This window comes from Dactylosporangium aurantiacum (genome assembly GCF_000716715.1).
Lineage (GTDB): Bacteria > Actinomycetota > Actinomycetes > Mycobacteriales > Micromonosporaceae > Dactylosporangium > Dactylosporangium aurantiacum.
In genome coordinates, this window is sequence record NZ_JNYJ01000024.1 from 169,304 (window position 1) to 226,802 (window position 57,499).

At 74.0% G+C, this 57,499-nt stretch carries 53 protein-coding genes and 1 pseudogene (2 of these 54 cut by a window edge); 25 read left to right on the top strand and 29 right to left on the bottom strand.

Features of this window, described 5'->3' with window-relative positions; genetic code table 11:
- The 4 genes and pseudogenes from OP18_RS53105 to OP18_RS53120 all read left to right on the top strand — a co-directional run.
- Window positions 1-869, top strand: the 3' end of a protein-coding gene (locus OP18_RS53105; RefSeq protein WP_052387381.1) for a cellulose binding domain-containing protein. Its footprint begins 886 nt before the window's first position; the window shows 869 of its 1,755 coding nt (coding positions 887-1,755); its start codon lies beyond the left edge, outside the window; it ends in the stop codon at window positions 867-869.
- A gap of 97 nt (window positions 870-966) precedes the next feature.
- A pseudogene (locus OP18_RS59820) lies at window positions 967-1,110 on the top strand (cellulose binding domain-containing protein); the annotation flags it as partial.
- 24 nt (window positions 1,111-1,134) lie between these two features.
- Window positions 1,135-1,734, top strand: a complete 600-nt coding sequence (locus tag OP18_RS60855) for an RlpA-like double-psi beta-barrel domain-containing protein (RefSeq protein WP_245635528.1) — start codon at window positions 1,135-1,137, stop codon at window positions 1,732-1,734.
- A gap of 153 nt (window positions 1,735-1,887) precedes the next feature.
- Window positions 1,888-2,085, top strand: coding sequence for a hypothetical protein (locus OP18_RS53120; RefSeq protein WP_156089803.1), 198 nt, complete (start codon window positions 1,888-1,890; stop codon window positions 2,083-2,085).
- A 38-nt stretch (window positions 2,086-2,123) separates the two neighbouring features.
- Here the strand turns inward: OP18_RS53120 and OP18_RS26780 are convergent, their stop codons facing one another.
- A complete protein-coding gene (locus OP18_RS26780) occupies window positions 2,124-3,089 on the bottom strand; it encodes a YihY/virulence factor BrkB family protein (protein WP_156089804.1) in 966 nt (321 codons plus the stop codon).
- 121 nt (window positions 3,090-3,210) lie between these two features.
- Window positions 3,211-6,390, bottom strand: coding sequence for an HAD-IA family hydrolase (locus tag OP18_RS26785; protein ID WP_052387385.1), 3,180 nt, complete (start codon window positions 6,388-6,390; stop codon window positions 3,211-3,213).
- A gap of 166 nt (window positions 6,391-6,556) precedes the next feature.
- Between OP18_RS26785 and OP18_RS26790 the strand changes: the two genes are divergently transcribed.
- Complete coding sequence (locus OP18_RS26790) at window positions 6,557-7,579, top strand: hypothetical protein (protein WP_156089805.1); 1,023 nt, start codon at window positions 6,557-6,559, stop codon at window positions 7,577-7,579.
- Between the two features lie 9 nt (window positions 7,580-7,588).
- On the opposite strand, the gene OP18_RS26795 is transcribed toward OP18_RS26790, so the two are convergent.
- The 13 genes from OP18_RS26795 to OP18_RS26850 form a co-directional block, all read right to left on the bottom strand.
- Window positions 7,589-8,038, bottom strand: coding sequence for a nuclear transport factor 2 family protein (locus OP18_RS26795; RefSeq protein ID WP_156089806.1), 450 nt, complete (start codon window positions 8,036-8,038; stop codon window positions 7,589-7,591).
- 58 nt (window positions 8,039-8,096) lie between these two features.
- Window positions 8,097-13,400, bottom strand: coding sequence for an AAA family ATPase (locus tag OP18_RS26800; RefSeq protein WP_052387388.1), 5,304 nt, complete (start codon window positions 13,398-13,400; stop codon window positions 8,097-8,099).
- Between the two features lie 456 nt (window positions 13,401-13,856).
- Window positions 13,857-14,267 carry a hypothetical protein gene (locus tag OP18_RS26805; RefSeq protein ID WP_211273680.1) on the bottom strand — a complete coding sequence of 137 codons (411 nt, stop codon included), beginning with the start codon at window positions 14,265-14,267 and terminating at the stop codon, window positions 13,857-13,859.
- A gap of 217 nt (window positions 14,268-14,484) precedes the next feature.
- Window positions 14,485-15,540, bottom strand: a complete 1,056-nt coding sequence (locus OP18_RS26810; RefSeq protein WP_033361771.1) for an ABC transporter permease — start codon at window positions 15,538-15,540, stop codon at window positions 14,485-14,487.
- On the bottom strand, window positions 15,537-16,439 hold the full coding sequence (locus tag OP18_RS26815) for an ABC transporter ATP-binding protein (RefSeq protein ID WP_211273681.1): 903 nt from the start codon (window positions 16,437-16,439) through the stop codon (window positions 15,537-15,539). Before OP18_RS26815 ends, OP18_RS26810 begins: the two co-directional genes overlap by 4 nt.
- Window positions 16,440-16,606: 167 nt before the next feature.
- Window positions 16,607-17,470, bottom strand: a complete 864-nt coding sequence (locus tag OP18_RS26820; RefSeq protein WP_033361772.1) for an alpha/beta fold hydrolase — start codon at window positions 17,468-17,470, stop codon at window positions 16,607-16,609.
- Between the two features lie 15 nt (window positions 17,471-17,485).
- Window positions 17,486-17,644: a hypothetical protein gene (locus tag OP18_RS57590; RefSeq protein WP_156089807.1), complete on the bottom strand. Its 159-nt coding sequence runs from the start codon at window positions 17,642-17,644 to the stop codon at window positions 17,486-17,488.
- On the bottom strand, window positions 17,641-18,282 hold the full coding sequence (locus OP18_RS26825; RefSeq protein WP_081971149.1) for a malonate decarboxylase holo-ACP synthase: 642 nt from the start codon (window positions 18,280-18,282) through the stop codon (window positions 17,641-17,643). Before OP18_RS26825 ends, OP18_RS57590 begins: the two co-directional genes overlap by 4 nt.
- Window positions 18,279-19,436: a triphosphoribosyl-dephospho-CoA synthase gene (locus tag OP18_RS26830; RefSeq protein WP_063745598.1), complete on the bottom strand. Its 1,158-nt coding sequence runs from the start codon at window positions 19,434-19,436 to the stop codon at window positions 18,279-18,281. Before OP18_RS26830 ends, OP18_RS26825 begins: the two co-directional genes overlap by 4 nt.
- Before the next feature lie 45 nt (window positions 19,437-19,481).
- Entirely contained in the window at window positions 19,482-19,700 is a 219-nt protein-coding gene (locus tag OP18_RS26835; RefSeq protein ID WP_033361774.1) for a hypothetical protein, read from the bottom strand.
- A 146-nt stretch (window positions 19,701-19,846) separates the two neighbouring features.
- Entirely contained in the window at window positions 19,847-21,208 is a 1,362-nt protein-coding gene (locus OP18_RS26840) for a PucR family transcriptional regulator (RefSeq protein WP_211273682.1), read from the bottom strand.
- Complete coding sequence (locus OP18_RS58735) at window positions 21,189-21,539, bottom strand: alpha/beta hydrolase fold domain-containing protein (RefSeq protein WP_162189840.1); 351 nt, start codon at window positions 21,537-21,539, stop codon at window positions 21,189-21,191. Before OP18_RS58735 ends, OP18_RS26840 begins: the two co-directional genes overlap by 20 nt.
- A 209-nt stretch (window positions 21,540-21,748) precedes the next feature.
- Window positions 21,749-22,201 (bottom strand): STAS domain-containing protein, encoded by a 453-nt coding sequence (locus OP18_RS26850; protein WP_162189841.1) that lies wholly within the window; start codon window positions 22,199-22,201, stop codon window positions 21,749-21,751.
- Between the two features lie 440 nt (window positions 22,202-22,641).
- On the opposite strand from OP18_RS26850, the gene OP18_RS26855 reads away from it, so the two are divergent.
- A complete protein-coding gene (locus OP18_RS26855) occupies window positions 22,642-23,034 on the top strand; it encodes a hypothetical protein (RefSeq protein ID WP_033361777.1) in 393 nt (130 codons plus the stop codon).
- A gap of 104 nt (window positions 23,035-23,138) precedes the next feature.
- Here OP18_RS26855 and OP18_RS26860 read toward each other — a convergent pair whose 3' ends face one another.
- Window positions 23,139-24,233, bottom strand: a complete 1,095-nt coding sequence (locus OP18_RS26860) for a tartrate dehydrogenase (protein WP_033361778.1) — start codon at window positions 24,231-24,233, stop codon at window positions 23,139-23,141.
- Window positions 24,230-24,916, bottom strand: a complete 687-nt coding sequence (locus OP18_RS26865) for a GntR family transcriptional regulator (RefSeq protein WP_033361779.1) — start codon at window positions 24,914-24,916, stop codon at window positions 24,230-24,232. The genes OP18_RS26860 and OP18_RS26865 overlap by 4 nt, the downstream gene beginning before the upstream one ends.
- Before the next feature lie 100 nt (window positions 24,917-25,016).
- Between OP18_RS26865 and OP18_RS26870 the strand changes: the two genes are divergently transcribed.
- The 7 genes from OP18_RS26870 to OP18_RS26900 are packed head-to-tail and all read left to right on the top strand — an operon-like array spanning window position 25,017 to window position 31,333.
- Window positions 25,017-26,303 carry an MFS transporter gene (locus tag OP18_RS26870; protein WP_033361780.1) on the top strand — a complete coding sequence of 429 codons (1,287 nt, stop codon included), beginning with the start codon at window positions 25,017-25,019 and terminating at the stop codon, window positions 26,301-26,303.
- 14 nt (window positions 26,304-26,317) lie between these two features.
- On the top strand, window positions 26,318-27,310 hold the full coding sequence (locus tag OP18_RS26875; protein ID WP_033361781.1) for a phosphoglycerate dehydrogenase: 993 nt from the start codon (window positions 26,318-26,320) through the stop codon (window positions 27,308-27,310).
- Window positions 27,294-28,670, top strand: a complete 1,377-nt coding sequence (locus OP18_RS26880; RefSeq protein ID WP_211273683.1) for an acyclic terpene utilization AtuA family protein — start codon at window positions 27,294-27,296, stop codon at window positions 28,668-28,670. The genes OP18_RS26875 and OP18_RS26880 overlap by 17 nt, the downstream gene beginning before the upstream one ends.
- Window positions 28,667-29,026 (top strand): DUF4387 domain-containing protein, encoded by a 360-nt coding sequence (locus OP18_RS26885; protein WP_033361782.1) that lies wholly within the window; start codon window positions 28,667-28,669, stop codon window positions 29,024-29,026. The genes OP18_RS26880 and OP18_RS26885 overlap by 4 nt, the downstream gene beginning before the upstream one ends.
- Before the next feature lie 33 nt (window positions 29,027-29,059).
- Window positions 29,060-29,533: a DUF4259 domain-containing protein gene (locus OP18_RS26890; protein WP_033361783.1), complete on the top strand. Its 474-nt coding sequence runs from the start codon at window positions 29,060-29,062 to the stop codon at window positions 29,531-29,533.
- A gap of 31 nt (window positions 29,534-29,564) precedes the next feature.
- Window positions 29,565-30,377 carry an MEDS domain-containing protein gene (locus OP18_RS26895; protein ID WP_052387390.1) on the top strand — a complete coding sequence of 271 codons (813 nt, stop codon included), beginning with the start codon at window positions 29,565-29,567 and terminating at the stop codon, window positions 30,375-30,377.
- Window positions 30,374-31,333 (top strand): sensor histidine kinase, encoded by a 960-nt coding sequence (locus OP18_RS26900; protein ID WP_033361784.1) that lies wholly within the window; start codon window positions 30,374-30,376, stop codon window positions 31,331-31,333. The genes OP18_RS26895 and OP18_RS26900 overlap by 4 nt, the downstream gene beginning before the upstream one ends.
- Here OP18_RS26900 and OP18_RS26905 read toward each other — a convergent pair.
- On the bottom strand, window positions 31,293-31,979 hold the full coding sequence (locus OP18_RS26905; RefSeq protein ID WP_033361785.1) for a hypothetical protein: 687 nt from the start codon (window positions 31,977-31,979) through the stop codon (window positions 31,293-31,295). The two genes, OP18_RS26900 and OP18_RS26905, sit on opposite strands and share 41 nt — an antisense overlap.
- Before the next feature lie 109 nt (window positions 31,980-32,088).
- Here OP18_RS26905 and OP18_RS59825 point away from each other — a divergent pair, with 109 nt between their 5' ends.
- Together OP18_RS59825 and OP18_RS26915 are read left to right on the top strand one after the other, a co-directional pair.
- Entirely contained in the window at window positions 32,089-33,270 is a 1,182-nt protein-coding gene (locus tag OP18_RS59825; protein WP_162189842.1) for a sensor histidine kinase, read from the top strand.
- On the top strand, window positions 33,258-33,935 hold the full coding sequence (locus OP18_RS26915; protein ID WP_052387391.1) for a response regulator transcription factor: 678 nt from the start codon (window positions 33,258-33,260) through the stop codon (window positions 33,933-33,935). Before OP18_RS59825 ends, OP18_RS26915 begins: the two co-directional genes overlap by 13 nt.
- Window positions 33,936-34,001: 66 nt before the next feature.
- On the opposite strand, the gene OP18_RS26920 is transcribed toward OP18_RS26915, so the two are convergent.
- Complete coding sequence (locus OP18_RS26920; RefSeq protein ID WP_162189843.1) at window positions 34,002-34,406, bottom strand: RICIN domain-containing protein; 405 nt, start codon at window positions 34,404-34,406, stop codon at window positions 34,002-34,004.
- Window positions 34,407-34,627: 221 nt separating this feature from the next.
- Here OP18_RS26920 and OP18_RS26925 point away from each other — a divergent pair, with 221 nt between their 5' ends.
- The 4 genes from OP18_RS26925 to OP18_RS26940 all read left to right on the top strand — a co-directional run bounded on the left by OP18_RS26925 (window position 34,628) and on the right by OP18_RS26940 (window position 40,039).
- Window positions 34,628-38,590 (top strand): nSTAND1 domain-containing NTPase, encoded by a 3,963-nt coding sequence (locus OP18_RS26925; protein ID WP_052387392.1) that lies wholly within the window; start codon window positions 34,628-34,630, stop codon window positions 38,588-38,590.
- A 155-nt stretch (window positions 38,591-38,745) separates the two neighbouring features.
- Window positions 38,746-39,120, top strand: coding sequence for an ArsR/SmtB family transcription factor (locus tag OP18_RS26930; protein WP_052387393.1), 375 nt, complete (start codon window positions 38,746-38,748; stop codon window positions 39,118-39,120).
- Between the two features lie 116 nt (window positions 39,121-39,236).
- On the top strand, window positions 39,237-39,746 hold the full coding sequence (locus OP18_RS26935; RefSeq protein WP_052387394.1) for an SRPBCC domain-containing protein: 510 nt from the start codon (window positions 39,237-39,239) through the stop codon (window positions 39,744-39,746).
- The gene (locus OP18_RS26940; protein ID WP_033361787.1) at window positions 39,743-40,039 is read left to right on the top strand and encodes a hypothetical protein; all 297 of its coding nucleotides are present in this window, start codon (window positions 39,743-39,745) and stop codon (window positions 40,037-40,039) included. Before OP18_RS26935 ends, OP18_RS26940 begins: the two co-directional genes overlap by 4 nt.
- 22 nt (window positions 40,040-40,061) lie before the next feature.
- Here OP18_RS26940 and OP18_RS26945 read toward each other — a convergent pair whose 3' ends face one another.
- Complete coding sequence (locus OP18_RS26945; protein WP_033361788.1) at window positions 40,062-40,493, bottom strand: hypothetical protein; 432 nt, start codon at window positions 40,491-40,493, stop codon at window positions 40,062-40,064.
- A 148-nt stretch (window positions 40,494-40,641) separates the two neighbouring features.
- Between OP18_RS26945 and OP18_RS26950 the strand changes: the two genes are divergently transcribed.
- Window positions 40,642-41,313 carry an enoyl-CoA hydratase-related protein gene (locus tag OP18_RS26950; RefSeq protein ID WP_033361789.1) on the top strand — a complete coding sequence of 224 codons (672 nt, stop codon included), beginning with the start codon at window positions 40,642-40,644 and terminating at the stop codon, window positions 41,311-41,313.
- Window positions 41,314-41,573: 260 nt separating this feature from the next.
- Entirely contained in the window at window positions 41,574-42,749 is a 1,176-nt protein-coding gene (locus tag OP18_RS26955; protein ID WP_052387395.1) for an endo-1,4-beta-xylanase, read from the top strand.
- Window positions 42,750-42,797: 48 nt separating this feature from the next.
- Here OP18_RS26955 and OP18_RS26960 read toward each other — a convergent pair whose 3' ends face one another.
- Window positions 42,798-45,689: a glycosyl hydrolase family 95 catalytic domain-containing protein gene (locus tag OP18_RS26960; protein WP_245635529.1), complete on the bottom strand. Its 2,892-nt coding sequence runs from the start codon at window positions 45,687-45,689 to the stop codon at window positions 42,798-42,800.
- Window positions 45,690-45,938: 249 nt separating this feature from the next.
- On the opposite strand from OP18_RS26960, the gene OP18_RS26965 reads away from it, so the two are divergent.
- The 4 genes from OP18_RS26965 to OP18_RS26980 all read left to right on the top strand — a co-directional run bounded on the left by OP18_RS26965 (window position 45,939) and on the right by OP18_RS26980 (window position 49,059).
- On the top strand, window positions 45,939-46,766 hold the full coding sequence (locus tag OP18_RS26965; RefSeq protein WP_033361791.1) for an MIP/aquaporin family protein: 828 nt from the start codon (window positions 45,939-45,941) through the stop codon (window positions 46,764-46,766).
- A 142-nt stretch (window positions 46,767-46,908) separates the two neighbouring features.
- Entirely contained in the window at window positions 46,909-47,430 is a 522-nt protein-coding gene (locus OP18_RS26970; protein ID WP_033361792.1) for a pyridoxamine 5'-phosphate oxidase family protein, read from the top strand.
- Window positions 47,431-47,505: 75 nt separating this feature from the next.
- Window positions 47,506-47,913 carry a YciI family protein gene (locus tag OP18_RS26975; RefSeq protein ID WP_033361871.1) on the top strand — a complete coding sequence of 136 codons (408 nt, stop codon included), beginning with the start codon at window positions 47,506-47,508 and terminating at the stop codon, window positions 47,911-47,913.
- A 6-nt stretch (window positions 47,914-47,919) separates the two neighbouring features.
- Entirely contained in the window at window positions 47,920-49,059 is a 1,140-nt protein-coding gene (locus tag OP18_RS26980) for an RNA polymerase sigma factor (RefSeq protein WP_033361793.1), read from the top strand.
- A gap of 16 nt (window positions 49,060-49,075) precedes the next feature.
- Here the strand turns inward: OP18_RS26980 and OP18_RS26985 are convergent, their stop codons facing one another.
- The 8 genes from OP18_RS26985 to OP18_RS27015 form a co-directional block, all read right to left on the bottom strand.
- Window positions 49,076-49,516 (bottom strand): hypothetical protein, encoded by a 441-nt coding sequence (locus OP18_RS26985; protein ID WP_033361794.1) that lies wholly within the window; start codon window positions 49,514-49,516, stop codon window positions 49,076-49,078.
- A 142-nt stretch (window positions 49,517-49,658) separates the two neighbouring features.
- Window positions 49,659-49,820, bottom strand: coding sequence for a hypothetical protein (locus OP18_RS57595; RefSeq protein ID WP_156089811.1), 162 nt, complete (start codon window positions 49,818-49,820; stop codon window positions 49,659-49,661).
- Between the two features lie 204 nt (window positions 49,821-50,024).
- Window positions 50,025-52,346: an MMPL family transporter gene (locus OP18_RS26990; RefSeq protein ID WP_052387396.1), complete on the bottom strand. Its 2,322-nt coding sequence runs from the start codon at window positions 52,344-52,346 to the stop codon at window positions 50,025-50,027.
- A gap of 161 nt (window positions 52,347-52,507) precedes the next feature.
- Entirely contained in the window at window positions 52,508-53,233 is a 726-nt protein-coding gene (locus OP18_RS26995; protein WP_033361873.1) for a sulfite exporter TauE/SafE family protein, read from the bottom strand.
- Window positions 53,230-53,982 (bottom strand): GNAT family N-acetyltransferase, encoded by a 753-nt coding sequence (locus OP18_RS27000; protein ID WP_033361795.1) that lies wholly within the window; start codon window positions 53,980-53,982, stop codon window positions 53,230-53,232. The genes OP18_RS26995 and OP18_RS27000 overlap by 4 nt, the downstream gene beginning before the upstream one ends.
- Window positions 53,983-54,050: 68 nt before the next feature.
- Entirely contained in the window at window positions 54,051-56,165 is a 2,115-nt protein-coding gene (locus OP18_RS61950; RefSeq protein ID WP_211273684.1) for an NACHT domain-containing protein, read from the bottom strand.
- A gap of 65 nt (window positions 56,166-56,230) precedes the next feature.
- Window positions 56,231-57,157, bottom strand: coding sequence for a phosphotransferase family protein (locus OP18_RS27010; RefSeq protein WP_211273685.1), 927 nt, complete (start codon window positions 57,155-57,157; stop codon window positions 56,231-56,233).
- 9 nt (window positions 57,158-57,166) lie between these two features.
- On the bottom strand, window positions 57,167-57,499 hold the 3' portion of the coding sequence (locus OP18_RS27015; protein ID WP_052387397.1) for a bifunctional 4-hydroxy-2-oxoglutarate aldolase/2-dehydro-3-deoxy-phosphogluconate aldolase. Its footprint extends 279 nt past the window's final position; only the last 333 of its 612 coding nucleotides appear in the window; its start codon lies beyond the right edge, outside the window; its stop codon occupies window positions 57,167-57,169.

Below are 57,499 nucleotides of genomic sequence, written 5' to 3' on the forward strand. Positions count from 1 at the left end.
CACCCCCGGGCCCCGACTGCGGCCAGCCGCCGGCCGACCCCGACGCCGGTTCCAAGGCACGCAACCTGATCTGCTACCTGAGAACCCACACGTACGTCAGCGGCCAGACCGACCTGCCGGACGCGGACAAGGTGCGGCAGCTGACCGGCCGCTACCCGGCGATCGTCGCCTTCGACTTCATGGAGTACACCCGCGGCAGCGTCCAGACCCAGCAGGTCATCGACTGGGCGCGGCAGCGCAAGGGCATCGTCGCCTTCCAGTGGCACTGGTACTGCCCGCGCGGCGGCGACTACGCCGCACCCTGCGACTTCGTGCCGGACCTGAGCAACCCGTCGTCCAAGCTGTACCAGGACATCGACCTCGTCGTCGGCGAGCTGAAGAAGATGGGCGACGCCGGCGTGCCGGTGCTGTTCCGCCCGCTGCACGAGTCGAACAACAACTACATGTGGTGGACCAGGAAGGGCCAGGACGCCTACAAGCAGCTCTGGCGGCTCATCTACCAGCGGGCCCGGCTGGCCGGCGCGCACAACATCGTGTGGGTGTTCAACGGCATGGCCAGCGGCCAGGGCACCGCGCTGTCGTCCTGGTACCCCGGTGACGGTTACGCCGACCTGGTCACCTCCGACTACTTCCAGAGCGCCGGCGACCTCACCACCTGCAAGGCGGTCGGCAGCGGCAAGACCACCGGCGTCGCCGAGACGTTCAGCCCGCTCAACCCGTCCACCGACCCGGCCTGGCCGTACTTCGTGGTCTGGGCCTCCCGCGACTGGAACGGCAGCGGCAAGGACGTCGCCGGCCTCTGGAGGACCGCCATGGCGAACCCGCGCACGATCTCCATCGACCAACTGCCGGACATGACCGCCTGGTAACCGCGGCACCGGCGCGACGGTGGGCCGGCTCCCGGGCTCGGGGGCCGGCCCACGCGATGTGTGACGTTTCCCCCCGCGATCCGCCGACGGCTGGAGCGGCACCTACGCCCAGAGCGGCACCGCCGTCACCGCCGTCAACGCCACCTACAACGGCACCATCGCGACGGGCGGCACGGCGACGACCGGCTTCAACCTGACCTACAGCGGGTCCAACCCCGCCCCGGCGGCGTTCAGCCTCAACGGGCAGGCATGCGGCGGACCCACCGTGCCGACCACCGGTCCCACCACCCCGGACGCCTCCCCGACCACGTCGCCCGGCCCGTCCGGCAGCGCCTCGCCGACGCCGTCGACCAGCGGGTCGCCGGGCCCGGGCGGCCCGACGGTGACCGGCAACGCCACCCACTTCGACGGACTCGGCGCGCCCTACGGCGGCTGTGGCCTCCCCCAGGCCGAGCTGGACAGCCAGCACTTCGTGGCGCTCAACGTCTACAACACTCCCGGCGACTCCAGCACGTATTACCCACGCCCGATGGCCGCATCGCTCGGTTCGAAGATCGGCGCCTGGGACAACGGCCGCAACTGCGGACGCTGGGTCACGGTCACGATCGACGACTACTGCACCGGACTCAACGACGGCGCACCGGGGCAGCCGTTCTGCCGCGGCGGCTCGTGGATCGCCGACGGGTACAACGGCGCGACGTTGACCATGCTGGTGGCGGACAGCTGCGGCGACGGCAACGCCTGGTGCCGCGACGACCCGCACCATCTGGACCTCGCCACCGGCTCACTCAACGCGTTCACCCGCAACGGCGCGCCCGTCGGCGACATGTACCCCACCCACTGGGGTAACCGGCGTATCCGGTGATCGTGGGCCCTTCCGCCGAACTACACCGGCGACCTGCGGATCGGGTTCCTGCAGAACGCCGAGCGCAACTGGCCCGCGATCGCCGTCACGCACCTGCCGAACGGCATCCACGGCGTCGAGTACTCCGCGGGTGGCGACTGGCACGCCGCACCGATGAACGGCGACATGGGCCAGTCCTTCATCGTCGGCGCGACCCAGCCGCAGGGCACCGAGTTCCGCATCCGGGTGCGCGACGCCGACGACCGCCTGGTGGCCGGTGGGCGGGTCTACACCTTCAGCCTGCCGCCGACGTGCGCCCCCAGATGTTCGGCACCGTTCACCGCGGTCACCTACACCACGACGGCCGGCTGAGATGCCGCACTGCGACCGCCGGCTCCCGCCGCCGGCGGCTACGGTTCGTCCCGCCGGTCGAAGTCGACCCGCACCGTCTGGAACCCCTTGAACCGCTGCGCGGCCGCGAGCGCCGTGTAGATCCGCCGGTCGGCGTCGGTGAGGTCGACGTCGTCGGTGAACGGCGCGAGCAGCGCCCGGGGCCACAGACGGAAGTTGGCGATCATGTTCAGCTCGGCGCAGAGCATCAGCACCAACGCCTGCAGGTAGATCCACGCGAGCGCGGTGAGCACGAGCCCGAACGTGCCGTACAGCGCGCTCGCGTGGCCCAGCCGGGTGGCGACGTACCGCGCACCCGCCGTCTGCAGCACCATCCAGAAGGACGCACCGATCAACCCGCCGGCGATGACCTGGCGCAGCAGCAGGGTCCGGGCGGTCAGCAGCTGCATCGCCGCGGTGAACAGGGCGGCGTTGACCGCGAACGTCAGCAGGTACCCGAGCAGCTGCAGGCCGGGCCCGGACCGGCCGGTGAGCTGGTGGGCGAAGGTCACGAACGCCGTCGCCGCCGCCGACAGCAGCACCGCGCCGCCGAGCATCACCAGCAGCCCGAGGCTGCGCAGCCTGGACCGGACCGGATTGGGCTGCTCGTTGCGCGGGATGCCGTAGATGTGGTTGAACCCGGCCTGCGCGGCCTGCATCGCGCCGAGCCCGCCGTACAGGGCGCCGATGACGCTGAGCACCAGGCGCGTGCCGCTGCCGCGCAGCTCGCTGACGTTGCGCTGCAGCTCCGGCCCGATGGCCGGCAGGTCACCCACCGCCGACTGGACGAGTTGCTGCTGCAGGTCGGGGTTGGCCTCCAGGAAGAAGCCCAGCGCGGTGAAGAACAGCAGGGTCAGCGGGAACAGCGAGATGAAGCCGTAGTAGGTCACCATCGAGGCGAGGTATGGACCGCGGTCGTCGAAGAACTTGTAGACCACCGCGAGCGGGAAACCCAGCCAGGCATGCTGGCGCTGATATCGATCCAACCACGCGACCACGGCGGGGCACCTACCCCGTCGCCCCGGCGTCACGCCCGGCCGCGGCCGGGCCGGCGAGCCTCCCGTCGGCCGTCCGCGGTGCGGACAGACCGGTTCGCGCGGTGCCGGTTCACGCGGTGCCGGGCGGCGCGGTGCCGGGCGCGGCGTCGTAAGTGTGGTAGTCACCCGCGAAGGACACCGGCGACCCGGCGGCGACGGTGAACGGCTCGCCGCGGTGCCGCGCCGTCACCGGATCCCCGCTGCGCACGGTGTACGTGACGCGGTGCTCCTCGATGTCGACGTCGAGCACCGACCCGTGCAGCATGAGCGGGAACCGCAGGCGGCGGGCCCGGGTGGGCAGCATCGGGGAGAACTGCGGCCCATCCGGCGGGCGCCACCGGTAGCCGGCGAACCCGTACACGACCGCCATCCAGGTCCCGCCGGCCGACGCGACGTGGACGCCGTCGCGCAGGTTCCCGGCGGTGTCGGCCATGTCGACCGCGGCGGCGTCCACGAGGTACTCCTCGGCGCTGCGGTACTTGCCCGCGTCCGCCGCGGCGATCGCCTGGATGCACTCCGACAGCGAGGAGTCTCCGGTGGTGAGTGGATCGTAGTACTCGAAGATCCGTCGCCGCTCGTGCGCGGTGAACCGGTCGGGCAGCAGCACGGTGGCGAGCACGACGTCGGCCTGCTTGATCACCTGATGGCGGTAGATGACCAGCGGGTGGTAGTGCAGCAGGAGCGGATAGCACTCCGGCGGCGTCCCGGCGAAGTCCCACGGTGCCTGGTCGAGGAAACCGGCATCCTGCAGGTGGACGCCGGCGGTCTCGTCGTACGGCAGGTACATCCGCTCGGCCGCGCGCCGCCAGGTCGCCGGCTCGTCCTCGCGCAGCCCGGTGCGCTCGACCAGCCGGCGGAAGTCGGGCGGGGACTGCGTCCGGACGCGGTCCACCGCGTCGGCGGCCAGGGTGAGGTTCTCGGCCGCCATCAGGTTGGTGAACAGGTTGTTGTCGACGACCGTGGTGTACTCGTCGGGCCCGGTCACCTTGTGGATGACGAACCGCCCGCCGTGCCGCGGGGAGAGGAAGCCGAGGCCTGCCCACATCCGGGCCGTCTCGACCAGCAGTTCGGCACCGTGCCTGAACAGCAGGTCGGTGTCGCCGGTGACCGTGACGTACTGGGCGAGGGCGTACGCGATGTCGGCGTCGATGTGGTACTGCGCCGTCCCGGCCGCGTAGTACGCCGACGCCTCGTCGCCGTTGATGGTGCGCCATGGGAACAGCGCCCCCGCGCAGCCGACCTCGCGGGCCCGGCGGCGGGCCGCGGGCAGCATCCGGATCCGGTGCATGAGGAGGCTCCGGGCCACGTTCGGCGCAGTGTGCGTCAGGAAGGGCAGGACGTAGGCCTCGGTGTCCCAGAAGTAGTGGCCCTCATAGCCGGTGCCGGTCAGGCCCTTGGCGGGTACCCCGTGCCCCTCGCTGCGCAACGCCGCCTGCAGGATGCTGAACAGGCTGAAGTGCAGCGCCTGCTGGGCGGCGGGCGACCCGTCCCAGACCACCTCGCTGCGCTGCCAGAACTGCGCGACCATCCGTTCGTGGTCGGCGAGCGCCGACGCCCAGCCGGCGCCGCGCGCCCGGTACAAGGTGACCGCCGCCCGGTCGGCCAGGTCCGCCGCGTCCTCGGCACCGTAGTGGTAGGCCAGCCACTTGGTGAGGGTGATCGTCTGCCCGGGCCGAGCGTGGGCTTCGAAGGCGACCGCGGCCCGATGGCCGTCGAGCTTGGTACGGACGGGGGTGACGGTCCGCTCGTCGAACTCGTGGTCCATGGCGGCGGCGACCACCAGCCCGCCGCGCGCCGTCCGGTAGGTACGGATCACCCGGACGCCCTCGGCACGTTCGAGCCCCGGCTCCAGGGCCCCTTCGGCGAGTGCCCGGCTCTGCCGCGGGTCGACCACCTGACCTTCCGCCGCCGGCCGCGGGGTGAGCAGCTCCGAGGAGAGCACCAGGTGACCGGGGCCGTCCAAGGCTGTCACCTCGTAGCGCAGGCACGCCATGTGCCGTTGCGCGAGAGACGCGAACCTCCTGGTGTCGACCCGGAACCGCCGGCCGTCCGGCAACTGGTGCACCACCGAGCGGTCCAGGACCCCCCGCCGCATGTCGAGGGCGCGGTCGAACTGGCGCACCTCCGTCGTCTCGCACGTCACCGGGTCGTCGTCCACGAACAGCCGGATCGTGGTGCCGTCCGGCACCCGCACGATGGTCTGGCCAGTGGTGGCGAACCCATGGGCGGGTTCCGGGTACACGATGGGCCAGGTCTCGTGGAAGCCGTTGAGCATGGTCCCCGGCCGGAACGACGGCTCCCCCTCCTCGAAGGACGCCCGGATCCCGAGGTAGCCGTTGGACACCGCGAACAGCGTCTCGGTCTGCTCGACATAGCCGGGGTTGTAGACGCGTTCGCGCAGCCGCCACGGGTCGACGGTGCGGTCGCCGGTCTCCGCGATGATCCGTTCGGCCGCGGCCAGGAGCCGGTGGCGGCGAGGTCCGGCCCGGTGGACGTCCTCGGTGGACGCGGCCAGCAGCTCGCCGAGGTCGGCGACGACGACGTCGGCGCCGTGGGCGGTGAGCTGCTCGGCGTGCCCGTCCCGGTCGACCCCGACGACGAGCCCGAACGCGCCGGCCCGGCCGGCCCGCACCCCCGTCACGGTGTCCTCGACGACCACCGCCCGCCCAGGTGCGACACCGAGCTGGCGCGCGGCCTCCAGGAACGCGTCGGGTGCCGGCTTGGCCGCCAGCGGGTGATCCAGTGCCGTCGCACCGTCCACCCGGACGTCGAACAGGTTGGCGATGCCCGCGCGGCGCAGGATCGCGGCGCAGTCGCGGCTGCTCGACACCACCGCGGTGCGCAGCCCGGCCTCGCGCAGCTCCCTGACCCAGGCGACCGACCCGGGGAACGCCTCGACACCGGCGCGCTCGAGCTCGTCGCCGACGATCAGCCGCTCCCGGTTGCTCACCCCCCACACCGACTCCTCCTCGGGCCGCGCGTCCGGCGAGCCCTCCGGAAGCTCGATGCCGCGGGAGCTCAGGAAGTCCCGTACACCGTGATGGCACGGCCGGCTGTCGAGATGTGCGGCGTAGTCGGTCCGTTCGTCGAACCGGGTGGTGCGGGTGCCGTGCCCGGCGTCCCACGCGCTGAGGAACTCCTCGAACGTGCGCCTCCAGGCCGCCGCACGCACCGACCGGGTGGCGGTCAGGACTCCCTCGAGATCGAACAGCACCGCGTCGTAGTCGGTGTGGGTGACTGGACGGGACATGACGACCTCCCGCTGCCGCTCCGCTCGGCGCGGACTGCCGGTCGCACCCAGCGGTAGTCGTCTCCATCGTAGGCACGTCGGCGTCCCGGCCCGGGGCGGCGCCTCAGGGTCGGGTCAGGGGTGGCGCCGGATGCACCTCGGTGCCGTCGCGGGTGAGGGTGGGACGATGCATCGCTTCGCCGCACGGCTGCGCGCCAGGATGCCCGCCAGGTCCGGCAGCTCCCGGGTGGACCTGTGGGTCATGGCCGGGTCCGGGATCGCCACCGTCCTGCTCACCCGGTGGTTCCTGGCCACGGCCGGCTACCCGAAGCTCGGCGGCGGCGGGCTGCACATCGCGCACGTGCTGTGGGGCGGGCTGCTGCTCGCGGCCGGCCTCGGGATCACCCTCACCTTCCACGGGCGGCCGGCCCGGGTGGCCGCGGCCGTCGCCGGCGGCGCCGGGTTCGGGCTGTTCATCGACGAGGTCGGCAAGTTCGTCACCGAACGCACCGACTACTTCTACCGTCCCGCCGCCGGCATCATCTACCTGACGTTCGCGGCGCTGGTCGTCACCCTTGTGCGGTGGCGCGAGCCGGGGCACCGCACCCAGGACGACCGCACCGCGGAGGCGTTGCGGATCGCCCTCGACGGCGCCGGTACGGGTCTGACCGCGCAACAGCGCGCCACGGCGCTGCGCCTGGCGGAGCCCGGCGGGCGGGCGGTGGACGACGCGGTGGTGGCGCTGGTCGAGGCGCTGCCGCACCGGGACAGCCCGTGGGCGGGCCGCCGCCGGGCGGTCGCCGAGCTGGCCCGCCGCCTGGTGACCCGCCCGGTCGTCGCGGTCGCGGTCGCCGGCGTGTACCTACTGCAGGTGCCGCCGCTTGTCGGCGCCCCGATCGAGGCGTTCGCCGGCGACCTGCGGCAGACCCGCGAGCTCGGCGCCAGCATCGCGATGGTCGCCGCCGCGGCCGTGGCCGCCGCGCTCGCCGTGCGGGCCGGGTTCCTGCTGCGCGCCGACCGGCACCGGGCGCTGCGGCTGCTGCGCGCCTCGGTGCTGGTCGACCTGCTCGCCGGTCAGGTGTTCAAGTTCACCGCCCTGCAGTTCGACGCGACCGTCGGGCTCGGCCTGTCGGTGCTGCTGCTCGCGGTGCTGACGGTCGAGCTGCACCGCGCACCCGGCGCCGGGGCGGTGCCGCCCGGCGCCGGGTGACGTCGCCGGTCAGGCGGCCGGCGCGCCGCGCAGCATGTCGCCCCACCCGGCCTGGATCATGCTGGTGAACCGCCACTCGCCGCCGGTCTTGGCCATCACGTCGACGTAGCGCATGTGCTGCACCTGCGCCCCCGTGGTGACCGTGCTGTCGGTGATGACGACGGCCAGGTCGGCGTTGAGGAACACCGGCCGGCGGTGGTTGTCCAGCCGGGGGCGCGGCTCGCTGACGGCCATGCCCATCGCCTGCACGAACGTGTCGCGGTCCCACTGCTGGGTGACGCATTCGCCGGCGGAGTCGTTCGTGGTCACCGTCAGCGGGAACAGCGCCACGTCGGCCATGCCCTGGACGTCACCGCGCTCGGCGAGCGCGTCGTAGGCGGTGAACCAGTCCAGCAGCCGCGCCACGTCACGGTCCTCGGGCGCGTAGGCGGCGCTGGTGATGGGGCTCTGGTCGGTCAACGTCACTCCCTCGGGTCAGTTCTCTTTACACCGTAGAGAGTAACACACCGGCGCCGCGTCAGCCGGTCGGCCCGGGCGCCTCCGGCTCGCACGCGGTGGGGATCTCGACCGCGAGGCGGGTGCCCCGACCGTGCGGGCTGCTGAGGGTGATCGAGCCGCCGAGCGCCTCGGCGCGGTCCTTGAGGCCGACCAGGCCGGTGCCGCCGGCGAAGTCCGCGCCGCCGACGCCGTCGTCGCACACCGTGACACGCAGGACGGTGCCGACGACGTCCACGGTGACCGTGATGGTCGAGGCCTGCGCGTGTTTCGCGGCGTTGGTCAGCGCCTCGGCGACGATGTAGTACGCGCTGACCTCGACCCGCTCGGGCAGCCGCCCGACGGTGCGGATGCCGAGCTCGACCGGGACCGGTGAGCGGCGGGCTAGCCCGCGCAGGGCCGGCCCGAGCCCGCCCTCGGTGAGCATCCCCGGATGGATGCCGTGGGCGATCTCGCGGACCTCGTCCGCCGCGGCGGTGGCCGCGGCGACGGCCCGGTCGAGCTGCCGGCCGAGCGCGTCCAGCTGCGGCGGCACGTCCGCCTGCGCCGTGCGCAGCTGCAGCGCCAGCGCGACCAGCCGCTGCTGGGCGCCGTCGTGCAGGTCCCGTTCGATGCGCCGGCGGGTCTGGTCGGCGGTGGCCACGATCCGGGCCCGGGAGGTGGTGAGCTCGGCCCGGCTCTCGGCGTTGGCGATACCGGTGGCGAGGAGCTCGTTGAAGCCGGCCAGTCGCTGCTCGGCGTCCTCGTCCAGCCGATCGCGGCGGGCGGTGGCCACCACGGCACCCCAGAGGCGGCCCTCGACCAGGATCGGGCCGGCGATCACCGACTGGCGTCCGGTGGAGCCCGGCCGCGAGCGGTAGACGGCGTGGCAGCGCGCGGCGCGGCCGGTGACCTGGACCGCCGCCATGGCCGAGCGCGGGTCGAGTCGCATCCGGGTGCCGATCGCGGTGTGCGTGATGCCGAAGCCACCCATCACCGTCGCCTCGCCGGCCGCCTCGAACCGGATGACGGCCGTGCTCTCGGCGTCGAAGAGCGCGCCCACCTCGTCGGCCACCGCGGCGAAGACGGTGTCCGGACCGGCGCCCCGGGCGACGAGGGTCGCCACCCGCCGCAGCGCCGCCTGTTCGTTCGCGATGCGCCGGTAGTCGGCGTAGAGGCGGGCGTTGTCCAGGGACACCGCGAGCTGGCCGGCGATGAGCTTGACCGCGTCGAGCCGTTCGACGCTGAACGCGCCGCGGATCAGGCGGTTCTCCAGCAGCAGGACCGCCTGCAGGGTGCCGCGGTTGACGATCGGCACGGCCAGCATCGAGCAGCAGCCGAGGCCGGCGAGGTACGGGTCGCGGGCGAAGCGGTCGTCACGGGTGACGTCGCCGACGACCAGCGGCTCGCGCGCACGCTGGACGTACCGCAGCACGGACAGCGGCACCGCGTGCTCGTCGCCGGTGACGCGGACCGCGTCGACGCCCCCCGGCGCCGGTAGCAGCCAGTCCTGCCGTTCGCCGCTCCACAGCACCAGCCGCACCTGGGTGGCGCCGGTGATCGCGCCGAGCGCCCGGACCAGCTCGGTGTGCAGCCCTTCGACGCGGGTCTGCGAGCTCAGCGCCCGCGACGCGGAGAGGATGCCGAGCAGGTCGATCGTCCCCGTCGTGACCGAGGAGTGCACGCGGTGCGCGTCGCCGTGCCGGTCGGGCGGCGGGCGCAGGGTCGGGTACGCCCAGTCGAGCTGGTGGACCTTCGCGGTCGCGCCCCACGCGAGGTACTCCTGACGCGCCTCCAGCAGCAGGCTGTGGCCGGCGTGCTCGACGCCGTGGGCCAGGCAGAAGCGGCCGGCGTGCTCGGAGATCAGGGCGGCGTGCCACGGCCGCCCGCGCTGGACCGCCTCGTGCCGGGCGGCGTCGAAGGCGAGGGCCGCGACGTGGAAGTCGCCGACCGCCCACGCCTGCTCGGCCTCCACGAGCCGCACCAGGTGCAGGAAGTTCGCCGGCGCGTCCACGGCACGGTCGGCCAGCCACCGGGTCGCCTCGTCCAGCTCCGCCAGCAGCGCCCCGCGGTCGTCGCCGTGGCTGTCCCGGGCCTGCCCGGCGAGCGACAGGCCGCGCAGCAGGTACGCCAGCGCGGTCGGGTAGAGGCCCGGGGCCGCCGGCAGCAGCGGCATCGCCGCCGCCGTGTGTTGCGCGAGGCCGACCGGGTCGCCCAGGACCGCTGCCGCGAACGCCCGGTTGACGTGCGCGTGGAACAGCGCGAGGGGGTCGCCGGCGTACCGGGCGGTCGCCGCCTCCACGGGCGCGGGAGAGCACTCGCCGCGCAGCACGTCGGCCAGCCACCGGTAGGAGTCCAGCCACCAGCCGGACTGCTCGCTGCCGGTCCGGCGCATGAAGGCCAGCCCGGCCTCCACCTCGGCGACGCAGCCGTCCAGCGACGGCGCGGTGTCCAGCAGTCCCACGACGGTCGCGTAGTAGGTGAAGGCGCCGTGGGTGAGGTCGCCCGCCGCGAGCAGCCCCTCGCGGGCCTGCCGCCCGGTCTCGACGCTGTTCTCGAGCGGCTCGAACCAGCAGGATCTGAGCGCGTGCAGGAAGCGCACCTGCGCGAGGTCGGCCTCGTAGCCCCGGGCCTCGCCCAGCGCGAGGATCCGTCGCAGCACCCGGTACCCGGCGGCGAGGTCGCCGTGCAGCACCGCCACGGTCGCGGCGGCGCCGACCGGTCCGACGAGGGTCGGGCCCGGGCCGTGCTCGAGCCACATCCGCAGCGCCTCCAGGCTCAGCCGGCTGTACAGGTCGTAGTGCGCGGCGAGGTAGGCCGCCGTCAGCACCGCGGTCAACAGGTGGGTCGCGGCCAGCAGCGCGGGGTCGCTGATCTCGGAGCGGGTCAGCTCGTCGGCGCCGCCGGTGCGGTCCAGCCACCGGTACAGCTCGTCGAGCCCGCCGGGTGTCGGATCCTCCGCCGGGACGGTGACGCCGAGCTCGCGCAGCGCCGCCACGCCGAGGTCGATCGCCTCCCCGAGCCGGCCGCGGTGGGTCAGGCTGCGGACCTGCACGCCCGTCGCGTCGGCCCGGTCCATGACACCGGCGGTCAGGCCCTCGATCGCGCGGTACTCCTCGTCGGCCTCCTCCAGGCGGCCCAGGCCGTACAGGGCGGCGTGGCGGCAGGTGCGCACCTCGACGAGCGTGCCGGTGTCGCCGGGGTCGACCAGCCGCAGCGTCGCGGCCAGCAGCGCGGCCACCACCGCGTGGTCCCCGGCCAGCTGGGCCTGGCCGGCGGCGCGGCGCAGCAGCCGCACCACCCGGCCCCGCTCCTCGGCGTCGCCGACCGCGTCGACCACCGGCAGGTACTGCTCCGCCGCGACCATGAACAGCGCCGGGACGGCCGCCAGCCGTCGCGCCGTCGCCAGCCGCAGGGGCCGGCACCGCGGACCCAGCCCGCGCAGGACCACCTCGTGGACGCGGTCGTGGCGGAACCGCACCGTCGGGCGCGTCCCGGGCTCCAGCACCAGCAGGCCGTCGTCCAGGGCGGGCGCCAGCCGCTGCTCCGCCAGGTCCTCCGGCACGGCGGTCGCGGTGCGCAGCACGCCGAGCTCGGCCCGCCCGCCCAGGCACGCCATCACCTCCACCAGCTGCCGGGTCGCCGGTGGCAGCGCCCGCACCCGCGCGGCGAGCAGCCCGGCGACCTCGGACCGGCCGAGGCGCGCGCGCACGGCCGCCGCGTCCCACTGCCATCCGGCGGCCGAGACGCGCAGCACGCCGTCGCGGCGCAGCGCGTTGAGCAGCTCCACCGTCTCGTACGGGTTGCCGGAGGTGTACGGGTGGATCAGCTTGCCCAGACCGGTCGCCCGGGCCGGGTCCACGTGGAGCATCTCGGCGACCATCGTGACCGTGCCGGACACCGGCAGGTTGCCCAGCCGCAGGTGCCGCACCCCGGGCCGCTCCCGCCACCGCGCCAGCGGCGCCGCGAGTGTCCGGGCCCCGTCCGCGTCACCCGCGCGGTACGCGCACACCATCAGCAAGCCGTCGAGCCGCTCCGCCTCCAGCAGGAGCTCGATGATCTCCAGCGGCGACTGGCCCGCCCACTGCAGGTCGTCGACGAACATCACCACGGGGCGTTTCGGGGAGGCGACCGCGCGCATCACGTCCACCGCCAGCCGCTGCGCCCGCACGTGGGCGGTCAGCGGATCCCCCGGGTCGGGCACCCTGCCCAGCAGCGCGGCGAACTCCGGGGCCACCGCGGCCAGCAGGCCCGCGTTCGGCCCGACCGCCGCGAGGAGCCGTTCGTGCACCTGCGCCAGCTCGTGCTCCGGCTCGGCCAGCAGCAGCCGGCCCAACGCCTGGTACGCCTGGCGGAGCCCGTTGAACTCCATGTCCCGCCGGTGCTGGTCGAACTTGCCGGTGACGAACCAGCCGTTGCCGCCGGTCACCACCGGCCGCAGCTCGTCGACCAGCGCGGTCTTGCCGACGCCCGAGGCCCCGCCGATCAGCACCCCGCGGCACCGCCCGGCCAGCGCCCCCTCGAACGCCTCCTTGAGCACCGCCACCTCCGCGGCGCGCCCCGCCAGTCGCGACGGCGGCAGCAGCCGCAGCGGCACGTCGTGCTCACCGACCCGCAGCCCGGCGGCGGCACCGGGGCCGCCGGCGCGCACCCGCTCCAGGTCGGCGAGCAGGCCCTCCGCCGTCTGGTACCGGTTGTCCGGCTCCTTCTCCAGCAGGTGCATGATGATCCTGGACAGCGGCCCCGGCGGCGGCACCGGCACCCGGGCCAGGTGGTCGTGCGTGAGGCGCAACGGGTCGCCGGAGCCGAACGGCGGCGCACCCGCGGCCAGCTCGTACAGGGTGGCGCCCAGCGCGTACAGGTCGGCCCGGTGGTCGATCGACCGGCCGGTGCGCCCGGTCTGCTCCGGCGCCAGGTACGGCAACGTCCCCACGATCTCCGTGTGGTGGGTGAACCTCGGTCGCAGCTCGGCCAGGAACGAGGCCAGGTCGAAGTCCACGAGGCACGGCGCTCCGGTGCGGGAGACCACGATGTTCGTCGGCGCGATGTCCCGGTGCAGCACGCCCCGCCGGTGCATCCCGGCCACCGCCCGGGTCAACGCCACCGCCAGGTCGAGCAGCTCGCCGGCGGGCAGTGGCAGCGCCGTCCCGGTCAGGCTCTCGCCGCCGACGTCCGCCAGCACGACCGACCCCGGGAACGCCGGCGCGTCCAACAGCTGCGCCACGCCTTCGACGCCGCGCAGCCGCTCGAGGATGGCCGTCTCGTGCTGCGCCCGCCGCCGCGCCTCCGGCCCCAGTGGCTCCTTGCGGATGACGGTGCCACCACCGCAGACGGGCACCCGGGTCACCCGCGTACGTTCGCTCTCGTGCACGATGCCCGCCCGAGCCGCCGGACGCCGCGACGCCACCTCCCGTGCCGCCAGATCGCCGCCCGCTCCCATCCGGCACCTCCGGTTCCGGTAGGTCTAGTGCCCTGCTTACACCGATTTGACCGCAACGGCGAGCACCTCCGCGGGTGGACCGGGGCCGCCCGGCATCGATCGGCGAGCGTGGTTGCCCACCGCCCGGCATCGCCGGGACGTCACTCGCCGTGATGGCGCGTTGACGTTGTGGCGCCGACCCGCTTGCAAGTGCGCTTGCGGTGGCGCTTGAGGGGTCCCGCAAGCCGACCGCAAGTGCTCACCAAGTGCGCGCCGGCAGAGTGTGCACCATGACGAACACGACCACGTTCTGGGCCGGCCCGACCTTCACCGCCGCCACCACCGACGCCACCGACGCCTGACCCGCGGTCCGGGATCCGGCGCTCACCACATCGCGCCGACCGCCGCTGCCAGGGCGACCGCTGACGCCGCGGCACGGACGCGGTCCACGCGCAGCAGTGCGGTGATCCGTCCGGGATCGTGTCCGGTGCTGAGCCGTGCATGGGCCGGGGCCGCGGCGGCCGCGGTGACCGCGAACGCGACCGCGGTCGCGGCCAGCGCCAGCAGCGTCCAGGCGTCCGGGCCGGACCACAGCGCCCATCCCCCGGTCACCACCAGCGCGCCGTAGACACCGACGACGAGGCCGGTGATCGCCGTGGTGTGGGCGCGGTGCGCGTCCGGCCACTGCGCCGCGGGGACCCTCGCGAGGGCCGGATACACCACCGCCGTGACCGTCGCCTGGAAGCCGAAGTGGGCGGCGGCCGCCGCCAGCAGGGCCGCCTCAGAGGTCATCACGTCAGCAAGCGAATCACGCCGGACGGGCCGGCCGGGAGACGAACGCCTCGCTCGCGGGGGCTCCGGCGAGGTCCGCGATGATCTCGGCGGTCTCCTCCGGGTGGGTGATCACGGGCTCGGCGTACGTCGCGATCGGCTGAGCCTTGAGCCGCGGCCGCAGCCACGCGTGGTCAACGGTCCCTGGATGGTCCTGCGGGCCCGCCGGCCCTCGGACAGCTCAGACCTCGTCCCAGCGGAACCGCCACACCGCGATGGCGGACAGCACCACGGCGAAGCCCAGCAGGATGCCCACCTCGGGCAGGACGCTGAGCGGACCCTTGCCGCGCACCATGACGTCCAGCATCGCGGTGTTCAGGTGCCGCAACGGCAGGATCTCCGCGAATCCCCGCAGCCAGCCGGGGGCGTTGTCGAGCGGGAAGAACGACCCGGACAGGAAGGCCATCGGCAGCACGATCAGGTTCACCATCACGTTCGCCGCCTCCTCCGTCTTGGCGAGCGCGCCGGCGAGCAGCCCGATCGACAGGAACGACAGCGTGCCGGCGAGGATCACCACGATCGACATCCACCAGGCGTCGGCGAGGTGCAGCCCGAAGTACGGCAGGGACGCGACACCGAGGAAGATCGCGGTCTGTAGCAGGGCGACCCCGAGGCTCACCACGACGCGGGCGGTCACGATCGACGAGGTGCGCACCGGCGACAGCCGCAGGCGGCGCAGGATCTGCTTGCGGCGCCAGTTCACCAGGGTCATCGCCGCGCCGAACGTGGCGCCCGTCGCGATCGCCCAACCGAGCAGCCCCGGCGTGACGTACTGGATCGCCTTGAGCGAGGTGTCCTCGACCTGCCGCATGTCCAGCGCGACCTTCGGCGGCGCGCCGCCGGACTGCAGCGCGAGCTGGTTGAACACCGACCGGACGGTGGCGGCCCGCACCGTGTCGGCCGCGGAGTAGTGCACCACCAGCTGGTCGCCGCGCTGCTCGACGGCGGCCGCGATGTCGCCGTCCTTGACCTTCCTGACCGCGGCCGTGGCGTCGTCGGTCCTGGTGATGTCGAGCACCTTGGACAGTTCGGCCCGATCGTCGCCCTGGACGGCGTCCAGCACGGGCACCGCGCCGATCTGCTCGATCTGGACGCGCGGCGCGCCCTGGTCCTTGAACAGGCCACCGAACAGCACCAGGAACATGAGCGGGAACAGCACCGTGAAGAACAGCGCCGTACGGTCGCGGACGAAACCGCGCAGCATCGCCTTCGACAGGCTGGCGAACCCCCGTGTCATGCCCGGTACTCCCGTCCGGTCAGCTCGAGGAACACGTCCTCGAGGGTGGCCCCGGACACCGACAGGCCCTTGAGGGCGTTGCGCTCGGCGAGCGCGGCGAGCACGGGCGCCGGCGTCCGGGTGGCGATGCTGAGCGACACGGTGTCGTCTTCGACGGTCGCGTCGGGGAACAGGGCCCGCACGTCGCCCGCGGGCAGCACGCCGCTCTCGATGGCGATGCGGGTGGGCGCGTCGAGCCCGCGGACCAGCACCGCGGGCGGCCCCGAGCTGAGGATCCGGCCGCGGTCCATGATGGCGACCCGGTCGCACAGGGTCTCGGCCTCGTCGAGGTAGTGCGTGGTGAGCACGACGGTGCGCCCCTGCCCGTTGATGTCGCGCAGCAGGTCCCACAGGTTGCGGCGGGCCTGCGGGTCCAGCGCGGCGGTGGGCTCGTCGAGGAACACCAGCTGCGGGTCGTGGGCCAGCGCGCAGGCGATCGACAGCCGCTGTTTCTGACCGCCGGACAGGGTCTCGGAGCGTTCGTCGGCCTTGTCGGCGAGGCCCACGACCTCGAGCATGTCGTCGGCCTTGCGGTCCGGTACGCCGTACAGCGAGGCGAACGTGCGGATCTGCTCCCGGGCGGTGAGCCGGTCGAAGAAGGAGTTCGCCTGCAGCTGCACCCCCATGCGCGGCAGCAGCTTGGCGTTGCGCGGCCAGGGCGACTCGCCGAGGAGCCGCACCGAACCGCGGTCGGGTTCACGCAGACCCTCGACGATCTCCAGGGTGGTGGTCTTGCCGGCGCCGTTCGGTCCGAGGATGCCGAAGAACTCGCCGTCCTGCACCTCGAACGACACGCCGTCGACCGCCTTCAGGTCGCCGTAGGCCTTGTGGAGGTCCTCCACCACGATCGTCGCGGACATGAATGTCACTGTAACGATCATGAGTGTCCGCCGCTGCCCCGCCGCGGGCGCCGTCGCCCGCCGGCCGGGCGCGCGGGCCTGGTACCGCGTGCCGATGGTCGGCATCTGCTCGTCGATGCGTGGGCGCTTCGGCGAGCGCGGTTCGCACAGCCACCCGGCCGCCGCCGTCAGGACGGCGGGCAGACGGCGTGGGCGGCGGCCAGGATCTGTTCGGTGACCGGCGTCGGGTGCGAGACGAGGGTGAGGTGCGAGCCGCCCGGCACCTGCAGGATCCTCGCGTTGGCACGGCGGGCCATCGCCTGCTGCGACTCCGGCGTGATGATCTTGTCGGCGGTGCCGATGACGTACCAGGACGGGATCGTCTGCCACGCGGCGGCCTTCGACGGGGTGGTGAAGGCGCGCATCGTCGCCGGTCGCTGCCCGGCCCACAGGGTCGTCGCGAGCGGCTTGGGCAGGTCCTGGCCGAACGACTGCAGGAACACCGGCTGCTTGAGGTACAGCTCGGCGTCGCCGGACGGCGCGCCGGTGTACGGGACCCGGTCGTACAGCGTGGCGGGCTGCGCGCCGAGGGCGGAGGTCGCGCCGCTGAGCTGGGCGGTGGTCTCGCCGACCGCGGGTGCGGCGGCGTCGACGTAGACCAGTTGCCGCACGGCCGGGTTGTTCGCCGCGCCGTTGGTGATGACCGAGCCGCCGTAGGAGTGCCCGACGAGCACGACCGGCCCGTCGATCGTCTTGAGGAACGCGGCCAGGTCGGCGGCGTCGCCGGTGAGCCCGCGCAGCGGGTTGGCGAAGGCACGCACCACGTACCCCTCGCGCTGCAGCCGCTCGGTCACGCCGTTCCAGCTGGAGGTGCCCGCCCACGCGCCGTGGACCAGCACGACCGTCGGTTTCGCGGCGCAGGCAGCGGGTGCATTGCCCGCTGCCGCGGCGGTCGGCGGCGGCGGTTCGGCCGCGCCGATGACGCCGAGGCTGGCCACGGCCATCACCGTGGCGAGCGAGGCCAGTGCCGGGGTGCTGCGCAGTGTCTTCATGTCGTGCCTCCCGCTTTAGGCGGCGATCCCCGCGCGGTGCAGCCGGTGCAGGACGCCGGGGATGCCGAGGTCGTCGATCGCGAGGTCGGTGACGTCGTGCGGGTGTACCGCGGCGGCGAGCGCGGTCAGGACGCGGCCGGGCGGCACCTGCACGGTGGCGGGGGGCACGGTCATGCGGCACGGATCCGGGCGGGGTCCACGAGGCAGGCGCCGCCGGCGGTGCGCAGCACCAACCGGTCGGCGCCGGTGGCGAGCTCGGCGAGGGCGACGGCCCCAACAGCGGTCTCGATCAGGCAGTCGACCCGCACCGGCGCCGCGACGGCCCGCAGCGTGTCGAGCAGCGTGGCGGCCCAGCCGGCCGCGGGCAGCGGGTCGCAGCGCACGACCAGGTCCAGGTCGCTGGCCGCGGTGGTGACCGGCCGGCCGGTGGCCAGCTCGAACCCGGTGCCGCCGACCGGTCCCCAGTCGTGGCCGAGCCGGTCGAGGGCCGGCCGGAGCGCCCGGAGCGCCGCCAGCGTGGGGGTCCGGTCGGTGCCGGTGTCGTGCGGCCGCAGCTGCTCCGGGCGCACCACCCGGGACACGGCGGCGGCGGGGACCTGCGTCGCGTGCCGCTGGTGCCGGGCGGGGCCGCGCACGCCGACGGCGACGTGCCCGCGCGGTGCGGTGCCGCGCCGCACGACCGCCCACGGCGTGCCGGTGACGGACTCGGCGACCCACGCCGGTTCCGTGCCGGTCAGCACAGCGGCGGGGTCGGCGAGCCGCACCAGGTCGTGGGCGCGGGCGCCGCGCATCGCGGGTTCGACTGGGCTCATCGCTGGCTCCACTGGGCGCTCTGGGTGTCGCTGACGATCCTCGACGCCGTGCGGACCGTCGTGGCCCGGTCGGAGTGGAGGTGGTGCAACACGTCGGTCGGGCCGGTCGGGCGCGGGAGACGGCGGCGCGGACCGCTGTCAAGGGCCCAGATCAGGTCGTGGTCGCTCGCGTCGGCCTCCCGTCCGATGACGGCGGGGCCGTCCACGAACGGGAGGCCGATGCGCAGCTCCTGGGTGACGAAGCCCCGGGTGCACAGCCCGGTAGCGATGCTCAGCCCGTCGAATGAGCCGACCGACCCGGCGACGACGCCGATCTCGGGCGCGCGGCGCCGCAGCTCCAGCAGCGGGTCCGCCGGTGCGGCGGTGTCGAGGAAGATGGCCGCGGCGAGGGCGTCGCCGCTGCCGCCGGGTGACACCCCGCACCGTCGGCACAGCTCGTCGAGCCGGTCGAGCGCGGCGGATCCGGCGGCGGTGCCTGCGCCGCCGGCGCGCAGGACCGCGGCCGCGCCGGCGCGCACCGCCCGCAGCCCTGCCGGCCCGGCCCGGTGCAGCAGGCACGTGTCCTCGAGGCCGCTCATCGCAGCGAGCAGCGCTTCGGTGCGCCCCGCGCGGCGCAGCACCGGCAGCGCGACCCGCACCGTGTGCGGGAACCCGCGCCGGGCTTCGCCCACCGCGCCGGCCACGCCGTAGCGGCGCCGGGCGAGGGCGCCGTGCGACACCGGCCCGCCGGCCGCGGCCGGGTCGTCGATCGCGGCGAGGTCCGCGGCGAACCGGGCCGCGCCCGCGACCGTGCCGGTGGCGGCGAACCCTGCGGCGAGCAGGCCGAGGGCCCACAGGGCGCCACGGTGGGTGTTGACGCCGCCGGTGACGTCCAGCATCCGCCGCTCGCCGTCCCGGCCGATCGCGCCGATCTCCGCCCGCAGCCCTGGACCGGGCGGCAGCACCCGGGCGGCACCGGCGCACGCCGCGACCGGTCCGGCGAGCGCGTCGGCGGAGGCGAGCAGCATCTCCAGGGTCATGTCGCGGTGCGTGCCACCGCCGCGCCGGTCGACGAGCCCCGGCTTCGGCGTGTGCGACGCCTCCTCGCGCAGCGCCTGGGCGGCGAGCCGGCCGAGCCGCGCCGGCGTCACCGCGGTCACGGTGTCGACTGCCATGCCGTTCCCCCGTCTCCCGCGGTCTGTCCCTGCCGACGGAGTCGGTCACCAGGTCCGCGACTGCGCGGGTGGGTCGTGCCGACCGCCGGACCAGGCGACCGGGTCGCCGATGCTGCGCGCGAACTGCCCGACCAGGTCCACCCCGCCGACCGGGATGTCCACCCGCGGCAGCGTGGCCGGCACGATCACGGCCCGGTCGTCGAACGTGGTCGCCTCCGCGATCGTGCCGGTCGCCACCGTGCGGTCAGCCACCGTCTCGTTCATCGGCTTACCTCCCGTCAGGGGGTTCCGAGGCGTCGGTCTCCTACCGTACTGCGCGAATGTCGTTGCGCCACAGAGGTTCTCGTCATCGCGGGACCTCTGGCCGGGTGAGCATCATGGCTGCGTCCTTAGCGGGGAGGGTCGACCGATCACAGTGACCGAGACGTTCGACCGGGACGGAGGTTCGGCACCGGCGCCGCGGTGACCGACCGGACGCGCTCCCAGCGCTCGGCGATCCGGCCGCTGGGCACGTCGGCCGGCCAGCCGAGGGCACGGGCGCCGAGCAGCGCCGCCTGCAGCACGAAGCGGTCCTCGGCGCTGGTCGGGTCGTGCCCGGTGAGTTCCCGGATGCGGTGGAGCCGGTACGTGACGGCCCGCACCGACAGGTGCAGCCGGCGTGCGGTCGCGGAGGTGTTGCCGCCGCTCGTCGTGTACGCGTCGATGGTGTCCAGCAGCGGCCCGGCGCCACCGCGAGCGTCACGCAGCGGAGCCAGGACGGCGCCGATGAGGTCGTTGATCGCTTCCCGGTCGCGGAGCAGGACCCGGTAGATCAGCAGCTGGTCCGCCCGCACGATCCGGTCGCTCCGGTCCAGCCGGTCGGCCAGGTCCAAAGCGTCGAGCGCTTCCTCGTACGACCGTGTCACACCAGCGACCCCGGGATGCGTCCGGCCCAGCGCCACCCGAGCTGTGCGCGGTTGGGGCAGCGCCTCGATCTTCGCCGCGTCGGTGAGCACCACCACCACCATGCCACGCCGCGTCGTGACGAGGAACTCCCGGAGCCCGGCCGCGACGAGCGCCGAGGTGACCTGGGACAGGTACGGATCAGCGTCGCTGAACGGCCGCGCCCCGCGGACCACGGCGACCGCGTGTGCGCCGGTCACGTCGAGTCCGAACCGGTCGGCCCGAGCGAGCATCTCGATCGGATCCGCACCGCCGGCGAGCAGGTCGTCGACGAACTCCCGACGGTCCGACGCCTCGAGACGGACCGCGGACCGGCGGGCGGCGGAGTACCCCTCGCCCACCGCGACCATCGTGTCGTCCACCGCGTGCAGCACGATCTCACCGATCCTGCGGATCGCGTCACGCTCGTCGCTGCCCACCGCCGTCAGATGCGGCCAGGCCCGCCATGCGGCCGACAGGTACAGGTCGATCAGCGTAGAGAAGCCGACGCCATGGTCGGCGGCCCGCGCGGCCAGCGCACGGAAGCGCTGCAGGTCGTCCGCGCCCAGCCGCGACCCGGTGGCGCTGGCCTCGGCGAGGCGCGGCAGAAAGTCGCCGAGGAACCCCCCGTCCGCGGCGCCGGCCTCTTCGGCAGCCGCTGCGGCGATGTCCGCCCAGTCCACCATAATGGCGGTGCGCTGCCCGGTTTCCGGGCCTGATAACCCCGCGCCGGCGCGCTCGTCATGAACCGCCGGCCGTGGCCCCCGGCGACCGTGCCGTGCCGGGGGCGGGGGCGAGGGCGGGGGCGGGGCGAGCTGACCCGTGCGACGCTCAGGCTGCCAGCGCCGCACGGAGCACCGCCTTGGTCCGAGCCGACAGCAGCACCCGCGCCACCGGAGCTGGTCCCCCGCGACGGTCGGCCATCAGCATCACCTCATCGGCCACACCGGCGCCGGCATGATCCGCGACAAGAGCGACCCGGGTGCCGTCCATGCCGTGATCTCTGCCTGCCACCGCGACCCACTCGACGGTGGCGTAGACCTGTTCGGTCTGCACGGTCGGCGTGCGGCTGCCGCGGTCCGGCACGAGCACGGCACAGCTCAGGTCGACCGCGAGGCTGGCGGCCAGATCGCCGTCGCCGCCGTCGCGGACACAGACGACGACCGGCAGCGGTCCGGCCACGCCGGCCGGCAGGAAGGCGCGTACCCGGAACCGACCCGCCGGACCGCCTGAGACGATGACGTCCCTGCGCTCAACCGGGCGCGCCGGGTCGGCCGGCTGCCCGCGGACCGGAACTGCCCGACGCGTACGGGTGACACCACGCGCCGGCGTGGGCTCCGCGCTGACCGCGACGGTGTCCGGGGCGGCGGGCCGCGGCACGGACAGTCGCATCATCGTGGACATACCGGGTACCTCCCGGAGGCATTCGCGGCAACGGTCGTCGCCGCGAAGCGGACGGGATCCCGGAACCTGCCGTTGCGATGTCGATCCGGGGGGCGCCCGCCGGCGCCCGTACGGTTGCCGGCGGCGCCGAGGCGACCGGTGGACGCCCCGGGGACTTCGCGCGGCCCGGACGACCGCAGCACCTCGGCCGCGCCGTCCGGCGGGCCGAGGACCGCGACGGTAACGTTCATCTGCGCCGCCGCGGCGGCGAACCGCTGCACCTCGCGGACACCGGCCCCGTCCAGGTGGGTGACACCGATCAGATCGAGCTCGACGCGGACCGGCCGGTACCTTCGCAGCAGCCCGGCGAGCACGTCGCGCAGACCAGCGGCGGTGAGGACGTCGAGCGTGCCTTCAACGGCGAGACGGATGGGCTGCCGGTCGCGCGGCGCCGGTCCCACGGCCGACATCTTGACGAGGACCGTCTCGCCGGCCGACCTGACGTACAGCGGGAACCTGCCCGGCGCACCTGGTGTGGTTCCTGTCGGTTGTCGCATGTCTGCATGTACCTCCTTCTGCCTACCAGCCTGGCGTTCACCGGCACCGGCGACAGCAGCGCAGCCGGACAACAACGGCAGCGTCCGTTGCCGGAAGTCGGCAACAGACGCACCGGAGGTCTGCGGCCGACCCAGGCCGCGGCGGAGGCGGCGGTCAAGGCTCTCGCCCGCGTCAGGTCGCGGAGCGCCGGCGCGAGCCCACGACCAGGACCACGGCCGCCCGGCTCCGGGCGCAGCCGGTCAGGGCCCTGGCGACGGTCCCGGCTGAGGGCTGCCGGCGGACGCGCCCCGGCGGCGGCCGGGCGGGCAGCGGCCGGGGCGGGTTTTGCTCTAAGGTGCCGGGCATGTCGACAGGCGCCAAGGTCATGCAGATCCTCTTCATCATCGCCGGGACCCTGTGTCTCGGCATCGGCCTGCTGGGCTCCATGGCCGAGGGGGACGGCAAGATCACCGCCGCGTGGACGTGCTACCCGCCGAGCCAGTCGACGCCGCAGACGTGCAACGGCTCCACCCGCGACGGCGGCAAGGAGGTGCCGACCCAGTTCATCCTCACCGGCATCGGCCTGCAGATCGCGGCGGCGGCGTGCGCCATCGGCGGTCGCCGCGACCACGGCGCGCCGCCGCCGGTGCCGTACGCGGTGCCGGGCCAGCCCGCGTTCCCGCCCCGGCCGGTCATGCCGGGCAGCCCGGTGGCACCGGCGACGGGCCAGCTTCCGCAGCCCGGCTGGCCGTCCTGAGCCGCGCCGTCCTGAGCGGCACCGTCCCGCACCGCGCCGCGCGGTCCTGAGCCGAACGACGCCGGGCCGCGGCCGGTCGCGGTCAGGTCGCCGTCAGGTCGCGGTCAGGTCGCCGTCGGGCGTTCGCGGACGCGTTCGGCGATCGCGTGGCCCAGCTCCGCGGTCGTGCCGGTGCCGTGCAGGTCGGGGGTGAGCGGGGCGCCGCGCGGGCCGAGCGCGAGGACGTCCTCGACCGCGCCGAGCAGGTGCGCCGCCGCCTCGGGGTGACCGAGGTGCTCCAGCATCATCGAGCCGCACCAGATCTGCCCGACCGGGTTGGCGATGCCCTTGCCGGCGATGTCCGGCGCCGAGCCGTGCACCGGCTCGAACAGGCTCGGGTGGTCGCGCTCGGGGTTGATGTTGGCGCTGGGCGCGATGCCGAGCGTGCCGGTGCAGGCGGGGCCGAGGTCGGACAGGATGTCGCCGAAGAGGTTGCTGGCCACGACCACGTCGAACCGGTCGGGGTGCAGCACGAACTGCGCGGCGAGCGCGTCGATGTGGTACTTGTCGAGCCGCACGCCCGGGTACCGCCCGGCCGTCGCGGCGACCCGCTCGTCCCAGTACGGCATGGAGATGGAGATGCCGTTGCTCTTGGTGGCGGAGGTCAGGTGCCGGGCGGGGCGCCGGGCCGCGAGGTCAAAGGCGTAGCGCAGGACCCGGTCGACGCCGACCCGGGTCATGATCGTCTCCTGGAGGACGGTCTCCCGGTCGGTGCCCTCGAAGACCCGGCCGCCGACGCTGGAGTACTCGCCCTCGGTGTTCTCCCGCACGACGACGAAGTCGATGTCGCCGGGCTCCCGGCCGGCGAGCGGGCTGCGCACGCCGGGCATGAGGCGGCACGGGCGCAGGTTCACGTACTGGTCGAACGTCCGGCGGAACTGCAGCAGGCTGCCCCACAGCGACACGTGGTCGGGCACGACCGCGGGCCAGCCGACGGCGCCGAAGTAGATGGCGTCGTAGCCGCGCAGCGTCTGCTCCCAGTCGGCGGGCAGCATGGTGCCGTGCCGCTGCCAGTAGGCGGCGCTGGCGAAGCCGAAGGTGTCCAGGTGCAGGCGCAGCCCGAAGCGGTCGGCGGTGGCCTGCAGCGCCTCCAGCCCGGCCGGGACGACCTCGGTGCCGATGCCGTCGCCGGGGATGACGGCGATGCGGTGCGCGGTCACCGCGCGTCCCGCAGCGCCGCGAGCCCGCCCTGCGAGTCCTCCAGGGCGATGCGCTCCGCGGTGGCGGAGTCGCCCGCGCGGAGCGCCCGCACCAGGGCGCGGTGGCTGGTGTAGCGCTCCAGGCCGAACGTGTCGTCCTCGGCGACGCGCCGCAGCAGCAGCTCGCGGCGCTGCGGGCGGGAGAACACCCGGCTCTGCTCCAGCATCCGGATGAGCACCGGGTTGTGCGCGCACGCGTCGACGGTGTCGTTGAACTCCTGCATGGTGTCCAGCAGCGCGTGCAGGTGCCGGTCGGTCGGCCGGCCCTGGGCGCGCCGCTCCTTGAGCAGGATCAGCAGGTCGTCGGCCCGGTCGAGGATGGCGTCGAGCGCGTCGAGCTGCTCGGCGGTGGCGTGCCGGGCGGCGAAGCGGGCGACGAGCCCGCGCAGGCCGACCTCGACCTCGGCGAGGTCGTCGATGGCGGCGTCGCGGATCGCGGCGACGAGCACGGTGCGCGGGCCGATGCGTTCGATGAGCCCGTCGAGCTCCAGCCGGCGCAGCGCCTCACGGATCGGGGTCGGGCTGATCGCGAGCCGCTCGGCCATGCCGCGCTCGGTCACCTTCTCCCCCGCCGCGAGCTCACCGGTGGCGATGGCGGTGCGGACGTGGCGGTACGCCTGATCGGCGAGCGTCTCGGCTGGCATGCCCGCACTCTAGCGCATGCCACAACTAACTTGCTTGCGACCGTTGACGATTTTGCTATAGCAAAATAGCGTGACGCGGGCCACGTTGAGGAGGAACCGCATGGTCCAACCGAAGGCCCGCGACGGCACGGCCTCCACCAGGAAGATCACCTTCTACGTCGCTCTGGCGCTCTTCGCGCAGGAGTCGACCTGGAACTTCTACGACAACCAGGTGCCCGCCCTGCTGCGCGAGCACGTGACCAGCGCCGCCGTCATCGGCCTGCTGATGGGTGCGGACAACCTGCTCGGCATCTTCGTGCAGCCCTGGATCGGCAACCGCTCCGACAACACCCGCACCCGGTGGGGCCGCCGCATGCCGTACATCGCGGCCGGCATGCCGCTCGCCGCGCTGGTCTTCCTGCTGCTGCCCTGGGCACCAAGCCTGCCGGCCCTGGTCGCCGTCATGTTCCTGTACGCGCTGATCGCCAACAGCACCCGCCCCCTCGCCGAGTCGCTGGTGCCCGACTTCATCCGCCCGGAGCGGCGCAGCCGCGCGACCGCCGCCGTGAAGATCGCCACCTCCCTGACCATCATCGTCGCGTCGCTGATCAGCCTGCTCGTGGTGGACCGGCACCCGCGCGGCGCGTTCGTCATCCCCGCCGCCCTCATGCTGCTCGCCACCGCCGTGCTGGTCGCCAAGGTCCGCGACAGCCGGTCCGCCGCCTACCAGGCCGCCCTCGCCGAGGACGCGACCGCCGCGCGGGCCGGCACGCCCGCCGACGCCAAGGTGCCCTTCCGCCACGTCCTCACCGAGCTGCTGCGCGACCCCGACCGCCGCCGGCTCCTGCTGCTGCTCACCATCCTGCTGTTCGGCGGCGCCTGGTTCGCGTCCCGGTCGCTGATCACCTCGTACGGCATGCAGGCCCTCGGCCTGACCCGCGGCGAGGCCGGCGGGCTCACCCTGCCCAGCGGCGTCGCCTACCTGCTGGCCTGCTACCCCGCCGCCCTGGCCGCGGAACGGTTCGGGCGGCTGCGCACCATGGCCGCCGGCATGGCCGTCTTCGCCGCCGCCCTCGCCGCCGGCTCGCTCGTGCAGACCGCCACCGGCACCGTCGTGGTGTTCTGCGTCGCGGCCGCCGGCGCCGCCGCGTTCACCATCAACGCGATCGTCGCGCTGTGGAACCTGGCCCCGTCCAGCCGGGTCCTCGGCGCGTACACCGGCCTCTACACCGTCACCTGGTACCTCGGCGGCTTCGGCGGGCCCGCGCTCATCGGCGCCGTCGTCGACCTCACCGGCTGGTCGGGAATGCTGCTGGACATCGCGGTCCTCGCCACCCTCGCCGGCCTCGTCCTCGGACGCCTGCAGCGCCTGCAACGCCGGCACGCCGAGACCCCGGCCACCACCTGATCCGGAAGGACCCGATGCGGACCGTTCTCATCACCACCGACTACCTCGCCCCGGGCGACGAGGTCGACCGGTACCTCACCGGTCAGGGTTTCACCACCCGGCACGACCCGATGCGCGGGCCACGCGACCCGGAGCGGCTCGCCGCCGCCCTCACCGGCGTCGAGGGCGCCCTCATCGCCAACGAGCCCCTGTCCGAGCCGGTGCTGCGCCGGGCACCGCGGCTGCGCGCGGTCGTGCGGACCGGCGCCGGCTACGACTCCGTCGACGTCGCCGCCGCCACCCGGCTCGGCATCAGCGTCAGCAACCTGCCCGGCATCAACGCCAACGCGGTCGCCGAGTACACCGTCGCGCTGCTGCTGGCGCAGGCGCGGCGGCTCGTGCCGCTGGCCACCGGCGTCGCCGCCGGGCGGTGGCCCCGCGGCGACGGCCACGAGCTGCGCGGCAAGACCCTCGGCCTGATCGGCTGGGGCGCGGTCGCCCGGCGGGTGGCGCCCCTCGCCGCCGCCTTCGGCATGACGGTGCTGTGCACCAGCGGCGTGCCCGAGACGCTGCGCACCGGCGCACCCGCCCGGTTCGTCGACCTGGACGAGCTGCTGGCCGCCGCCGACTTCGTGTCCGTGCACACCGCGCTCACCGACCGGACCCGGCACCTCCTCGACGCCGCCGCGCTCGCCCGCATGAAGCCCGGAGCGCACCTCGTCAACACCGCCCGCGGCCCGATCGTCGATGAGACCGCCCTCGCCGAAGCCGTGCGCGCCGGGCGGATCGCCGGCGCCGCGCTCGACGTGGTGGACGTCGAACCGCTCCCCGCCGCCAGCGTCCTGCGCGGCGTCGACGGCATCACCGTGTACTCCCACATGGCCGGGCAGAGTGCCGAGGCCCGCCGCGCCGCCGGGCTCGACGGGGCCGGCGAGCTGGTCGCGGCGCTCGCCGGGCAGCCCCGTACCTCCGTCAACGCCCACCTGATCACCGAGCCCCGAAGGGACACCAGTGACCGCACCCCGTGAATCCGTCCGCATCCTCGTGCCGTGCGGCATGCTCGGCGCGGGCTTCCCGGCCGAGATCGTCGCCCGCGGGCTGGACCTCGGCGCCGACGTCATCGCCGTCGACGGCGGCTCCACCGACTCGGGGCCCTACTACCTCGGCACCGGCACCGCCAAGACGGCCGCCGCCGCCGTGGCCCGTGACCTGCGCCTGCTGCTGCGCGCCGCGGCCACGGCCGGCATCCCGCTGATCGTCGGCTCGTGCGGCACCGGCGGCACCGACAGCGGCGTGGACTGGGTCGCCGGCATCGCCCGTACCGTCATGGCGGAGGAGGCACTCGAGCTGCGCGTCGCCACCGTGTACAGCGAGCAACGGGCCACCGACCTGAAGGCGTATCTCGATCAGGGCCGCGTCCACCCGCTGCCGCCGGCCGGCGAGCTGGACCAGGCGACCCTCGACGGCTGCACGCACATCGTGGCGATGATGGGGCACGAGCCGATCGCCGAGGCCCTCGCCGCCGGCGCCGACGTGGTCCTCGCCGGGCGCGCCACCGACACCGCCGTCGTCGCCGCGGTCCCGCTCATGGCGGGCATGCCGGCCGGCCCCACCTGGCACGCCGCGAAGATCGTCGAGTGCGGCGCGCAGTGCACCACCAACCCGCGCTCCAGCGGGGTGTTCGCCACCATCGACGCCACCGGATTCACCATCGAGCCGCTCGACCCGGCCGTCGCCTGTACACCCACCTCGGTCGCCGCGCACATGCTGTACGAGACCGTCAACCCGTTCTCGATGCGGGAGCCGGCCGGCACGCTCATGGTCGCCGACGCCACGTACCGCGCCCTGGACGACCGGCGCGTCCGCGTGGAACGGTCCCGGTTCGAGCCCGCCGAGCAGTACACGGTCAAGCTGGAAGGCGCCCGGCGCACCGGGTACGAGACGATGTCGTTCACCGCGATCCGCGACCCGCACATCCTCGGCCAGATCGGCACGTGGGCCGCGCTGCTGCGGCGGGTCCTCGTCGAGCGGGTCACCCAGACGCTGCGGCTGAGCGTCGACGACTACGCGTTCGACATCCGCCTCTACGGGCACGACGCCGTCCTGGACGCCATCGACCCCGACACCCGCCCACCCCGCGAGGTCGGCGTGATGCTGCTCGTGCACGCCGCCGACCAGCAGACCGCCACGGCGGTCGCGAAGCTCGCCAACCCGCTCATGCTGCACCTGCCGACCCCGGACATGGACCACCTGCCGAGCCTCGCGTTCGCCACGTCACCCGCGGAGACCGAACGCGGCGCCACGTACGAGTTCGTGCTCAACCACGTGGTGGCCGTCGACTCCCCCACCGCCCTGTTCCGCATCGACGTGCCGAAGGACTCCCGATGACCGCCTCGCCGGCCCCACGTACCGTCGCCGACCTCGCCCTGGAGGTCCGTTCGAAGAACGCCGGCCCGTTCTGGGTGACGATGGAGCTGTTCATGCGCGACGCCGCCGGCTACGCGCTGGTCGCCGACCCCGCCTTCCTCGACGAGCACGTCGTGGCCCGCCTGTACGACGTCGACGCCGGCACCGTGCAGCTGTTCCGCCTGCCCGACCTGAACGTCGTGAAGATCTCCTTCCCGCGCCCGGTGCCGCAGGGCAGCCTCCGCGACCGCGACATCCACGCCGGCCAGCACCACGTGCCCCTCGCCCTGCTGCCGCTGCCGGTGGCCGCACCGACAGTCACCTCCCGTCGCGGGTGACGCTACGGTGACCTGATCACAGGAGGGGGCGTCATGGCGGCGTACAGCACCGGGCCGTTCGACAGCGACACGGCGCAGGACCTGCTCGAACGGTTCGCGGAGCTGACCGTGGCGCAGCGCCTCGAGCACCTGCGGCTGGTCTTCCTCGGCGGGCCGCGGGACCCAGGTGGGCCGTTCGAGCCCGTCGACCCGACCGAGGTGATCGCCGGGGCGGCGCTGGTCGCCCTCGCGCTGCCCGGCGGCGGGCGGGTGCGGGACACCCCGCAGATGGAGTTCGACGAGGAGGTCGCCGCGGCGGCGGTCGCCGGGCCGGACGCCGGCCTGGTCCGGCTCGCGCTCGACGCGACCCGCGCGGTGGCGGCCGACGACGCCTGGTTCGCCGGTTGGCTCGGCGCGGAGGACCGGGCCGCGTCGCGGCACACCGTCGCGGTGATCGTCGACGTGCTCGCCGGTCACGTCGCGGCGATGTCCGGCAGGCCCGGCGGCGCACCCGGGCGGGCGTGCTGATCAGCGGTTATGCTGCGACGATGGGAAACGCGTGGTGATCGCCCCCGCGACGGCCAAGCACCGTTGCTGGTCGTTCGACGATCAGCGGCAGTTCGAGGAGGCCGCCCAGGCGTTCCTGGCCGAAGGGCTGGCCGCCGGTGAGCGGATCTGGTTCTGCCGGGCCGGTGGCCCGGGTGGGCTGGCCGGCTGGCTCGGGCAGGCCGCGCGGGCACACCCCGGCGCCGTCGAGTACGTCCCGCTCGACACGGCGTATCCGACCGGCGCGCGGCTGGACCCGGCCGCACAGGTCGCGCAGTACTCGGCGGCGACGGACGCGGCGGTGACCGCGGGCCACGCCGGGCTGCGGGTCGTCGCCGACGGCACGCCGCTCGTGGGCACCCCCGACGAGCTGGCCGCCTTCGCCCGGTACGAGACGCTCGTGGACCGGTACATCGCCTCGGCGCCGATGCGCGCGGTGTGCGGGTTCGACCGGCGGCGCGTCGGTGACCGCGCGATCGCCGAGCTGGCCTGCCTCCACCCCGCCACCCACGGGGCGAACGTGCACTTCACGCTGCGGACCGGGCCGCACGGCGGGCCGGCCGCGATCCTGTCCGGGGACCTGGACCCGGCCGCGGACGAGCTCCTGCCGGCCGCGCTGGCCCACGTGCGGCCCGAGCCGACCGGCGGCAGCATCGTGTTCGACGCTTCCGACCTGCGGGTCTTCGACCACCGGGCGCTGCTGCACCTGCAGCGGTACGCCGAGCAGGCGCAGGCCGACGTGGTCCTGCGCACGTCACTGGTCACGGTCGGCAAGCTGATCGACCTGATCGGCGTCACGCATGTCCGGGCGGAGCCGGTGCGGTGAGGACCGGCGCCGCGGCCGGGCACACCGGCTACTTCCACGAAGCGGTCCGCTACGACTCCGACGAGCACCTCCTCGCGGTCGTGGTGCCGTTCCTGCTCGGCGGGGTCGCCGCCGGTGAGCCGACCCTGGTCGCGTTCGGTGACCGCAACGCGGCGCTGGTGCGTGCCGCGCTGCCGGCCGGGTGCCCGGTGTCGTTCCTCGGCGGCGGCGACGTGTACGCCCGACCGGCCGCGGCGATCCGCTCGTACCGCAGCCTGCTCGCCGGGCACGTCGCCGCCGGCGCCGGGCAGATCCGCATCGTCGGGGAGCTGTTGCCGGAGCACTTCGGCGCCGCCTGGGACGCGTGGTCGCGGTACGAGTCGGCGATCAACCACGCCTACGACGAGTTCCCGCTGTGGAGCATGTGCGCCTACGACGAGCGCGTCACCCCGCCGGCCGTCCTCGCCGACGTCGACCGTACCCACCCCCGCACCGCCCGGCCGCGGGACCGGCACGAGCCCAACGCCGGGTACACGCCGCCTGAGGAGTTCCTGCTCGAGAACCGCCCGTACGTAACGGACCCGATCCAGCACGGCGCGCCCGCCGCCGAGCTGCTCGACCCGTCGCCGACGCGGGCCCGCGAGGCGGTCCTCGCCGCCGAAGGCGGTGCCCTGCCCGCCGGGCGGATCGAGGAGCTGCTGCTGGCCGTCACCGAGGTGGTCAGCAACGCGAGAGTGCACGGGCAGCCGCCGGTACGGATGCGGATCTGGACGGGTGAGGGCCGCCTCGTCGTCACCGTCGAGGATCGCGGACCGGGGCCGAAGGACCCGTTCACCGGGCTGCTGCCGGTCACCAGCACCACCTCCGCCGGGCTCGGGCTGTGGATCGCGCACCAGTACTGCGACCACGTCGGCCTGCGGCGGGGGCCAGGCGGCTTCACGATCCGGCTGACCGCCGGTCCGCCGCACACCGGCTGAGGACACCGGCGACGTTCAGCCCGACCGGCCACAGCACCACGACGGTGAGCACCCGCAGCCACGCCCGCGCGTCGAGGTCACCCGACAGCAGGTGTCTGGCCGTCGCGTACGGGGTCAGCCACTCCCTCAGCCCGCCGGCGGCGCCCAGGGCGAGCCACAGCAGCAGCGGCAGGAACGTCGCCAGGAACGCGACCGGCACCGGCCGCAGCAGCAGCCCCAGCCCGGCCCCGACGAGCTGGGCGGTCACCTGTACCAGCACGCCACCCACCACGACGAGGGCCGCGTGCCGCCACGGGTGCGGCCCGGCCGCCGCGAGCGCGCAGGCCGCGGCCCCGAACAGGCCGACGGCGGCGGCCACCAGCACCGCCGCCAGCAGCGTCGGGCCGAACGGCGCCGCGGCCGGTGCCCGGCGCACGTCGCGGACCAGCAGGATGCCCAGCAGCGGCAGCAGCGCCGACATCAGACTCTGCACCGGCTCGCTGAGCGCGGCGAACGTCCGGTCCTGCGGTGCCGCGCCGGCACCGAGCGCGGCGGCCGCCGCCGCGCCCAGCAGCAGGGTCACCGCGATCAGCCACCGCCGGGCGCGCGTCCCGGCGCACTGGCGCAGCGCGGCGCGCCAGGTCGTGTCGTTGTCCACCTTGTCCACGGTGGGAGCGTGCCGGCGGCGGCGCCGCCCGCGCATCGGCCGATGTGCGTGCCCCGGCCACGACTTTGGTAGGTCCCGCCGGCGGGGCGGACCTCGTAGGCTTCGGCGCATGTCGGCGCTGCTGTTCGAACTGCTCGTGCCGCAGCCGGCGGGCGGGCCCGGGTCGGCGCGGCGCGACCGGGTCGCCGACGCCGTCGCGGTCACCGTGGCCGCCGCGTACGGCGCGGCGATGGTGCCGCTGGGCGACGCGACGAAGCCCGGCGCGACGATCCCGTGGCAGCTCGACGTGGCGATCGGCGCGGTGTGCGTCCTCGGCCTGCTCGCCCGGCGGCGCCGGCCGCTCGCGGTCGCGCTGGCGCTGCTGCCGTTCGGGGCGGTGTCGGTCATGGCGACCGGCGCCGTCACGATCGCGTTGTTCACCGTCGCCATCCGGTACCGGGGTGCGGTCGTCGCCTGGCTCGGCGTCGCGAACGTGGCCACGGCCGCCGGGTACTTCCTGCTGCAGCACGACCCGGCGTTCCCGCTGTGGGTGGATCTGCTGCTGCGGTCCGTCGTCACGGTCGCGGCCGTCGGATGGGGGCTGTTCGTCCAGGCGTACCGACGGCTGACCAGGTCACTGCGCGACCACGCGGCGCGGCTGGAGGCGGAGCAGCACCTGCGGGTCGAGCAGGCGCGCCTCACCGAACGGACCCGCATCGCCCGGGAGATGCACGACGTCCTCGCCCACCGCCTGTCGCTGATCAGCCTGCACGCCGGCGCGCTGGAGGTGCGCACCGACGCCGGCCCGCACGAGACGGCGGCCGCCGCCGGCGCGATCCGGACCAGCGCGCACGCGGCGCTGCAGGAGCTGCGGACCGTCGTCGGCGCCCTGCGGCAGGGCACGGCGAGCCGCCCCGAGCCGCCGCAGCCCGGCCTCGGCGACCTGCCGGAGCTGCTGGGCACCGCCCGCGCCTCCGGCATGACGGTCGGGTACGCCTGCCACGTGCCGGTCGACGGCCCGGCGGTGCTGCTCGGGCGCACCGTGTACCGCTGCGTGCAGGAAGCCCTCACCAACGCCCGCAAGCACGCGCCGGGCGCCCCGGTCGAGGTGCGCATCGACGGCGGCCCCGGCGGCGACCTGCGGGTCACGGTCACCAACCCGTGCACCGCGACCGGCCGGCCGGCGATCCCGGGCGCCGGTCTCGGCCTGGTGGGGCTGCGCGAGCGGGTCGCCCTGGCCGGCGGCCGGGTCGAGCACGGCACCGACGGCGGCACCTTCCGCCTCCAGGCGTGGCTGCCGTGGCCGGCGTGACCCCCGGCCGGCCGATCCGGCTGGCGATCGTCGACGACGACCCGCTCGTACGCGCCGGGCTGCGCTTCCTCATGGGCGGCTCACCCGACATCGAGGTCGTCGCGGAGGCCGGCGACGGCGCCGAGGCCCTCACCGCCGCCGATGCCCACTGGCCCGACGTGATCCTCATGGACATCCGCATGCCGCGCCTGGACGGCCTGATCGCCACGCGACGCATCCGCAGCCGGCCGTCACCGCCGCAGGTGATCGTGCTGACCACGTTCGACGCCGACGAGTACGTCCTGGAGGCGCTGCGCGGCGGCGCCAGCGGCTTCCTGCTCAAGGACACCCCGCCCCGCGACATCATCGCGGCGGTCCGCACCGTCGCCGCCGGTGCGGCCATCCTGTCCCCCACCGTCATCCGCCGCCTCATCGACCACGTCGCCGACCCGCACGCCGGCCCGCGGCGGGCCAGGGCCCGCGCCCGCCTCGCCGCCCTCACAGAGCGGGAGCACGAGGTGGCGCTCGCCCTCGGCCGCGGGCTGTCCAACGCGGAGATCGGCGCCGAGCTCGGCATGAGCGTGCCGACCGCGAAGGGGCACGTGTCGCGGCTGCTGGCCAAGCTGAACCTGAACAACCGCGTCCAGGTGGCGCTGCTCGTCCACGACGCGGAGCTGTCGCGCTGAACCGGCGCTGACGGCAACCGCGACCCGGTCGCCGTGCGGTTGCGACGACGACCGGGGGCGGCGGCGTTACTTGACGTTGATGTACAGCTGCAGGTCCCACTGCTGGTTGGTGCCGTCGTGGCAGGCGAACTGGTTGGCGACGACGGAGTCGGCGGTGCCGCTGAACCCGATCTCCAGGCACTTGCTGCTCCACCAGTTCACCAGCCGGTATCCGGCGCCGTACGGCTGGATGATCCACAGCTGGTTGGAGCCGTTGTGGCAGAAGAACTGGTTGGCGACGTTGAAGTCGGCGGTGCCGCTGAACCCGATCTCCAGGCACTTGCCGCTGTTGATGTTGACCACCCGGTGCAACCTGCCGGGCTGGAAGGCGGTCAGCATCGCCGCCGCGGGCCCGGCGGCCCGGACGGTGGGCGGCTGCGCCGCCGAGGGCGTGGCGACCAGCGCGAACAACGTGGCCAGCAGGAAAGCCACCGTGGCGATCACGGTGCGCCGTTTCCGATCTGTGCGGCTGTACATCTCTGCGGTTCTCCTCTTCGGTGTCGGCGATGGCAGGAGCCCGGGCGGCCGTGCCGGCCGGCCCGCGGCGCCCGGACGCCTCACTGTCGAAGGGCGGAGGCGCTGCTGGGAACGCAGCTGGGCAGAATCCGTACAGGACCGTACATGGACGTTGGGTACAGTGATGACCACCCGACGTGACCTCGACGCCCACCCGCCGCAGGGAGGCCGCCACCATGACGGAGCCGGTGCCGTTACCCGAGGACCGGCCGGATCCGGACCGCGTCACGCACCGGGAGGACTTCGGCCGGGAGCTGACGCTGCTGCGGGAGCAGGCCGGGCTGACCGTCCGCCAGGTCGCCGGCCGCAGTGGCAGCTACCGCAGCCACAGCACCATCGGGGACTGGTTCGCCGGGCGGGGCCTGCCGTCGACGTCGTCGCGTGCGCTGCTGGTGCGGGTGCTGGCCGCCTGTGGGGTCGAGGAACCGGTCGCGGTGGCCCGCTGGCTGCACGCGTGGCAGCGCAGCCGGCGCACGACGGGCCGCCGGCCGAACGGTCCGGAGCCGTACCGGGGGCTGGCGAGCTTCCAGCCGGAGCACGCCGAGTGGTTCTTCGGGCGCGAGGCCCTGACCGCTGAGCTGGTCGGCCGCCTCGCCTCGCCCGATGCGGCCTGCGGCGGCATCCAGGTGGTGGTCGGCGCCTCCGGCTCGGGCAAGTCGTCGCTGTTGCGCGCGGGCCTGATCCCCGCGGTGCGCCGGGGGCAAGGGCTCGGCGACGGGTGGTCGGTGGTGCTGTTCACGCCGGGTGCCCGCCCGGGCGACGAGCTGTCGGCACGGCTCGCGGCGGCCGGTCGGCCGGTCAGCCGCCTCACCGACGCGGCCGGGACCGCCGTGGACGTCGGCCCGGACGAGCCCCGCCTGCTGGTGGTGGTCGACCAGTTCGAGGAGGTGTTCACCGAGTGCGCCGACGACGGCGAACGGCGCCGGTTCATCGCCATGCTGTGCGCGGCCGCCGGCTCGGCCGCGACGCGGGTCGTCATCGGGCTGCGCGCGGACTTCTACGCGTCGGTCCTGCGCTATCCCGAGCTGGTCGCGGCCGTGCGCACCAACCAGCTGACGGTCGGGCCGATGAGCGCGGCCGAGCTGCGCCGGGCGATCATCGAACCGGCGCGCCGGGCCGACGTCGAGGTCGACGAGGGCCTGGCCGAGCTGCTGATCCGTGAGGTCACGCCGGCCGGGACCGGCGGACCGGACACGCTGGAGCATCAGACCGGCGTCCTTCCGCTGCTGTCGTACGCGCTGTACGCCACCTGGCAGCACAGCCGTGACCGGCGCCTCACCATCGCCGACTACCGGGACGTCGGCGGGATCGACCGGGCCGTGGCGGCCGGCGCCGACGCGGTGTACGACGCGCTCGACGAGCCGCGGCGCGAACTGACGCGCCGGCTGTTCCTCAGCCTGGTCCACGTCGCTCCCGGTGCCGTCGACACCCGCCGCCGGATGACGCCCGCACAGCTGCACGCGGAGTGCGGCGGGGCACCGGAGCAGGTCAGCGAGGTCCTCGACGAGTTCGTCGACCGGCGGCTGATCACCATCGACGGCGACGTCGTGCAGATCAGCCACGAGGCGCTGCTGACCGCGTGGCCGGTGTTACGCGGCTGGCTGGAGATCGACCGCGCCGGCCTGCTCACCGAGCGCCAGCTCAACGAGGCGGCCGCGGCCTGGCGGCACGAGCGGTGCGACCCCAACGCCCTGTACCGGGGGGCCCGCCTCGCCGCGGCGCTCGACTGGCGGCGCGCCGCCGGCCCGCACGCCGCGCCCGGTCCGGTGGCCCGCGAGTTCCTGGCCGCGTCGATCGCCCGCGAGCTCGCCGAGCAGCGGGCCGCCCGGCGCCGCGCCCGCAGCCTGCGGCAGCTCGTCGCGGCACTCACGGCGCTGCTCCTCGTCGCCGCGGCCACCACCCTGCTGGCCGCGCGGGCGCAGCGGATCGCCGACCGGCAGCGCGACGAGGCCGTGTCCCGGAAGGTCGCCGGCGAGATCGACTCCCTGCGGGTCGACAACCCCGCGCTGGCCAACCAGCTGAGCCTGGCCGCGTACCGCCTGTCGCCGACCGTCGAGGCCCGCGGCCGGCTGCTCAGCGCGTTCGCCACGCCGTACGCCGTCCGCCTGACCGGTCACACCGCATACGTCCACAAGGTCGCGTTCAGCCCCGACGGCCGGGTGCTCGCCACCGCCGGCAGCGACCACACCGTGCGGCTCTGGGACACGACCACGGTGCACCGCCCGGCTGTGCTGACCGTGATCGCCGCCCACCCTGAGCCCGTGGCCTCCGTCGCGTTCAGCCCGGACGGCCGGACCCTGGCCACCGGAAGCAGCGACCACACCGTGCGCCTGTGGGACGTCGCCGATCCCCGCCACCCCGCCCCGCTGGCCACGCTCACCGGTCACACCGACACGGTCTACGCGACGCAGTTCAGCCCGGACGGCCGGACCCTGGCCTCCGCCGGGGGCGACCACACCGTCCGGCTCTGGGACGTCGCCGACCCTCGACGCCCGACCGTGCTCACCACGCTGACCGGTCACCGGCAAGCCGTCTTCTCGGCGGTGTTCAGCCCGGACGGTCACGCGCTGGCGACCGGCGGCGGCGACCGTACCGTCCGGATCTGGAACGTCACCGACCCGTCGCACGCCACCGAGTCGGCCCGGCTCCCCGGGTACAGCGACGTCGTCGGCGCGGTGGCGTTCAGCCCCGACGGCACCGTCCTCGCCGGCGGGGGCGACGACCACACCGTGCGGCTGTGGAGCGTCGCCACCGCGACCCCGCTGAGCACCCTCACCGGCCACACCGGTCTGGTGTACTGCCTGGCGTTCAGTCCCGACGGACGCACGCTGGCCACCGGGGGCGCCGACAACACCGCACGGCTGTGGAGCGTGGACAACCCTCGCCACCCCACACCGACGACGACCCTCGTCAGCCACGTCGGGGACCCCATCGACACCAGCACGATCGCGACGCTGGCGTTCCGCCCCGACGGGCGGACGCTGGCCACCGGCAGCTTCGACTTCACCGTGCGGCTGTGGGATCTGCCGGGTCCGGCGCCGACCGGGCGCAAGGGCGTCGTCCGCCCGATCCGGGCCGGCCCGGACGGACGGAGCCTGCTCATCGGCGTCGACCGGATCTGGATCGACAGGACCTGGACCGTGCGGCGGTGGACGCTCACCGGCCGCGACGACCTCACCGACCTCACCGACCTCACCGATCCGGTCGACGTCCCGATGGACGGACCGATGGCGTTCAGTGCCGACGTCCGGCTGCTCGCGACCGCGACCGCGGACGCCGTCCGGCTGTGGGACCTGACCGACTCCCGTCAGGCCGCCGAACTGGCCGTCCTCCCGCTCACCGGCGCTGCCGACGACGTCTACCTGCCGGCGTTCAGCCCGGACACCCGGCGGCTGGCTGTCGTCGGCGCCCGCGGACGGGTCGCGCGGCTCTGGGACCTCACCGATCCTCGCCACCCGGTCCGGTCGGCCGAGTTCACGATGACCGGCCACACGAACTCGATCAACGCGGTGGCGTTCAACGCCGACGGCCGCCTCCTCGCCACCGGCGGCGCCGACCACACCGCCCGGCTGTGGAACCTGGACGATCCCCGCCATCCCTTCGAGTCGGCCGTGCTCGTCGGGCACACCGACGAGGTCGACGCGGTGGCGTTCAGCCCCGACGGGCACACCGCCGCCACCACGAGCCACGACCGTACGGTCCGGCTCTGGGACGTCACCGATCCGCACAGGCCGGTCGCCCTGGCGACGCTGAGCGGGCACACGAGCTTCGTCGGCCACGCCGCCTTCAGCCCCGACGGCCGGACCCTGGCGACCGGCAGCGGTGACCACACCGTGCGCCTGTGGAACGTCGCCGACCCGCGCTCACCGGCCGGATCGGCCGTGCTGACCGGCCATACCGACGCCGTGAGCTCGGTGGCCTTCACCGCCGACGGCCACCACCTGGCCACCGGAGGCCCGGACGGCACGGTCCGGCTGTGGGACGTCAACCCGGCCAGGGTCGCCGCCAGGGTGTGTGCCAGTGCCTACCCGCGCCTCACGCCATCCGAGTGGGACGCCTACTTCCCGGGACTGCCGTACCGGCCTCCGTGCCCGCCGTGACGTCCGGGGAGCCGAGCGGCGCAGTCATGCCGTTCGGCACATGGTCCGCGGTCGACACCGCCGAGGTACCGGCGCTCATCCGGTGCCCGGTCACCCGCGAGGGTTCCGTCATTCGTTAGTTGACGCTAACGTTAGCAGCGACTAACGTACTGCGCATGCGGGACGCGGAGGATCAGGTCGACGAGGCGTTGCGGGCCATCGCAGAGCCGCGGCGGCGCTCGATCCTCCGGCTGGTCGCCTCCGCCGAGCTGGCCGCCGGCGAGATCGCGGCCGCGTTCGACGGGGTGACCCGCACGGCGATCAGCCAGCACCTCGCGGTGCTCAAGAGTGCCGGGCTCATCGACGAGCGCCGGGACGGCACGCGCCGGCTCTACCGGGCCCGCCCGGAAGGGCTGGCCGGGCTGCGCGAGTTCCTCGACGACATGTGGGGCTCGGCGCTCGGCCTCGCCAAGGACCTGGTCGAGGCCGACCGGGCCCGGCAGCACGGCAGCGCGGGAGGCGGCGATGGCCGAGCGACCGGCGCCGCCTGACCCGCACCGCCCGGACCCGAGACCCGACCGGCCGCCGGTCACCGCAGCACGGCGGCGCGCCGTCGCGATGTGGCGGGCCGCGTTGCGCACGTTCCAGCACCACGTGGAGGACAAGGATGACGACCGGCGAGCCTGACAAGGTCGTGCCGCTGCGCGGCCGTGCCCCGATCCGGCAGACGATTGTGATCCGCAGCGACATCGAGCACACGTTCACCGTGTTCACGCGGGACATCGGCCGCTGGTGGCCGACGCAGCCGTTCTCGCTCGGCACGGGCAAGGTCGTCGACGTACGGCTGGACGGCCGGCCCGGCGGTCGCGTGTACGAGCTCTGGGCCGACGGCACCGAGGTCGACTGGGGCGAGATCCTCGTCTGGGAGCCGCCGGCGCGGTTCGCCATGACCTGGACGACGCTGCCGGTCGTGACCGAGGTCGAGCTGCACTTCCGCGCCCTCGGCCCCGCGGTGACCAGGGTCGAGCTCGAGCACCGCGGCTGGGACCGCCTCTCCACCGAGCAGCTCGCCGCGGTCGTCGACATGTCCGCGCAGTACGGCGGCTATGAAGGCGGCTGGACCCGAATTCTTGCCGAGCTGCGAACCGCAGCAGAAACCATCGAGGAGTCCGCATGACCCGCGTCCTGGCCCAGGCCGTCCACTACCCGCACCCCGAGCACCACGCCGACCTGGTCGCGGCGATGCAGGGCAACTACGCCGCCACCGCCGGCCTGGAGGGCCTGGAGTCGATCGGCGGGTTCGAGGACACCGCCGGCGGGCGGCTCGTCGCCATCTCGCTGTGGTCGTCGATGGAGCACTTCCAGGCCGGCATGGCCGTGCTGGGCGCCGCGATCGCCGACGTGCCGTTCCACCTGTGGGAGCGCCGGCCCAGCGAGATGACGGTCATGCCCGAGATCCCGCGGCCCTGAGCGGCCCTTCCCGCTCGAACGGTCAGGTCGAGCGCTCGAAGATCAGGTCGAAGTCCTTGCGCCAGGTGACCCCGGCGTCCTGCGAGGCGTCCCAGTGCCCGTCGATGCGGTCGGCGGTGACGGTGGCGACGAACCGCTGGTGGAAGTCGGGGTCCTCGCGCAGCATCACCCACTCCCCGCCGGCGAACGTCGTGCGGAACACCCGCGACGTCGGCCGCGGGTCGTGGTAGAGCGTGACGAGCTGCCCGTTGGCGTCACTGCGGCCGAACATGAAGTGCCACATGTGCTCCCCGTTCAACTCCGCCCGCAGCTCGACGAACGCGTCGCCGATCCACCGCGCGGTGGCGCTGCCGTGCTGCTTCGTGCCGGGCGGCTCGAGGAACCACGCGTCGGCGATGGTGAGCTTCCACTCGCCGACCAGCACGTCCAGGGCCTCGACATCGGGGTTGCGCATCGCACGCTCCTTCCAGAGATGCCGGCACCCACCTTACGGTCCCACCGGCACGAGCGGGTGGTGCAGGCGGCCATGATGCGTCGACCGCGCCGGGCGGGCTGTGCCATGCTCCATCACACCCGCCGATGCCGCCGGAAAGGGGACCGTCATGCCGACGCTCGACCGACGGGACGACGTGTTCGTGCTCGACCTCGGTGACGGGGAGAACCGGTTCCACCCCGACTGGGTCGCCGCGGTCGGGGCGGCGCTCGACGAGGTCGGCGGCGCCGGCGGGCCGCGGGCGATGGTCACCACCGCCACCGGCAAGATCTGGTCCAACGGGCTGGATCTCGACTGGCTGGGCGGCAACCCCGAGCGGCGGCAGGACTATGTCGTGTCCGTGCAGCAGCTGTACGCGCGGCTGCTGGCGCTGCCCGTCATCACCGTCGCGGCGGTGCAGGGGCACGCGTTCGCGGCCGGGGCGATACTGACGCTCGCCCACGATCTCAAGGTCATGCGCGCCGACCGGGGGTACTGGTGCCTGCCCGAGGTCGACCTCGGCATCCCGTTCACGCCGGCGATGTCCGCGCTGATCCAGGCGCGGCTCGGGCCGCAGGCGGCGCACGAGGCCATGGTGACCGGCCGGCGCTACGGCGGCACCGACGCGCAGCGGCGCGGCATCGTCGACCACGCCGTCGCGCAGGACGCGGTGGCCGGCACGGCGGTGGAGCTCGCCCGGGCCGGCGCGGCGAAGGCCGGCGACGCCCTCGGCGTCATCAAGGCGCGCCTGTACGCCCCGGTCCTGGCCGCGCTGCGCGACACCGCGCACCCGCTGGGGTGAGGCGGGTCGGGAAGGCATCGCGGAAAACCGTTATCCGCGGGAGTAACGAAAAGTCGGCAATTGAAAGTTTCATCTGCGACGGCGCCCTTATCCAGGTATTCCGCATTGGCGTTGAGTAACGGCGATAAAGGCTGCGACGCTCCTAGCAGATCAGCGGGACCGCTGATGTGAGCGCTCACGTGCGTGGCGCCCACGGCGTCGGAGCCGGCCGCCGACCGGCTCCGGCGGCCGGTCCCGCCACACATCGTGGAAGGAACACCATGTCCCACAGACCGACACCCCGCCGGGTCCGGCTGCGCGCCGTCCTCGCCCTCACCGCCGCCGGCGTCATCGGTGCGGGCGCCGCGATCTTCTTCAACGGCTCCGCCAGCGCCGGCACGACCCTCGGCGCGTCCGCCGCGGAGAAGGGCCGCTACTTCGGTACGGCGGTCGCCGCCGGCAAGCTCAGCAACAGCACGTACACCGGCATCCTCGACCGCGAGTTCAACATGATCACGCCCGAGAACGAGATGAAGTGGGACGCGACCGAGCCGTCGCAGGGCCAGTTCCGCTACACCTCGGCCGACCAGATCGTCGCCCACGCCCAGGCCCACGGCCAGCGGATGCGCGGCCACGCGCTCACCTGGCACCAGCAGCAGCCCGGCTGGGCGCAGCAGCTGTCCGGCACCGCGCTGCGCAACGCGATGATCAACCACATCACGAACGTCGCCGGGCACTACAAGGGCAAGATCTACGCCTGGGACGTGGTGAACGAGGCGTTCGCCGACGGCGGCTCCGGCGGCCGGCGGGACTCGAACCTGCAGCGCACCGGCAACGACTGGATCGAGGTCGCGGACATCTCCGGCAGCAACCAGGCCACCGCCTACGCCAACGTCGTCAAGGCGTGCCTGGCGGTGTCCAGGTGCGCGGGGATCACGGTGTGGGGCATCCGGGACAGCGACTCGTGGCGTACCGGCGAGAACCCGCTGCTGTTCGACGCGAACGGCAACAAGAAGGCCGCCTACACCAGCACCCTCAACGCGCTGAACGGTCCCGGCACGCCGATCTCCACGCCGCCGGTCAGCAGCCCGCCCGTCAGCTCGTCGCCGTCGCCCTCCGCGTCGGTACCGCAGGGCGGCGGGGCCTGCCGGGTCACCGTGACGGTCAACGCGTGGAACACCGGCCTGACCGAGGACCTCACGGTCGTCAACACCGGCACCGCCGCGGTCAACGGCTGGTCGCTGGCGTTCACGCTGCCCGGCGGCCAGACGATCACGTCGGGCTGGAACGCCACCTACACCCCCGCCTCGGGGGCGGTGACCGCGCGGAACGAGTCGTACAACGGCACGATCGCGCCCGGCGCGTCGGTGAGCCTCGGCTTCCAGGCCACCCACACCGGCAACACCGCCAGACCGGCCGCGTTCACGCTCAACGGCGCGGCCTGCACCGTCGCCTGAGACTGCCGACGGCCCGGCCCGCGGATGGGCCGGGCCGTCGCTGTGTGCTCAGAGCGTGGTGACGGTCCAGAGGTTGTTCGTGTTGGTGTTGGGCGCCCACATGCCGACGGTGGAGCCGGCCGTGGCGTTGCCCATCCCGTCCAGGGCAAGGCCGGTGCCGCGGTTGATGATCTGCGTCCGGCCGCTGCCGGTGTCGTTGAGGCGCCACTGCTGGTTGTTGCCGCCGTTCCAGGCCGCCTGCCGGCAGACGGACCCGTTGGCCGTCGCGCCCCAGCTGTCCAGGACCATCCCGTTGGTGCGGTTGACGACGCGGTACCAGCCGCTGCCGACGTCGACCAGCTGCCACTGCAGGTTGGTGCTGCCGTCCCAGTTCCACTGCTTCAGGTTGGCGCCGGAGGCGACGTTGCCGCCGCTGTCGAGGACCAGGCCGGTCGTGACGTTGCCGATCCGCACGTACCCCGACTGCTGCGGCGGCTGCGCCTGACCGACGATGCGGTAGGTGCGCCCGGACAGGCCGGGCAGCGCGATGGCGTCGCTCTCGGGCTTGGTGACGGTGACGGTGGCGCCGCTGGTCGTGTCGGTCACCGTGAACGAGCCGGTGAGGAACCGGCCGCGCACCTTGACGGTGCCGTCACGGTCGAATCGGACGGTGGCCTCGTCGGGCTGCCCGCCGCCCCACTTCGCGCCGACGGTGTAGCCGCCGCGCCCGCGCAGCCCCTGCACCTGCCCGCTCGGCCAGGCCGACGGCAGGGCCGGCAGCACGTGCAGCTCGCCGTTGTGGCTCTGCAGCAGCATCTCGGCGATACCGGAGGTCGCGCCGAAGTTGCCGTCGATCTGGAACGGCGGGTGCAGGTCGAACATGTTCGGCGCGAGCCGCGCGGTCGTGACGAGCAGGCGGATGAGGTCGTGCGCGCGGGTGCCCTCCTCCATCCGCGCCCAGTAGTTGATCTTCCAGGCGAGTGACCAGCCGGTGCCGTCGTCGCCGCGCAGCTCGAGCGTGCGGCGGGCCGCCGTGTACAGCGTCGGCGTGCCGCGCTTGGTGATCTGGTTGCTCGGGTGCAGCCCGTACAGGTGCGAGATGTGCCGGTGGGTGCGCTCGGTCTCGACCCAGTCGTACAGCCACTCCTGGATGTTGCCGCGGGAGCCGACCTTCATCGGGGCCAGCCGGTCGCGGGTGGCCAGGACCCTGGTGCGGAAGTCGGCGTCGACGCCGAGCACCTGGGCGGCCTGCGCGACGCCGTTGAACAGGTCGCGCAGGATCTGGTTGTCCATGGTCGGCCCGGCGCACACGCTGACGCCGGAGTGGTGCGCCAGCTCCGGGGAGTTGGACGGGTTGGTGACCAGGTACCCCAGGGACGGCTCCTGCACGAGCGTGTCGAGGAAGAACTGCGCCGCGCCCTTCATCGCCGGGTAGTTGGCCTGCAGGAACGTGATGTCGCCGGTGAACTGGTAGTGGTCCCAGATCATGGACGCCAGCCAGGCGCCGCCGGTCTGCCACATGCCCCACAGCGCGCCGTCGACCACCGACGAGCCGCGCCAGGCGTCGGTGTTGTGGTGCGTCACCCAGCCGCCGGCGCCGTACTGCACCTGGGCCGTGCGGGCGCCGGTGACGGCGAGCTCCCGGATCATGCCGAACACCGGCTCGTAGCACTCGGCCAGGTTCGTGGTGTCCGCGGGCCAGTAGTTCATCGGCAGGTTGGCGTTGAGGGTGTACTTGGAGTCCCACGACGGGCTGAGCGAGTCGTTCCAGATGCCCTGCAGGTTCGCCGGCTGGGTGCCCGGCCGCGAGGACGAGATCAGCAGGTACCGGCCGAACTGGAACAGCAGCACCGAGAACTGCGGGTCGCTGGTGCTGGCGTGCTGCGCGATGCGCACGTCGGTGGGCTGGTCGGCGGCGGCGGTGCGGCCGAGGTCCAGCGTCGTGCGGCCGAACAGCCGCTGGTAGTCCGCGACGTGCCGGGCGCGCAGGTCGTCCCAGGTGCGGGCGGCCGCCGCGGTGAGGTACCCGCGGGCCTTGCCCTGGTAGTCGCCGCTGGTGTCGCGGTAGTTGACGTAGCTGGTGCCGATGGAGATGAGCAGGGTCACGCTGTTGGCCGAGCGGACCTGCAGCGTGCCGCCGGAGCTGCTGACGGTGCCGCCGTCGGCGATCACCCGGGCCAGGCCGTAGAACTTGACCTTGCCGGCCAGCCCCCGCTGGTCGCCGGAGATCCCGTCGATCGCGGCGGTCGAGCCGTCCGGGCTGGACAGCGTGGTGCGCTGCGGGCTGTCGAACTTGGCGGAGAACGTGAGCTGCCCGGTCCGGTCCGCGGTCAGCCGCACCGCGATCACCTGGTCCGGGGCGCTGGCGATCACCTCGCGCCGGAACCGGACCCCGTTCTGCAGGTAGCTCACCCCGGCGACGGCCGTGCTCAGGTCCAGCCACCGCGAGTAGTCCGAGACCCCGCTGCTACCGGCCGCGAACGTCAGCCGCAGGTTGCCGGCGATCTGGTACGCCAGCTGCGCCGACGGGATGCCCAGCATGTTCTGGTCGATGAGCGTCTGCGCCTGGCTCCACTGCCCGGCGAACACCTGCTGCCGGATCTGCGCGAGGGCCCCGGCGCCGCGGGGGTTGCTCTGGTCGTAGGGGCCGCCGGCCCAGATGGTGTCCTCGTTGAGCTGCAGCCGCTCCACGTCGACGGTGCCGAACACCATGGCGCCGAGGCGCCCGTTGCCGATCGGCAGGGCGCGCAGCCAGTCGGTGCCGGCGGACTGCGTGTACCAGAGCGCGAGCCCGTTCGCGGCGCCCACCTCCGGCGGTGCGGCGGCCGAGGCCGGCGACGCCGACCAGGCGAGGGGCAGCAGCGCCGCGCCGGCACCGGCGGCGCCGGCCTTCAGCACCCGCCTTCGGGTCAGGTCGGACGTCGGCGCTTGCGATACAGGATTGTCGTTGCCGGCTTGCACAGGGGCTCCTTCGCCGTGGCGGGTTTCGGATACCGCCGCCCTGTGAGCGCTCACAATTTGCTGCGCATGCGAGGTGTGTCATTTTCGGCGGAGCGTGAGCGGGCGGCGGGAACGCTCGCCGTCTATGTTCGCCGAACATTTCACAACATTCAACGCAGCATTTTCGGTTATGCCTCCGGACGGGCCGGAGTCGGCCCTTCCGACAGGCACCCAGGTTTGTTAGTGTTCCTTCCGAACCCGGGAGGGACTATGCCAGCACCGCACCCCCGCCTGCTCGGCGAGCTCGCCGCCGAGTTCGCCGGCACGATGGTCATCATGCTGTTCGGCCTGGCCGCGGTGGCGCAGGTCGCGGCCGCCGGCATCGGCGACCACGACTCCATCGTCTGGGCCTGGGGCCTGGCCGTGGTCCTCGGCATCCACGTCGCCGGCCGCATCAGCGGCGCCCACCTCAACCCCGCCGTCACCGTCGCGCTCGCGGCGTTCCGGGGCTTCCCGTGGCGCAAGGTCGCGCCGTACACGATCGCCCAGCTCCTCGGCGCGTTCGTCGGCGCCCTGCTGGTGCGCTGGAACTTCACCGAGGTCCTGCACGCCGCCGACCCCGGCCTCACCATCAAGACCCAGGGCGTCTTCTCCACCCTGCCCGGCAACGGCACCCTGCCGGTCGGCGAGTGGGGCGCCCTGCGCGACCAGATCCTCGGCACCGCCATCCTGCTGTTCCTGCTCCTCGCCATCACCGACGCCACCGGCACTCCCCCGGCCACCGGCCTCGCCCCGTTCGTCGTCGGCCTGCTCGTCGTGGCCATCGGCCTGGCCTGGGGCACGAACGCCGGCTACGCCATCAACCCGGCGCGCGACCTCGGCCCGCGGCTGGCCAGTTTCCTCACCGGGTACGGCGGCGCGTTCCGCGACCAGACCGGGTACCTGTACTTCTGGATCCCGATCGCCGGACCGGTCATCGGCGGCCTGGCCGGCGCCGGCCTGTACGAGGCGCTCATCGGCCGCTTCCTGCGCGCCACCGCGCACGCCGAGGCGACCCTGCCGGCCGTCGACCGGATCACCGGCCGCGTGCGGGGCTGAGCCGCCGGCCCACGACGCCCGCGGCGGTACCGCCGGAAAAACTCGGAACATTCGCGGGCCGGGGATGTCGAGAACGGCGACCCCGCCGCGTCCCCGGGAGGCGAGCGGCCACGGTGGCGGCTCGACCGAGGAGGGACGCCCGATGGAACCGACCGAGATCAGCGAGATCCTGGACCGGCCGCTGAGCCGGGAGCTGCTGGCCCGGGACCTGACCCGGCTGGCGTACGTGGCGAAGGACGGCACGCCGCGCACCGTGCCGATCGCGTTCACCTGGAACGGGACGCAGATCGTCATGTGCACCGCGAAGAACGCGCCCAAGCTGCCGTCGCTGCGGCGCAACCCGATGGTCGCGCTGACGATCGACACCGAGGTGCACCCGCCGAAGATCCTGCTCATCAGGGGACGCGCCGAGCTGGACGTGGTCGACGGGATCCCGGAGGAGTTCCTGCGGATGAACGGCACGTACACGATGACGGCGCAGCAGCGGGTGGAGTGGGAGGCCGAGGTGCGCGACCTGTACGACGGCATGGTCCGCATCGTGGTGACGCCGACCTGGGTCAAGCTCATCGACTTCGAGCAGACCCTGCCCTCCGCGGTCGAGGAGCTGGCCCGCCGGCGCGAGGAACGCCGCGCCGCGGCGGTGCGGAACAATCGTGTCGCGTGATGTCGAGAACGGCGACCCGGCTCCGTCCCCGCACCGAACACGGCGAGAATGGCCGTACCGCACGAGGAGCACACCATGGCCAAGTACCTGCTGCTGAAGCACTACCGCGGCGCGCCGGCGCCGGTGAACGACGTCCCGATGGAGCAGTGGACGCCGGAGGAGGTCTCCGCGCACATCACGTACATGCGCGACTTCACGGCGCGGCTGGAGGACAGCGGCGAGTTCGTGGACGGCCAGGCGCTGCTGGCGGAGGGCACGTTCGTCCGGTACGACGGTGAGGGCCGCCCGCCGGTGACCGACGGGCCGTTCGCCGAGACGAAGGACCTGATCGCGGGCTGGATCATCATCGACGTGGACAGCTACGAGCGGGCCCTGGAGCTGGCCGCCGAGCTGTCCGCGGCGCCGGGCGCCGGCGGCCGGCCCATCCACGAGTGGCTGGAGCTGCGCCCGATCATGACGTCGCTGCCCACGATCACGCAGTGACGTCCGGTGGATGAGTCCGTGCTGCGGTCCCTGACCCCCACGGTGATCGGGATCCTCGTCCGCCGCGGAGCTGACTTCGCGGCGGCCGAGGACGCCGTGCAGGACGCGCTCGTCGAGGCGGTCCGGGTGTGGCCGGCCGACCCGCCGCGGGACCCCAAGGGCTGGCTCATCACGGTGGCCTGGCGCAAGTTCCTCGACGCCACCCGCGCCGACGCCGCCCGGCGCCGGCGGGAGGAGATCGTCGAGCCGGATCCGGGCCCGGCCGAGGTCGCCGACGACACGCTGCAGCTGTACTTCCTGTGCGCGCACCCGTCGCTGACCCCGGCCTCGGCGGTCGCGTTGACGTTGCGCGCGGTCGGTGGGCTCACCACGCGGCAGATCGCGCAGGCGTACCTGGTGCCGGAGGCGACGATGGCGCAGCGGATCAGCCGGGCGAAGCGCACCGTGTCCGGGGTGCGGCTCAACCAGCCGGGCGACGTCGGCACCGTGCTGCGGGTGCTGTACCTGGTGTTCAACGAGGGGTACTCCGGCGACGTCGACCTCGCCGCCGAGGCGGTCCGGCTCACCCGCCAGCTCGCGGCGCGGGTCAAGCACGAGGAGGTCGCCGGGCTGCTCGCGCTGATGCTGCTGCACCACGCCCGGCGGCCCGCGCGTACCGGCGCCGACGGCCGGCTCGTGCCGCTCGCCGAGCAGGACCGCGGCCGGTGGGACACCCGCCTGATCGCCGAGGGCGTCGACATCCTGCAGGCGGCGCTGGCCCGGGACCGGCTCGGCGAGTTCCAGGCGCAGGCCGCGATCGCCGCGCTGCACGCCGACGCCCGCACCGCCGCTGAGACCGACTGGGTGCAGATCGTCGAGTGGTACGACGAGCTGCTCCGCCTTACCGACAACCCCGTTGCCCGGCTGAACCGCGCCGTCGCGCTCGGCGAGGCCGACGGCGCCCGCGCCGGCCTGGCCGCCCTGGCCGGGCTGGACCCGGGGCTGCCCCGGTACCAGGCGGCCGCGGCCTACCTGCACGAACGCGCGGGCGAGCCGGCGACCGCGGCGCGGCTGTACGCGGAGGCGGCCCGGTCCGCGGTCAACCTCGCCGAGCGCGACCACCTGACCCGCCAGGCGGCCCGGCTCAACGCGCGGCTGCGCGGCTGAGCCGGGCGGTGCGTGCTCAGCCGGCGGGCGCCGGCGAGAACGGGCGGACACCGACGCGCTCGGTCTCGGTGATCACGTCCCACAGGATGCGCGGCGCCTGGGTGCCCTGCACGGTCCTGACCGTCTTGCGGAAGCCGCCGCGGTAGGTGACGGTGACGCGGTAGGCGTAGCGGTCGCAGCAGGGGTTCCTCGGCTGGTACGAGCTGCGCAGCCAGCGGAACTTCCAACTGCCGGCCATCCGCAGCGCGGGCCGGCCGCCGACCGTCGTGCGGTCGACCACGAACGACGTCCGCTCCCCCGCGAAGCCACCCGAACGGTCCAGCACGATCTTCGTCGCCTGGCCGAACGGGACGGGCGCGGCGTCCGCGGCGGCCGCGGGTGTCGCGGGCGTGAGCGCGGCGATGCCGCAGACCGCGACCAGTGTCACGATGCCCTTGCGTGCGATGGCGTGTCCCATGATGTCCCCCGTGTCCGGCGTCGCCGTCGACGCCTCCCTCACTCAAGGACACCACGCGACTACTTCCCGATATGCCGGATGTGTCGGAAATAGACCTTCCGGGCCAGGGTGACGCCTGCCCGGCGGAGCCAGCCCCGGCCGTTCAGGCGGCGCCGCGCAGGTGACCCTCCACCCAGGCCCGTAGCCGCTCCTCGTCGCGGACCGTGAACCGCCCGGCCAGCTGCGCGAACACCACGTATCCGAGCAGCGCCACACCCGTCGCCAGCGCCAGGACGGCATAGGCGGCCCGCCCGCCAGCTCGCACCCATCGGACCGTGCCCGCAGCACGGGGCCGAACGTGTCGAACCTGCCGGTCGTCGACCGGCCTCGCCGCCCGCGCGGTCGGGCTCGTCGGCGACTATCGGGGCACCCGGCGCTGGCACCGCCCGCAGCGGGTGGCGCTGGCCGTTGCCGAAGCGGCCACCCGGGGCAGCGGCCGTTTTCCGAGGCGGCCGCCCGGGCGGCGGGCTCAGGCGCGTTCCGGCGGCCGCTCCGTCGACAGCATCCGCGTCTCGACCGGTTCCGGCTCGCGCGCCACGGGGACGGCCGGCTCCGGATCCCGTTCGTACGCCGGGGGCGGCTCCTCGACCGTCGCCGGTTCGACCGCCGAGCCCAGCACCGTCAACAACATCGGCGCCAGGAGGGAGCGCACGATGAACGCGTCGATGAGGATGCCCACGGACAGGGCGAACGCCAGCTCCCGGAACGGTCGCAGCGGCACCAGCGCCAGCAGGCCCAGGCTGACCGCGAGGGTGAACGCGGCGGTACGGATGGCGTGCGCGGACTGCGGCAGCGTGATGGCGAGTGCCTCGCGCAGCGGGCGGCCGCGCGCCTCGCGCCAGGCGGGGCCGATGCCGAAGATGTTGTAGTCGGAGCCGAGCGCGACGAGCAGCACGGCGGCCGCGAACGGGACGTAGAACGTGAGGCCGTCGTTGCCGTAGAAGTCCTGGAACACCCAGGTCGTCAGGCCCAGGGTGGCGCCGATCGCCAGGACGCTGCAGGCGAGCAGCCCGAGCGGGGCGATGAACGCGCGCAGGAACAGCATGAGGAACACGAGGTTGGCGATGAGCGCGGCGACGGCGATGCGGCCGAGGTCGTGCACGGTCTGGTCGACGATGACCTTGGCGATGGCGGTGTCGCCGCCGAGGCTGGTCTGCGCGTCGCCGAGGCCGGCGTTTTGCACCAGGCCCGGCAGCTGACGCTCCAGGCGGGTCAGGGTCTGCACGGCGGTGCCGCCGAGCGGTTCGTCGGACAGGATCAGCAGGTAGCGCACGGCGGTGCCGTCGGCCGCGCGGAACAGCTCCAGGCCCGGCGGCAGGGCCCCGGTGCCGGGCCCGAGGACGCCGGCGATGCCGGGCACCTGGGTCAGCTCCTGCTGCAGCCGGGCCAGCTCCGCCTGGCGGCCGGCGATGCCGGAGCCCTGCACCAGCAGCTCGGTCGGGGACAGGATGCCGTCGGCGAAGCCGGTCTCGGCCTGCGCCGCGGCGGTGCGCGCCGGGTGGTTGGTCGGCAGCGCCTCGACGAACGACACGCCGAGGCGCAGGTGCAGCGCCGGCGAGGCCATCGTGATCAGGGCGGCGACGAGCAGCAGGAACATCGGCGCGGCGAACCAGCGGCGGGTCAGCAGCCAGGTCCAGCCGGTCCGCCGACCGGCGGACAGCTCGGTCACCGCGACCGGCCGCTGCCGCCGGTGCCGGCGCGACGGCCAGAACGCGGCGCCGCCGAAGATGGCCAGCAGCGCCGGGACCAGCGTCACCGCGACGAGCATGCCGATGAGGATCGCCAGGGCCATGCCCGGTCCGAACGCCCGGAACGCCGGCGAGTCGGCCACGAGCAGCGCGGCGGTGCCGGCGGCGGCGGTCGCCCCGGCGGTCGCGATGATCGGGGTGAACCGTGCGGTGGCCTGCCGGGCCGCGTCCAGCCGGGTCGTGCCGGATTCCAGCAGGTTGCGTACGGCGGCCAAGTAGAACACGACGTAGTCCGTGACGACGCCGAGCAGCAGCGCCACCAGCAGCGGCTGGGTTTCCTGCGGCACCGGCACCCCGAGCCGGTCGGCGACCGCGCCGCCGATGTGCAGGGTCAGCAGGATCGCGATCCCGGCGACGCCGAGGGCCAGCAGCGGCGCGAGCAGCGACCGGAACACCACGGCGATGATCAGGAACACCGCGATGACGGTGATCAGCTCCAGCCGCGGCACGGAGTCCAGCACGAGGCGGGTCTGCTCGACCCGCGCGGGCACCGACCCGGTGATGCCGACCACGGCGTCGGACGCGTCGTAGTGCTTCGCCACGAACTGCTCCGCCGCCTCCTGCTGCCCCGCGAACGTCACGCTCGGGTCGGTGAACAGCAGCGTCACGATCGTCGTGCCGTCCTCGGTGGAGCCGGGGAACAGCCCGAGGGTGTTCATCACCGGTACCGCCGCCACGATCGGCTTGGCGTCCGGGTAGGTGCCGTCGCTGACCGCCTTGGCCCTCGCCACCGCCTTGGTCTGCGTTTCCGTCGACAGCCCGGCCGGGTTGCGCTGCACGACCGCGACCCGGCTCAGCACCGGGAACCCGAACTTCTGCACGGACTGCAGCTCGCTGCGCACCGCCGGGTTGTCCGCGGAGATCAGCTGCTCCAGGTCGTTGCCGCCGGTGCCGTACGCCGGCACGAACGTGTACACGGCCGCTGCCGCGGCCACCCAGAACGCCACCACCAGCCAGCGCAGCCAGACGACGGCACGGGCGTACCACTGCAGCAGCAGGCTCGGGTGCCACCGGCTCCGGGGTGGGGTCTCAGGTTCAGTCACCGGTCGCGCTCCGATCGTGTGTCCCGTGTGGCACGCGATTACCCGGCCGCGCGGGCACGGAAACGGACCGGCACCCGTCCGGTGGCGACGGACCCGCCCCACAGTCCGGCCCCCGGCGCGGACCGGCGTCACAGTCCGGCTCCCGCCGGCGCGGACCGGCGTCACAGTCCGGCGACGAAGAGCAGACCCGCGGTGATCAGTCCCGCTTCGACGAACCTGACGAACACGCGGTCGCTGATCCGCCCGACGATCTTCCTGCCGACCCACGCCCCGGCCAGGGTCGCCGGGGTCAGCGCGGCGCCGTAGCGCAGCACCGGGCCGGTGAGCAGGTCGCCGGCGCCGTAGGCGGTGAGCTTCGACAGGTGCAGGGTCAGCGCGCTGACGGCCTCGGTGCCGATGTACGCGGCGCGGGTCAGGCCGTACGCGAGGAAGAACGGCGCGGTCAGTGGGCCGGTCGAGCCCAGCAGGGCCGACCCGAGCCCGGACGCCGCGCCGACCGCGGTGAACGTGCGCTCCGCCGGCTTGCGCGGGTGCGGGTTGCGCCGGCGCCAGAGCACCACGCCGATCAGGAAGACGCCGAGGAGCCGCTTGAGCGGGCCGAGCGGGGCGTGCGCCAGCAGCAGCCCGCCGGCGACCGCGCACGGCACCGCGCCGGCGGCGAACCAGCCGACCAGCGGCCAGTGCAGCTCGCGGCGGTTGAGCCAGGCGCGGGAGGCGTTGCTGCCCAGCTGCGCCAGGGTCAGCATCGGCACCGCCGCCCGCAGCCCGAACAGCGCCGTGAACACGGGCAGCAGCAGCACCCCGCCGCCGAACCCGGCGACCGCGGACAGCACCGCCAGCGCGAACGCCGCCGCCGACGCGACCAGCACCGCCGCCCAGCCGGTCACCGGGTCGAGGACCACCAGGTCGCGGGCGCGGCGGCGGTGAAGCCGATCGACTCGTACAGCGGCCGCCCGAGCCGGGACGCGGTGAGCGTGACCGGCACGCCGGTCAGGTGCGCGAGCGAGCCGAGCATGACTGCCCGGCCCACACCGCGGGAGCGGAACCGGGACGGGGTGCCGACCCAGTAGTGGCTGCCGTACCCGCTGTCGAGGACGGTGACGCACGCCCCGGCGACCTCGCCGTCGAGCTCGGCGACGAACACGTCGACGCCGGGCTGCTCGACCAGCGCCGCCGGGAACAGCTCGCCACCGCGGTGCGGCTCGAACCTGCCCAGCTCGAACCCCTCGATCACGGCCCGCTCGGCGGCGTGCAGGTCCTGCGTGCCGCGCGCCCGGCGCACGGGCATCGCCGGCGCGGCGACCGGGCCCGGCGGGCGCAGCATGACCGGCATCTGCCAGGTGCGCATGCCGAGGTGGGTCAGGTCGGCGGCGCTGAACGGGTCCTCGATGTCGACCGGTCCCGTGGCGCCCGCCGCCAGGTCGGTGATCTCGGCGATCACGTCGGCGCCGAGGTCGGGCTCCTGGATGAGGATGCGCAGCCCGGCCCGCTCGTCCCCGGCGACGGCGAGGTACCCGGGCCGCCGCAGCACCTCATGGCCGCGGGCCCGGCCGGTCGCGGCCCAGAACGCGGCCGAGTTGCGCGCCTGCCGCAGCGGCGCCTCGCCGAGCTGGCTGTCGGTCGTCTCGATCGTCATGCCCCGCCTCCCCCGTCGACTGCTCCCGTGATCATGCCTGAACGGGCGGACGGCCGCGGCCCCGTCCCTCATGGGTGGGGATGGCGGGCGAGGTAGTCCTGCAGCTCGCGGTGGCGGAACTGGTACCCGCCGCCGGCGATGCGGACGAGTCCCGCGTGGTAGCACCAGTTGAGGAACCGGCCGAGCCGCCACGGCAGTGGCCGGCCGGAACGGGATCGGGTGAGCAGCAGCAGGGCGAGGTAGCGGGTGCCCGCGAGCGCGCCCGTGAGGCCGGCCGTGATCCCGGCCCCGAGCCAGAGCGCGAACCAGAAGGCGGGCCGTCCCTGCAGCCCGCTCGTGCGCCAGTTCGTGAGTCCGAACGCGAGCACGACGGCGACGCCGGCCGCGAGCCCGACCGTGAGGTCGTTGCGGATGACTGCCCGGGGCTCCCGGACCCCTACCGTTCCGAAGCTGGTCAGGCCACCCAGGAGGCCGGCCGCGAGCCCGACCGCGAGCCCGCCCGTGACCCCGACCGCGAGCCAGAACGCAAACCCGAGAATGGCCCCGAACACGAACCCGAACACCAGCCCGAGCCCGAGCCCGAACACCGCCCCGAGCCCGAGCCAGGCCACGAACCGGCGGCCTCCCGCCGCGGTGCGAAGTTGGGTCAGGTCCGCCCGGCTCGGCTGGGGCCAGACGTGGGACCACGACAGGTACGCGGTCCACAGCACGCCGAAGGCGATCGACGAGGCGCCGAGGACCTGGTTCGCGGCGAACCCGACGGGCACCTGGGTGAGCATGATCGGCGCGACGACGGCCCATGGGAGTGCCAGCAGGAGCAGCGCGGCCATCCGGGGGCGGCGGGCGCCGGCGAGAGGCCACAGTTCGTGCAGGACGAGGTCGGTGCCGGACAGGGTGCGACCGCCGAGGCGGCGCAGGTGCCGGGTGTTGTCGTCCAGGTACGCGGCGAGCACGCCGAGCCACCGGTGCACCTGCGCGGGCGGATGACCGGCCGGCCGCTGGGTGGTGAGGGTCGCGGGGATGAACAGCGACAGCAGGTGGTCCCGGATCTCGTCGGCGGTGGTCAGCCCCGGCCCGGCCAGGTCGGCCGGGTCGCGCAGGAACGCCCCGGTGCCGGGGTGTCGTTGCTCGTAGACGACCGTGACCAGGGTCAGCCGCCACGGGGTGGACAACGCCACCGCGAGGGGGTGCGCCGGCTGGTGGTCGAGGACGTCCAGCACCGGTTGCCAGCGGTGCAGGTCGAGGACCCGGTCGGTGAGGAAGGCGCGGGCCTGGACCGGGTCGACGGGGCGCAGCTCGATGTGCGCCGCGTCCTGGGCCCACACCCGGGCGGCCTCCAGGGCCTGGTACTGGCCGGTGCGGCAGGTCAGGACCAGTTCGGCCTTGGCGCGGCGCTGCTGGTAGGTGTTGAGGGCCTCGACGGCCCGGGCGGCGCGGGAGTCGTAGCCGGGGCTGGCGTCGGCGTCCATCTCGTCGAGGCCGTCGATGACGGGCAGGATCCTCTGCCCGGCCACCAGCGCCTCGGCCGAGGCCGGGGACAGGTCGAAGGTGGTGACCAGGTGGTTGACCAGCCACTGCTGGACGGGTTCGGCGGTGTCGGTGCTCCAGGTGGCCGCGGACAGCCGCACCGGAACCGGGTCGTCGGCGCCGCGGGTCTCCAGCAGCCCGAGGATGATCTCGATGGCGAGCAGGGTCTTGCCGGAGCCGGGCGCCCCGGTGATCACCATGCGGCGGGGATGGAGCCGCCGGTAGTAGTGGACGACGTCGGCGAGGCGCCCCTGCGGGTCGGCGTTGTGCGCGTCGTGGGCGGGTGCCGGGCGGAAGTCGAACCGGACGTCGATCGGTTTGTCGTGGCGGCCCAGCAGCTGCGCCCGGGCGGTCTCCTCACCGTCGCGGACCGCGTCGACGAGCCGGGCGACCAGGTCGGCGACCGCGGTCTCCTGCCACCGCCAGGCCCGCACCCCCTGGTACAGCGACCATATGGTGCCGGCCAGCCCGGTCAGGGCGAGGGCGGCGCTGACCCGGTCGACCCCGTCGGCGGGGATGCCGCCCAGCAGCGGCCGGCCCATGACCGCGGCGATGGTCATGCACAGCGCGGCCACCGCCGCGTAGCCGAGCGCCCGGGCACGTCGGGACCGCCCGCTCAGCACCGACCCGCCCCGGACCGGACAGCTGCGTGGCACGTGATCGGCATGGATGCAGACCGTACCCATCCGGTCGACGATGAGCTATCCGCTGGCCGGACCTTTCAGCCGAGCAGCGCCTCGAGCTGTGGGAGCCGGCCGAACATGTCGGGCAGGCCGCGCACGCCGTTGCGCGCCGACTCGTGCGACAGCGCGAGGTCGGGGCCGGTGCCCGCCTCGGTACCGGCGAGGCAGCGCAGGATGTTCCATCTCGTGAACCCGAGCCAGCCGCCGATCATGAACACGAACCAGCTCGGGCCCGGCGGCGGCAGCGCCGCGCCCCCGGCAACGTAGCCGTCGAGGACCGCGCGAAAGATGGCGGGCCTGACGTCGTCGAAACCGGGCCCCTTCGCGATGCTCAGCGCGGTCGAGCCGAGCTCACCGGACAGGTCGAGCGGCCCCGACAGCTCCCAGTCGAGCAGCACCGGACGACCGTCGCGGGCGAGCAGGTTCCACGGCTGGACGTCGCGGTGGGTCAGCACGACGGGGCCCGGCCGTTCGCAGGCGTCGACGAAGTGGGCGATCGCGAGGAACCTGTCGACGTTGGCGGCGAGCTCGCCGGCCCACGGCTGTCCGGTCGCCAGCGCCCGTCGGGCGAGCTCGGGCCAGTCCCGTGGGGTCGGCTCCTCGGCCGGCTCATGGGTCCATTCGACGTCGAGCGCGTGGAGGCGCGCGAGGATCCCGCCGAGCTCGAAGGCGTACGCCACCGGCACGGGCGCCTCGGGGAGCTTCTCGCCCTCGACCCACCGGTGGACGAGGGCGCGCGGGCCGGCCGAGATCGGCTCGGGCATCGGGACACCGGCGGCGAACGCCGCCCGCTCGAACCTGAACACGTCCTGCACGTGGTACGGCGAGCGGCGGTCGGCGAGGTTCAGCTCCTTGACCGCGAACGACCCCTGGTCGGTGTCGAGCCGGTACATCCGGTTGGCGAACCCGCCGTGGACGCGGACCAGGGGGCCGGTCGGCACGCCGAGGTGCGAAAGGTCGGTCACCTCCGGAATCTAGGTCTCCGCGGTTCCCGGCCGCACCGCGATTTCGCCGAACGCCCGCAGCAGTGCCGCGAGGCCGCCCTCGCGGGTGACGGCGGTGCCCACGCCGACCGCGACCGCGCCCGCCGCCAGGAACGACCCGGCGTTGCCGGCGTCGATGCCGCCCGTGGCGACGAAGCGGGCCTCGGGGAACGGGCCACGCAGCTCGCGCAGCCAGCCGGGGCCCAGTGAGCCGGCCGGGAACGCCTTCAGCCACGTGCAGCCGGCGGTCAGGGCGTGGTGGACGTCGGTGGCGGTGGCGACGCCGGGCAGGTGCGGCAGGCCGGCGGCGTGGCTGGCGCCGGC

Excerpts from the sequence above, each read along its gene's own strand:
- OP18_RS53120 (WP_156089803.1), top strand. The coding sequence starts at position 1,888 with ATGAACGGCGACATGGGCCAGTCCTTCATCGTCGGCGCGACCCAGCCG.
- OP18_RS26785 (WP_052387385.1), bottom strand. The coding sequence starts at position 6,390 with ATGTCCCGTCCAGTCACCCACACCGACTACGACGCGGTGCTGTTCGAT.
- OP18_RS26790 (WP_156089805.1), top strand. The coding sequence starts at position 6,557 with ATGCATCGCTTCGCCGCACGGCTGCGCGCCAGGATGCCCGCCAGGTCC.
- OP18_RS26810 (WP_033361771.1), bottom strand. The coding sequence starts at position 15,540 with ATGACACGGGGGTTCGCCAGCCTGTCGAAGGCGATGCTGCGCGGTTTC.
- OP18_RS26815 (WP_211273681.1), bottom strand. The coding sequence starts at position 16,439 with ATGTCCGCGACGATCGTGGTGGAGGACCTCCACAAGGCCTACGGCGAC.
- OP18_RS26820 (WP_033361772.1), bottom strand. The coding sequence starts at position 17,470 with ATGAAGACACTGCGCAGCACCCCGGCACTGGCCTCGCTCGCCACGGTG.
- OP18_RS57590 (WP_156089807.1), bottom strand. The coding sequence starts at position 17,644 with ATGACCGTGCCCCCCGCCACCGTGCAGGTGCCGCCCGGCCGCGTCCTG.
- OP18_RS26825 (WP_081971149.1), bottom strand. The coding sequence starts at position 18,282 with ATGAGCCCAGTCGAACCCGCGATGCGCGGCGCCCGCGCCCACGACCTG.
- OP18_RS26830 (WP_063745598.1), bottom strand. The coding sequence starts at position 19,436 with ATGGCAGTCGACACCGTGACCGCGGTGACGCCGGCGCGGCTCGGCCGG.
- OP18_RS26835 (WP_033361774.1), bottom strand. The coding sequence starts at position 19,700 with ATGAACGAGACGGTGGCTGACCGCACGGTGGCGACCGGCACGATCGCG.
- OP18_RS26855 (WP_033361777.1), top strand. The coding sequence starts at position 22,642 with ATGTCGACAGGCGCCAAGGTCATGCAGATCCTCTTCATCATCGCCGGG.
- OP18_RS26865 (WP_033361779.1), bottom strand. The coding sequence starts at position 24,916 with ATGCCAGCCGAGACGCTCGCCGATCAGGCGTACCGCCACGTCCGCACC.
- OP18_RS26870 (WP_033361780.1), top strand. The coding sequence starts at position 25,017 with ATGGTCCAACCGAAGGCCCGCGACGGCACGGCCTCCACCAGGAAGATC.
- OP18_RS26875 (WP_033361781.1), top strand. The coding sequence starts at position 26,318 with ATGCGGACCGTTCTCATCACCACCGACTACCTCGCCCCGGGCGACGAG.
- OP18_RS26885 (WP_033361782.1), top strand. The coding sequence starts at position 28,667 with ATGACCGCCTCGCCGGCCCCACGTACCGTCGCCGACCTCGCCCTGGAG.
- OP18_RS26890 (WP_033361783.1), top strand. The coding sequence starts at position 29,060 with ATGGCGGCGTACAGCACCGGGCCGTTCGACAGCGACACGGCGCAGGAC.
- OP18_RS59825 (WP_162189842.1), top strand. The coding sequence starts at position 32,089 with ATGTCGGCGCTGCTGTTCGAACTGCTCGTGCCGCAGCCGGCGGGCGGG.
- OP18_RS26930 (WP_052387393.1), top strand. The coding sequence starts at position 38,746 with ATGCGGGACGCGGAGGATCAGGTCGACGAGGCGTTGCGGGCCATCGCA.
- OP18_RS26935 (WP_052387394.1), top strand. The coding sequence starts at position 39,237 with ATGACGACCGGCGAGCCTGACAAGGTCGTGCCGCTGCGCGGCCGTGCC.
- OP18_RS26940 (WP_033361787.1), top strand. The coding sequence starts at position 39,743 with ATGACCCGCGTCCTGGCCCAGGCCGTCCACTACCCGCACCCCGAGCAC.
- OP18_RS26945 (WP_033361788.1), bottom strand. The coding sequence starts at position 40,493 with ATGCGCAACCCCGATGTCGAGGCCCTGGACGTGCTGGTCGGCGAGTGG.
- OP18_RS26950 (WP_033361789.1), top strand. The coding sequence starts at position 40,642 with ATGCCGACGCTCGACCGACGGGACGACGTGTTCGTGCTCGACCTCGGT.
- OP18_RS26955 (WP_052387395.1), top strand. The coding sequence starts at position 41,574 with ATGTCCCACAGACCGACACCCCGCCGGGTCCGGCTGCGCGCCGTCCTC.
- OP18_RS26965 (WP_033361791.1), top strand. The coding sequence starts at position 45,939 with ATGCCAGCACCGCACCCCCGCCTGCTCGGCGAGCTCGCCGCCGAGTTC.
- OP18_RS26970 (WP_033361792.1), top strand. The coding sequence starts at position 46,909 with ATGGAACCGACCGAGATCAGCGAGATCCTGGACCGGCCGCTGAGCCGG.
- OP18_RS26975 (WP_033361871.1), top strand. The coding sequence starts at position 47,506 with ATGGCCAAGTACCTGCTGCTGAAGCACTACCGCGGCGCGCCGGCGCCG.
- OP18_RS26985 (WP_033361794.1), bottom strand. The coding sequence starts at position 49,516 with ATGGGACACGCCATCGCACGCAAGGGCATCGTGACACTGGTCGCGGTC.
- OP18_RS27000 (WP_033361795.1), bottom strand. The coding sequence starts at position 53,982 with ATGACGATCGAGACGACCGACAGCCAGCTCGGCGAGGCGCCGCTGCGG.